Source organism: Pseudomonas sp. P110(2024) (genome assembly GCF_057480795.1).
Map to the genome: position 1 here is coordinate 284017 of NZ_JBLIYT010000002.1, position 57671 is coordinate 341687.

45 protein-coding genes (1 of these 45 running past the window's edge) are annotated in these 57671 nt (G+C 65.1%); 11 read left to right on the forward strand and 34 right to left on the reverse strand.

Features of this window, described 5'->3' with window-relative positions:
- The 4 genes from AC25ND_RS04235 to rplM form a co-directional block, all read right to left on the reverse strand.
- Positions 1-46, reverse strand: the 5' end (the start) of a protein-coding gene (locus tag AC25ND_RS04235; RefSeq protein WP_028689760.1) for a cytochrome b. The gene continues 1166 nt to the left of window position 1, outside the view; the window shows 46 of its 1212 coding nt (coding positions 1-46); it begins with the start codon at positions 44-46; the stop codon falls past the left edge of the window.
- On the reverse strand, positions 46-639 hold the full coding sequence (petA, locus tag AC25ND_RS04240) for a ubiquinol-cytochrome c reductase iron-sulfur subunit (protein ID WP_023628711.1): 594 nt from the start codon (positions 637-639) through the stop codon (positions 46-48). The genes AC25ND_RS04235 and petA overlap by 1 nt, the downstream gene beginning before the upstream one ends.
- A 265-nt stretch (positions 640-904) precedes the next feature.
- Positions 905-1297: a 30S ribosomal protein S9 gene (gene rpsI / locus AC25ND_RS04245; RefSeq protein WP_003260797.1), complete on the reverse strand. Its 393-nt coding sequence runs from the start codon at positions 1295-1297 to the stop codon at positions 905-907.
- A 14-nt stretch (positions 1298-1311) separates the two neighbouring features.
- Complete coding sequence (gene rplM, locus AC25ND_RS04250; protein ID WP_008097538.1) at positions 1312-1740, reverse strand: 50S ribosomal protein L13; 429 nt, start codon at positions 1738-1740, stop codon at positions 1312-1314.
- Positions 1741-1997: 257 nt separating this feature from the next.
- Between rplM and AC25ND_RS04255 the strand changes: the two genes are divergently transcribed.
- Positions 1998-3038 carry an NADP(H)-dependent aldo-keto reductase gene (locus AC25ND_RS04255; RefSeq protein WP_062364057.1) on the forward strand — a complete coding sequence of 347 codons (1041 nt, stop codon included), beginning with the start codon at positions 1998-2000 and terminating at the stop codon, positions 3036-3038.
- 257 nt (positions 3039-3295) lie between these two features.
- Positions 3296-4192, forward strand: coding sequence for a GlxA family transcriptional regulator (locus AC25ND_RS04260; protein ID WP_167388431.1), 897 nt, complete (start codon positions 3296-3298; stop codon positions 4190-4192).
- A 33-nt stretch (positions 4193-4225) separates the two neighbouring features.
- Here the strand turns inward: AC25ND_RS04260 and zapE are convergent, their stop codons facing one another.
- The 3 genes from zapE to AC25ND_RS04275 all read right to left on the reverse strand — a co-directional run bounded on the left by zapE (position 4226) and on the right by AC25ND_RS04275 (position 7555).
- On the reverse strand, positions 4226-5320 hold the full coding sequence (gene zapE / locus AC25ND_RS04265) for a cell division protein ZapE (protein ID WP_028689763.1): 1095 nt from the start codon (positions 5318-5320) through the stop codon (positions 4226-4228).
- Between the two features lie 224 nt (positions 5321-5544).
- Positions 5545-6894, reverse strand: a complete 1350-nt coding sequence (locus tag AC25ND_RS04270; protein ID WP_028689764.1) for a tryptophan--tRNA ligase — start codon at positions 6892-6894, stop codon at positions 5545-5547.
- Between the two features lie 25 nt (positions 6895-6919).
- On the reverse strand, positions 6920-7555 hold the full coding sequence (locus AC25ND_RS04275) for an alpha/beta hydrolase (RefSeq protein ID WP_028689765.1): 636 nt from the start codon (positions 7553-7555) through the stop codon (positions 6920-6922).
- A gap of 135 nt (positions 7556-7690) precedes the next feature.
- Here AC25ND_RS04275 and AC25ND_RS04280 point away from each other — a divergent pair, with 135 nt between their 5' ends.
- Entirely contained in the window at positions 7691-8128 is a 438-nt protein-coding gene (locus AC25ND_RS04280) for a Z-ring associated ZapG family protein (protein WP_028689766.1), read from the forward strand.
- Positions 8129-8240: 112 nt separating this feature from the next.
- On the opposite strand, the gene mdeB is transcribed toward AC25ND_RS04280, so the two are convergent.
- Complete coding sequence (mdeB, locus tag AC25ND_RS04285) at positions 8241-10931, reverse strand: alpha-ketoglutarate dehydrogenase (RefSeq protein WP_486976118.1); 2691 nt, start codon at positions 10929-10931, stop codon at positions 8241-8243.
- A gap of 24 nt (positions 10932-10955) precedes the next feature.
- Entirely contained in the window at positions 10956-12152 is a 1197-nt protein-coding gene (locus tag AC25ND_RS04290; protein ID WP_028689768.1) for a methionine gamma-lyase, read from the reverse strand.
- A 127-nt stretch (positions 12153-12279) separates the two neighbouring features.
- On the opposite strand from AC25ND_RS04290, the gene AC25ND_RS04295 reads away from it, so the two are divergent.
- Positions 12280-12759, forward strand: a complete 480-nt coding sequence (locus AC25ND_RS04295; RefSeq protein ID WP_028689769.1) for an Lrp/AsnC family transcriptional regulator — start codon at positions 12280-12282, stop codon at positions 12757-12759.
- A gap of 87 nt (positions 12760-12846) precedes the next feature.
- Here the strand turns inward: AC25ND_RS04295 and cysN are convergent, their stop codons facing one another.
- The 3 genes from cysN to AC25ND_RS04310 form a co-directional block, all read right to left on the reverse strand.
- Positions 12847-14748: a sulfate adenylyltransferase subunit CysN gene (gene cysN / locus AC25ND_RS04300; protein WP_028689770.1), complete on the reverse strand. Its 1902-nt coding sequence runs from the start codon at positions 14746-14748 to the stop codon at positions 12847-12849.
- 16 nt (positions 14749-14764) lie between these two features.
- Positions 14765-15682 (reverse strand): sulfate adenylyltransferase subunit CysD, encoded by a 918-nt coding sequence (gene cysD / locus AC25ND_RS04305; protein ID WP_011535568.1) that lies wholly within the window; start codon positions 15680-15682, stop codon positions 14765-14767.
- Between the two features lie 289 nt (positions 15683-15971).
- Positions 15972-16730: a Nif3-like dinuclear metal center hexameric protein gene (locus AC25ND_RS04310; protein WP_062364051.1), complete on the reverse strand. Its 759-nt coding sequence runs from the start codon at positions 16728-16730 to the stop codon at positions 15972-15974.
- A gap of 205 nt (positions 16731-16935) precedes the next feature.
- On the opposite strand from AC25ND_RS04310, the gene algW reads away from it, so the two are divergent.
- Positions 16936-18096: a Do family serine endopeptidase AlgW gene (gene algW, locus AC25ND_RS04315; RefSeq protein ID WP_028689772.1), complete on the forward strand. Its 1161-nt coding sequence runs from the start codon at positions 16936-16938 to the stop codon at positions 18094-18096.
- 176 nt (positions 18097-18272) lie between these two features.
- On the opposite strand, the gene AC25ND_RS04320 is transcribed toward algW, so the two are convergent.
- The 4 genes from AC25ND_RS04320 to AC25ND_RS04335 form a co-directional block, all read right to left on the reverse strand.
- The gene (locus AC25ND_RS04320; protein ID WP_028689773.1) at positions 18273-19037 is read right to left on the reverse strand and encodes an amino acid ABC transporter ATP-binding protein; all 765 of its coding nucleotides are present in this window, start codon (positions 19035-19037) and stop codon (positions 18273-18275) included.
- A 10-nt stretch (positions 19038-19047) separates the two neighbouring features.
- The gene (locus AC25ND_RS04325; protein WP_062364049.1) at positions 19048-20145 is read right to left on the reverse strand and encodes an amino acid ABC transporter permease; all 1098 of its coding nucleotides are present in this window, start codon (positions 20143-20145) and stop codon (positions 19048-19050) included.
- 10 nt (positions 20146-20155) lie between these two features.
- Positions 20156-21334 carry an amino acid ABC transporter permease gene (locus AC25ND_RS04330; RefSeq protein ID WP_062364047.1) on the reverse strand — a complete coding sequence of 393 codons (1179 nt, stop codon included), beginning with the start codon at positions 21332-21334 and terminating at the stop codon, positions 20156-20158.
- Between the two features lie 67 nt (positions 21335-21401).
- Positions 21402-22430, reverse strand: a complete 1029-nt coding sequence (locus tag AC25ND_RS04335) for an amino acid ABC transporter substrate-binding protein (protein WP_062364045.1) — start codon at positions 22428-22430, stop codon at positions 21402-21404.
- Positions 22431-22764: 334 nt separating this feature from the next.
- Here AC25ND_RS04335 and AC25ND_RS04340 point away from each other — a divergent pair, with 334 nt between their 5' ends.
- Both AC25ND_RS04340 and rhlB read left to right on the forward strand, forming a co-directional pair.
- Positions 22765-23421: an alpha/beta hydrolase gene (locus tag AC25ND_RS04340; RefSeq protein WP_028689777.1), complete on the forward strand. Its 657-nt coding sequence runs from the start codon at positions 22765-22767 to the stop codon at positions 23419-23421.
- 92 nt (positions 23422-23513) lie between these two features.
- Positions 23514-24980 (forward strand): ATP-dependent RNA helicase RhlB, encoded by a 1467-nt coding sequence (gene rhlB, locus AC25ND_RS04345; protein WP_186594266.1) that lies wholly within the window; start codon positions 23514-23516, stop codon positions 24978-24980.
- Between the two features lie 159 nt (positions 24981-25139).
- Here the strand turns inward: rhlB and moaE are convergent, their stop codons facing one another.
- The 8 genes from moaE to AC25ND_RS04385 all read right to left on the reverse strand — a co-directional run bounded on the left by moaE (position 25140) and on the right by AC25ND_RS04385 (position 31344).
- The gene (gene moaE, locus AC25ND_RS04350; RefSeq protein WP_028689779.1) at positions 25140-25586 is read right to left on the reverse strand and encodes a molybdopterin synthase catalytic subunit MoaE; all 447 of its coding nucleotides are present in this window, start codon (positions 25584-25586) and stop codon (positions 25140-25142) included.
- A 2-nt stretch (positions 25587-25588) separates the two neighbouring features.
- Positions 25589-25834, reverse strand: a complete 246-nt coding sequence (moaD, locus tag AC25ND_RS04355; RefSeq protein ID WP_186594263.1) for a molybdopterin converting factor subunit 1 — start codon at positions 25832-25834, stop codon at positions 25589-25591.
- Positions 25834-26304: a cyclic pyranopterin monophosphate synthase MoaC gene (gene moaC / locus AC25ND_RS04360; RefSeq protein ID WP_028689781.1), complete on the reverse strand. Its 471-nt coding sequence runs from the start codon at positions 26302-26304 to the stop codon at positions 25834-25836. Before moaC ends, moaD begins: the two co-directional genes overlap by 1 nt.
- Before the next feature lie 120 nt (positions 26305-26424).
- Positions 26425-27819, reverse strand: coding sequence for a PhoH family protein (locus AC25ND_RS04365; RefSeq protein WP_486976119.1), 1395 nt, complete (start codon positions 27817-27819; stop codon positions 26425-26427).
- 294 nt (positions 27820-28113) lie between these two features.
- Positions 28114-28881: a phosphonate ABC transporter, permease protein PhnE gene (phnE, locus tag AC25ND_RS04370; protein ID WP_062364037.1), complete on the reverse strand. Its 768-nt coding sequence runs from the start codon at positions 28879-28881 to the stop codon at positions 28114-28116.
- Entirely contained in the window at positions 28878-29705 is an 828-nt protein-coding gene (locus AC25ND_RS04375) for a PhnE/PtxC family ABC transporter permease (protein ID WP_069016117.1), read from the reverse strand. Before AC25ND_RS04375 ends, phnE begins: the two co-directional genes overlap by 4 nt.
- On the reverse strand, positions 29699-30493 hold the full coding sequence (locus AC25ND_RS04380) for a phosphonate ABC transporter ATP-binding protein (protein WP_028689785.1): 795 nt from the start codon (positions 30491-30493) through the stop codon (positions 29699-29701). Before AC25ND_RS04380 ends, AC25ND_RS04375 begins: the two co-directional genes overlap by 7 nt.
- Positions 30490-31344, reverse strand: a complete 855-nt coding sequence (locus AC25ND_RS04385; RefSeq protein ID WP_062364031.1) for a putative selenate ABC transporter substrate-binding protein — start codon at positions 31342-31344, stop codon at positions 30490-30492. Before AC25ND_RS04385 ends, AC25ND_RS04380 begins: the two co-directional genes overlap by 4 nt.
- Before the next feature lie 119 nt (positions 31345-31463).
- Between AC25ND_RS04385 and selD the strand changes: the two genes are divergently transcribed.
- On the forward strand, positions 31464-32498 hold the full coding sequence (gene selD, locus AC25ND_RS04390) for a selenide, water dikinase SelD (RefSeq protein ID WP_186594261.1): 1035 nt from the start codon (positions 31464-31466) through the stop codon (positions 32496-32498).
- Positions 32498-33610: a tRNA 2-selenouridine(34) synthase MnmH gene (gene mnmH / locus AC25ND_RS04395; protein WP_186594259.1), complete on the forward strand. Its 1113-nt coding sequence runs from the start codon at positions 32498-32500 to the stop codon at positions 33608-33610. Before selD ends, mnmH begins: the two co-directional genes overlap by 1 nt.
- Positions 33611-33625: 15 nt before the next feature.
- On the opposite strand, the gene AC25ND_RS04400 is transcribed toward mnmH, so the two are convergent.
- Both AC25ND_RS04400 and AC25ND_RS04405 read right to left on the reverse strand, forming a co-directional pair.
- The gene (locus AC25ND_RS04400) at positions 33626-34012 is read right to left on the reverse strand and encodes a lysozyme inhibitor LprI family protein (RefSeq protein WP_084941676.1); all 387 of its coding nucleotides are present in this window, start codon (positions 34010-34012) and stop codon (positions 33626-33628) included.
- A 34-nt stretch (positions 34013-34046) separates the two neighbouring features.
- Entirely contained in the window at positions 34047-34967 is a 921-nt protein-coding gene (locus AC25ND_RS04405) for a LysR family transcriptional regulator (protein WP_182322087.1), read from the reverse strand.
- A gap of 91 nt (positions 34968-35058) precedes the next feature.
- Here AC25ND_RS04405 and AC25ND_RS04410 point away from each other — a divergent pair, with 91 nt between their 5' ends.
- Positions 35059-35526 (forward strand): DMT family transporter, encoded by a 468-nt coding sequence (locus AC25ND_RS04410; protein ID WP_028689791.1) that lies wholly within the window; start codon positions 35059-35061, stop codon positions 35524-35526.
- 8 nt (positions 35527-35534) lie between these two features.
- Here the strand turns inward: AC25ND_RS04410 and AC25ND_RS04415 are convergent, their stop codons facing one another.
- From AC25ND_RS04415 to AC25ND_RS04425, 3 genes are all read right to left on the reverse strand, one after another.
- Positions 35535-36074 (reverse strand): hypothetical protein, encoded by a 540-nt coding sequence (locus AC25ND_RS04415; protein WP_182322085.1) that lies wholly within the window; start codon positions 36072-36074, stop codon positions 35535-35537.
- 81 nt (positions 36075-36155) lie between these two features.
- Positions 36156-36695, reverse strand: a complete 540-nt coding sequence (locus AC25ND_RS04420) for a hypothetical protein (protein WP_062364023.1) — start codon at positions 36693-36695, stop codon at positions 36156-36158.
- Between the two features lie 50 nt (positions 36696-36745).
- The gene (locus AC25ND_RS04425) at positions 36746-37309 is read right to left on the reverse strand and encodes a GNAT family N-acetyltransferase (protein WP_110604401.1); all 564 of its coding nucleotides are present in this window, start codon (positions 37307-37309) and stop codon (positions 36746-36748) included.
- 358 nt (positions 37310-37667) lie between these two features.
- Between AC25ND_RS04425 and AC25ND_RS04430 the strand changes: the two genes are divergently transcribed.
- Positions 37668-38972 carry a hypothetical protein gene (locus AC25ND_RS04430; protein ID WP_486976120.1) on the forward strand — a complete coding sequence of 435 codons (1305 nt, stop codon included), beginning with the start codon at positions 37668-37670 and terminating at the stop codon, positions 38970-38972.
- Between the two features lie 102 nt (positions 38973-39074).
- Here AC25ND_RS04430 and AC25ND_RS04435 read toward each other — a convergent pair whose 3' ends face one another.
- The 5 genes from AC25ND_RS04435 to alaC form a co-directional block, all read right to left on the reverse strand.
- Positions 39075-39326 carry a DUF3077 domain-containing protein gene (locus tag AC25ND_RS04435; RefSeq protein WP_062364017.1) on the reverse strand — a complete coding sequence of 84 codons (252 nt, stop codon included), beginning with the start codon at positions 39324-39326 and terminating at the stop codon, positions 39075-39077.
- Positions 39323-39568 (reverse strand): hypothetical protein, encoded by a 246-nt coding sequence (locus tag AC25ND_RS04440; RefSeq protein WP_023631578.1) that lies wholly within the window; start codon positions 39566-39568, stop codon positions 39323-39325. Before AC25ND_RS04440 ends, AC25ND_RS04435 begins: the two co-directional genes overlap by 4 nt.
- Positions 39569-40217: 649 nt before the next feature.
- Complete coding sequence (locus tag AC25ND_RS04445; RefSeq protein ID WP_338148720.1) at positions 40218-55502, reverse strand: autotransporter-associated beta strand repeat-containing protein; 15285 nt, start codon at positions 55500-55502, stop codon at positions 40218-40220.
- 370 nt (positions 55503-55872) lie between these two features.
- The gene (locus AC25ND_RS04450) at positions 55873-56256 is read right to left on the reverse strand and encodes a YkgJ family cysteine cluster protein (RefSeq protein WP_028689796.1); all 384 of its coding nucleotides are present in this window, start codon (positions 56254-56256) and stop codon (positions 55873-55875) included.
- A 193-nt stretch (positions 56257-56449) separates the two neighbouring features.
- Complete coding sequence (alaC, locus tag AC25ND_RS04455) at positions 56450-57658, reverse strand: alanine transaminase (protein WP_186594257.1); 1209 nt, start codon at positions 57656-57658, stop codon at positions 56450-56452.
- Positions 57659-57671: the final 13 nt, after the last annotated feature.

The following is a 57671-nucleotide window of genomic DNA, read 5'->3' on the forward strand; positions in this document are numbered from 1 at the left end:
TCGTCGCGGGGAAGCGCGCATCGATCCACTCCATGAACTTGCTCATCATGCGTTCTCCTGATCGACGCCGATGACGATGATTTCGTCCGACTCGTACGAGTGCGGTGGCACTGGCAGGTTGAGAGGGGCCGGCTGGGATTTGTAGACCCGGCCAGCCAGGTCATAGTGCGAGCCGTGGCATGGGCAAAAATAGCCACCGACCCATTTCGGGCCGAGGTCGGCGGGAGCGACTTCAGGACGGAACGTCGGCGAGCAACCCAGGTGAGTGCACAGGCCGACCAGGATGAGGATCTCGGGCTTGATCGAGCGAACTTGCGGATCGACGTAGGTCGGCTGCACCGACGCCTTGGACTCGGGGTCGGACAGCTCACCGGTGATCTTTTTCAGATTGCCGAGGATCTCTTCCGTTCGCCGCACGATGAATACAGGTTGACCGCGCCACTCGGCCACCATCTGCTGGCCGGGCTCGACCTTGGCGATATTGACCTTCACCGGTGCCCCTGCGGCTTTCGCCTTGGCACTGGGAAACCATGACCCCACGAACGGTACCGCAGCCCCCACTGCCCCCGCTGCCCCGACCACGGATGTCGCGGCTACGAGGAAGCGGCGCCGGCCTGCGTTGACGCCGTCATTGCTCATTCAGTCCTCTCCCATCAGCTTGCTTGGCCTGCTCTAACAGGCATCTACTTAGGTATGTCTGTGGCACTAAAAATTGGCCGCAATGGTAAGGAACAAATCCACACGCTGACAAGGTGATTACCCGCTCGTCGGGCTACAACCCTCGCTTTGCTTGATCTGTGTCTATGCGACAAACGGCCACGGACTGACAGAGAGGTTAGTTCAAGACATAAAAAAAGCCCGGTTCCAAAAAGGAACCGGGCTTTTTTCGACTGCCGAAGCGGTATTAACGCTTGGAGTACTGAGGACGCTTACGCGCTTTACGCAGACCCACTTTCTTACGCTCGACTTCACGAGCGTCGCGGGTGACGTAGCCAGCACGACGCAGGGCGCCACGCAGGGTTTCGTCGTATTCCATCAGGGCGCGGGTGATGCCGTGGCGGATTGCACCGGCTTGACCGCTGACACCACCACCGGAAACGGTGACGTAGATGTCGAACTTCTCAACGGTCTCGGTCAGTTCCAGCGGCTGGCGAACAACCATGCGAGCGGTTTCGCGGCCGAAGAACACGTCCAGAGAACGGTTGTTGATGGAAATGTTGCCAGTGCCCGGACGCAGGAATACACGTGCGGTTGCGGTCTTGCGACGGCCAGTGCCGTAGTTTTGAGTCGCCGACATAATGAACTATCCCGTTAGATCTTCAGTTCTTGAGGCTGCTGAGCAGTGTGTGGGTGAGCTGCACCCGCGTACACTTTCAGCTTGCGGTACATGTCGCGACCCAGCGGGTTCTTCGGCAGCATGCCTTTGACCGCGGTTTCGATAACACGCTCAGGGGCCTTGGCGATCAACTTCTCGAAGTTGATTTCCTTGATACCGCCCGGGAAGCCGGAGTGGGAGTAGTACATCTTGTCGGAAGACTTGGCACCAGTCACACGGATTTGCTCGGCGTTGATGACGACGATGTAGTCGCCGGTGTCAACGTGAGGGGTGTATTCTGGCTTGTGCTTGCCACGCAGGCGGCTAGCGATTTCGGTAGCCAGACGACCCAGGGTCTGACCAGCGGCGTCGACTACGAACCACTCGCGCTTTACTGTTTCCGGTTTAGCAGTAAAAGTTTTCATTCTCTAAAGCCTCAGAGGCCGCCCAGCGAAAAATAGACGGCGAATCTTACTGGATAGTGCACAACTTGCCAAGGGCAAGCGCGCAGCCGAACGCTGACGCTTTTGGGGGCTCGGGTCGGGCACGCCAATGTTCGACAAGGGTTCCCCTGCATGGTGGTGCATCACTTCCGCCACACGGAGAGGGGCCGAATTATCCAGATTGCAGGAAAAATTTCAACCTGCTTTTATGGGCCTCTTTGCCATGGAGCGTCTTCCCGATGGAATACCGCAAGCTCGGCCGTACCGACCTCAACGTCAGCGCCCTGTGCCTGGGCACCATGACCTGGGGCGAGCAGAACACCCAGGACCAGGCCTTCGCCCAGATCGCCCTGGCCAAGGCCCGGGGCATCAACTTCATCGACACCGCCGAGATGTACCCAGTGCCACCGCGCCCGGAAACCTACGCCGCCACCGAGCGCATCATCGGCAACTGGTTCGCCGCCAACGGCGACCGCGACGACTGGATCCTGGCCAGCAAGGTCGCCGGCCCCGGCAACGGTATCAGCCACATCCGCGACGGCCAGCTCAAACACAATCGCCAGCACATCGTCGCCGCCCTGGACGAGAGCCTCAAGCGCCTGCAGACCGACCGCATCGACCTGTACCAGCTGCACTGGCCCGAACGCAGCACCAACTTCTTCGGCAAACTTGGTTACCAGCACCTGCCCCAGGACATCTTCACCCCGCTGGAGGAAACCCTGGAGGTACTCGACGAGCAGGTCCGCGCCGGCAAGATCCGCCATGTCGGCCTGTCCAACGAAACCCCATGGGGCACCCTGAAGTTCCTGCACCTGGCCGAGACCCGCGGCTGGCCGCGGGCGGTGTCGATCCAGAATCCCTACAACCTGCTCAACCGCAGCTTCGAGGTGGGCCTGGCGGAGGTGGCGATCCGCGAGCAATGCGGTCTGCTGGCCTATTCGCCGCTGGCCTTCGGCATGCTCTCGGGCAAGTACGAAAATGGCGCCCGTCCGGCGAACGCCCGCCTGACCCTGTTCAGCCGCTTCGCCCGCTACTCCAACCCGCAGACCGTGGCTGCCTGCGGCCGCTACGTGCAACTGGCCCGCGAGCACGGCCTGGACCCGGCGCAGATGGCGCTGGCGTTCGTGACGCGCCAGCCTTTCGTGACCAGCAACATCATCGGCGCCACCAGCCTCGATCAGTTGCGCAGCAATATCGACAGCCAAGCGCTGAACCTGGGCGATGAGCTGGTGGCAGCGATCGAGGCGGTGCATCAGGAGCAGCCGAACCCGGCGCCTTGAGCGGCTACCGAGTCACCAGGCAAGCCCGGCGCGGATGCGTGGGAGCGGGCTTGCCCCACCGAGAGAGATCGTACTTTGGCGGGGTAGACACAATCGCCAAAAAATAAGACGATCCAGCCGGTGATTGACCACTCTACCCTATAAGAACAATGACAATGATGTTTACCCAACCCTCCGCGTCCTTGCGGCGCGTCAGTATCCTGGCCGTGGACAAAGTCTTCGCTTCGACACTGATGCAGGCCAAGGATTTCTTCCACCTGGCCAGCCTGCGCTACAGCAAGCAGCTGGGGCTGGGCCTGCAACCGATGTTCGAGATCGGCCTGGTGAGCCCGGACGGCTTGCCCGTGGACAGCTTCAGCAACGTGCAACTGCCGGTCGACAGCGGCCTGAACGACGCCGACGTGATCATCCTGCCGGCCTTCTGGGACGACTTCGACAACCTGCTGCAACGTTACCCCCAGGTCCTGCCCTGGCTGCGCGAGCAGCATGCCCGCGGCGCGGTGCTGTGCGCCGAGGCCAGCGGCGTGTTCTGGCTGGCCGAATCCGGGCTGCTGGATGGTAAGGAGGCGACCACCTACTGGCGCTTCTTCGCCAGCTTCGCCGAGCGCTTCCCGAAGATCCGCCTGAACCAGGACAAGCACCTGACCGACGCCGACAACCTGTACTGCGCCGGCGGCACCACCTCGGCCTGCGACCTGTACATCTACCTGATCGAGCGTTTCTGCGGCGCCAACGTGGCCCGCGCCGTGGCCCGCGACATCCTCTACGAGGTGCAGCGCAGCTACACCCCGGGGCGCATGGGCTTCGGCGGCCAGAAGCTGCACCAGGACCTGATCATCCTGCAGATCCAGCACTGGCTCGAGGAGCACTTCGCCGACAAGTTCCGCTTCGAGGACGTGGCCCGCAACCACGGCATGAGCATCCGCAACTTCATGCGCCGCTTCCAGAGCGCCACCGGCGACAAGCCCCTGCACTACCTGCAGCGGCTACGGATCGAGACGGCCAAGGGCCTGCTGTCGAGCACGCGCAAAAGCATCAAGACCATCAGCTATGAGGTGGGGTACGACGACGCGAGCTTCTTCGCCCGGTTGTTCCGCCAGCATACGGAGCTATCGCCGAATCAGTATCGGCAGCAGTTCATGCAGGAGGCCTGAAAATCGCCGGGGCTGCTTTGCAGCCCCGGATTCTTAGGGCTTGTGCGCCCGCGACAGGAACTCGTGGGACTGCATTTCCAGCAAGCGGCTGAGCGTGCGCTGGAACTCGAAGCTCAGGCGCCCGCCGGTGTACAGGTCCTTGAGCTCCACCTCGGCCGAGATGATCAGCTTCACGTTGCGGTCGTAGAACTCGTCGACCATGTTGATGAAGCGCCGGGCGATGTCGTCGGTGGTCACGCCCATCTGCTCGACGTTGCTCAGCAGCACGGCATGGAAGATCTTGCCCAGCTCGATGTAGTCGTTCTGGCTGCGCGGCCCGTCGCACAGGGCGCGGAAGTCGAACCAGGCAACGTCGTCGCAGGTGCGCAGGGCATGGATCGGGCGGTTCTCGATCATCAGCACGTCATTGTCGACAGCCTGGGTGCATTCCGGGGTCAGCGCCTTGAAGCTCGCCCGCAGGCTCTCGTGGGCCGCCTCGTTGAGCGGGAAGTGGTACAGCTCGGCCTGTTCCAGGTGACGCAGGCGGTAGTCGACGCCGCTGTCGACATTCACCACATCGGTGTACTGCTTGATCATGGCGATGGCCGGCAGGAAGCGCGCACGCTGCAGGCCGTCCTTGTACAGGCCGTCGGGGACGATGTTGGAGGTAGCCACCAGCGACACGCCGTTCTTGAACAGCTCTTCCATCAGGGTGCCGAGGATCATCGCATCGGTGATGTCGGAGACGAAGAACTCGTCGAAGCAGATCACCTTGGCCTCTTCGCTGAAGCGTTTGGCGATGATGGTCAGCGGGTTCTTCTCGCCCTTGAGGGTCTTCATCTCCTCGTGGACGCGCTTCATGAAGCGGTGGAAGTGCGTGCGCATCTTCTGCTTGAACGGCAGCGCTTCATAGAAGGTGTCGACCAGGTAGGTCTTGCCTCGCCCTACCCCACCCCAGAAGTACAGACCCTTGACCGGCGTCTGCTCCTTCTTGCCGAACAGCTTGCCGAACACGCCCGGCTTGTTGTTCTGCGCGCGCACCAGGTCGTCGTACAGGCGCTGCAGGTGACGCACCGCAGTTTCCTGCGCCGCATCATGGAAGAAGTCGGGACGTTTCAGATCTGCTTGATAGCGTTCTAGAGGAGTCATGATTTCGTTAGCGAGGCAACAAAAAACGGGCCGTCACTGTAGCGACCGGCCCGCCTGATGGCAATGATACATGCGACCACTTGCCTCATTACCTGCCTAGTGGGAGCGGCCTTGTGTCGCGAAAGGGCCGCAAAGCGGCCCCGGCAGTTCTGCATGAAACAGAGATTCTGGGGCCGCTACGCGCCCCTTTCGCGACACAAGGCCGCTCCTACAGCGTAGGCGTATCAGTCCTGCTGCGGCGCCAGGGCCTCGCGCAGGCTTGCGATGGCCGCGTCACGGGCCTCGGCGGCCTCGAACTGCGGCCCGTCGGCAACCTGCTCGCCCTCCAGCCACAGGCTGAAGCTCAGGCCCTCTACCCGTACATCGGCCTCGCCACCTTGCTGCAGTTGCTTGCTCACCGCACCGGCGCTCTTGCCATCGGCGAAGCTGCGCGACAGCAGCAGTTGCTCGCCATCGGCGGCCAGCAGTCGGAAGCGGAAGCTGCCGTCTTCATCGCGGAAGCTGACGAAGCGGGCGGTCTTGGCGGCCTTCTTCTTCACTTCAGTGGTGGCTTGCACGGTGGTGCGGAACGAACGCAGACCAACCGCTTCACGCAGCTGTTCGAGGAATGGCGTGGCAATCTTGCGAGCCTTGGCGGCGCCAGCAAGGAGAATGTCCTCCAGGTCCGACGGGCGCGAAATCAGCTGGTGGTAGTGCTCGCGCTTTTCCGCCAGCTGGCCGTCGAGCAGCTGGAACAGGCGCTGCTTGGCCTCGCCCCAGCCCAGGCCCTGCACCAGCTCTTCACGGAACGCGGCGCATTGCGCTGGCGTGGAGAAGGCCTGGAACAGGGTGAAAAGGTGCGAATTGTCCGGATCCTTGGCCTCGCCCGGCGCCTTGGAGTCGGTGACGATGCGCGAGATGGCGTCTTTCATGTCCTTGGCGCTGGTGAACAACGGGATGGTGTTGTCGTAGCTCTTGGACATCTTGCGCCCGTCCAGGCCTGGCAGGGTCGCCACGCTTTCCTCGATCACCGCTTCCGGCAAAGCGAAGAAGTCCTTGCCCTGGCCGAACAGGTGGTTGAAGCGCTGGCCGATGTCGCGGGCCATTTCCACATGCTGGATCTGGTCACGGCCGACCGGCACCTTGTTGGCGTTGAACATCAGGATGTCGGCGGCCATCAGCACCGGGTAGCTGAACAGGCCCATGGTCACGCCGGCGTCCGGGTCTTCGCCGGCCTCGACGTTCTTGTCCACCGAAGCCTTGTAGGCGTGGGCGCGGTTGAGCAGGCCCTTGGCGGCGACGCAGGTCAGCAGCCAGGTCAGCTCGGGGATTTCGGGGATGTCCGACTGGCGGTAGAAGGTCACCTTGTCCGGATCCAGGCCGCCGGCCAGCCAGGTGGCGGCGATCTCCAGGCGCGAGCGCTGGATGCGCTGCGGGTCGTCGCACTTGATCAGGGCGTGGTAGTCGGCCAGGAAGTAGAACGAGTCGACGCCGGGCTGCTGGCTGGCGAGGATGGCCGGGCGGATGGCGCCGGCGTAGTTGCCCAGGTGCGGGGTGCCGGTGGTGGTGATACCGGTGAGGATGCGCGTGGTCATGGGTGTTCGCTTATTCAGGCTTGGCTCAGTTCGAAAGGCGCGGCAGCAGCAGATCCTTCAGATCGGTCAGCTTGCCATGGAAGAAGTGTCCGCATTCTGCCACTTTCAGCAGCTCATGGGGGCGCGACAGGTCATTCGACCAGTCGTAGACCAGCTGCGGATCGACCACCTCGTCGGTGTCCGGCTGCACCACCGTGAGGTCGACGCGCTCGGGCAGCGGGAACTGCTCGCTCAAGCGCATCACCGCCGGGGCGATCATGAACAGGTGTTGCAGGGCCGCGCCCCCGGCCTCCAGGCGCCCGGCCAGGCTGGCGGCAACGAAGCCACCGAAGGAGAAGCCCATCAGCACCAGGGGCAGCTCGGGATGCTGCGCGCGTAGCCAGGCGGCAGCGGCCTCGGCGTCGGCCACTTCACCGGCACCCATGTCATGGCTGCCGGCACTCTGGCCGACACCGCGGTAGTTGAAGCGCAAGGTGACGTAGCCGGCGTCACGGGCGGTGCGTTGCAGGGTCGACACCACCTTGTTGAGCATGGTGCCGCCCTGGACCGGGTTGGGGTGGCAGATCAGCACCGCGCCACGGGCGTCGGCCACGTCCAGGTACAAGGCTTCCAGCTGGCCGCACGGGCCATCGATGAACAAGGGTGTTTCGCGGATAAGCAAGGCACTACTCCGTGACCTCGAGGAGGGTCGACTCGTCTAGCTGAGGAATTCTGTTCTGATTTGCGATCGCTCGCGGTATACAGCGCAGGTCTGAGCCGTTAACGTAAAGCAAAGCCGTTTATAGAGGAAGGACTCGTGGAACACTCGCTCCTTGTTTGGTTGCTGCCGACCCTGGCCCTGGTTGTCGGCGTCGTCGTCGGTTTCGCGCTGGCCCGCCTGCTGCCCAATGCGGCACCGAGCAACACCCAACGCCAGCTGGATGACATCCAGCAGCGCTTCGACAATTACCAGAATGAAGTGGTGACCCACTTCAACAGCACCGCTTCGCTGGTCAAGAAGCTGACCCAGAGCTACCAGGACGTCCAGGATCACCTGGCCGACGGCGCCAACCGCCTGGCCCTGGACGAGCTGACCCGCCAGCGCCTGCTGGCCGCGCTGCACTCGGAAGCCGCGCAAGGCCCGCGCGATCGCCTGACACCGCCGAAGGACACCGCCGAGGTGCCGCGCGACTACGCACCGAAGGCCCCGAATTCGCCGGGCATGCTCGACGAGAGCTACGGGCTCAAGCGTTGAGTCGATGACATGAAGAAGGCCTCGAAAGAGGCCTTTTTTGTGAGCGTGATCTACCAGACATATCCCTCCGTGGGAGCGGGCTTGCCCCGCGACAGGGCCAGCCCAGATCACCTCACCGATACCAGGCCGCCCCCTCCTCGCCAATCCCATACCGCGCCCTTGCCTGCCCCAGCACATCTGCCGGCAGCACGCCCTGGCACACCAGCCCGTACAATGCCGCCAGCACCACGGCATGCCGATCCACCTCGAAGAACCGCCGCAGTTGTTGACGCGTATCACTGCGTCCGAATCCATCGGTGCCCAGGGTGATGTAGGGCGCCTGTACATACTCGGCAATCAGTTGCGGCCAGGCACGCACATAGTCGCTGGCCGCGATCACCGGGGCATCACCTGGCAGGCTATGACGCACGTGACAATCCGCTTGCTCCCCGGCCATCGCCAGGCGTTGCGCATCCCTGGCCCCACGCGCCAGCTCGCTGAAGCTGGTGACGCTGAACACCTCGCTGTCGACCTGCCAGTCGCTGGCCAACAACTCGCCGGCGGCGATCACCTCGCGCAGGATGGTGCCCGAACCCAACAGCCGTACCTGGCCACGGGACGCTGCCGACGCATGCCGGGCAAGCCGGTACATGCCTCGCAACACATCCTCGTGCACGTCCTCGGGCAATGACGGCTGCGGGTAGTTTTCATTCATCACCGCCACATAGTGGAACTCGTCCCGCTGCTCTACCAGCATGCGCCGCGCGGCATGCTCGAGGATCACCGCCAGCTCGCCGGCAAAGCACGGGTCCCAGGCACGGCAATTGGGCACCATGGAAGCCATGACCAGGCTCGAGCCGTCCTGGTGCTGCAGCCCCTCGCCACCCAGCGTGGTACGCCCCGCGGTGGCGCCGAGCAACAGGCCGCGGGCGCGCTGGTCGGCGGCGGCCCAGATCAGGTCGCCGACCCGCTGGAAGCCGAACATCGAGTAATAGATGTACACCGGCAGCATCGCCTCGCCATGCACGGCATAGGCAGTCGCCGCCGCGATCCAGGAAGAGATCGCCCCGGCCTCGGTGATGCCCTCCTCCAGCAACTGGCCGTCGCGCGCTTCCTTGTAGACCAGCAGCGAACCGGCGTCCTCCGGCTCGTAGCGTTGCCCCTGGGGCGAGTAGATGCCGATCTGGCGGAACAGGCTGGCAATGCCGAAGGTGCGTGCCTCGTCGGCGACGATCGGCACCACCCGCGGCCCCAATCCCGGCACCTTGAGCCAGTTGCCAAGCAGGCGCACGGCAGCCATGGTGGTGGACATCTCCTTGCCCTCGGCGCGCAGGGCAAAGCCGGCGAAGCTGTCCAGGTCCGGCACGGGCAGGCCGGCGCAGTCGCTGCGCCGCACCGGCAGCGGCCCGCCCAGGGCCTCGCGGCGCTGGCGCAGGTAGATCATCTCCGGGCTGTCGGCGGCCGGACGGTAGAAACGCAACTGCTCCACTTCCTCGTCCGACAGCGGCAGGTGGAAGCGGTCGCGGAAGGCCAGCAGTGCCTGAACATCGAGCTTCTTGGCCTGGTGCGCGGTCATCCGCGACTCACCGGCACTGCTCATGCCGTAGCCTTTCTTGGTCTTGGCCAGGATCACCGTCGGCCGGCCCTTGCAGGCCTTGGCCGCGGCATAGGCGGCATGCAGCTTGCGAAAATCGTGGCCACCGCGCTTGAGGGCGTTGATCTCGTCGGCGCTCATGTGCGCCACCAAGCGCTGCAGGGCCGGGTTCTGCTTGAAGAAGTGCTCGAGGTTGTAGCTGCCGTCCTTGGCGCCGAGGGTCTGGAATTGCCCGTCGGGTGTCGCCGCCAGCTGGCGCAGCAGCGCATGCTCATGATCCCGGGCGAACAGCGCGTCCCACTCCGAGCCCCACAGCACCTTGATCACGTTCCAGCCGGCGCCGCTGAACAGCGCTTCGAGTTCCTGGATGATCTGGCCGTTGCCACGCACCGGGCCATCCAGGCGCTGCAGATTGCAGTTGACGATGAAGGTCAGGTTGTCCAGGCCTTCGCGGGCCGCCAGGGTCAGGCCGGCGATCGATTCCGGCTCGTCCATCTCGCCATCGCCGAACACGCCCCACACATGCCGCGCCGAAGTATCGAGCAGACCGCGGTGCTGCAGGTAGCGCATGAACCGCGCCTGGTAGATGGCATTGAGCGGGCCGATGCCCATGGAGCCGGTGGGGAACTGCCAGAAGTCAGGCATCAGCCAGGGATGCGGATAGGAGCACAGGCCGTTTCCCGCGACCTCCTGGCGGTAGTTGGCCAGTTGCGCCTCGCTCAGGCGCCCTTCAAGGAAGGCGCGGGCGTAGATACCCGGCGCCGAGTGCGGCTGGAAGAACACCAGGTCGCCACTGCGCTGCGCGCCGCCGCCCTCGCCCCGGAAAAAGTGCTGGAAACCGACCTCGAAGATTTCCGCCGCCGAGGCATAGCTGGCGATATGCCCGCCCAGCTCGCCGTAGGCATGGTTGGCCCGTACCACCATGGCCAGGGCGTTCCAGCGCAGGATGCCGGTGATTCGCTCGTCCAGTTCCAGGTCGCCCGGATAGTTGCCCTGCTGCTCCACCGGCAAAGTGTTGCGGTAGGCCGAGAAGGCCTGGGCCTCACGCTCCAGGCCCAGCTCCAGGGCATGGGCCTGCAGGCGCTGCAGCAGGTAGCGCGCCCGTGCCGGCCCGCAGTGGGCCAGGGTCGAGGACAGGGCCTCGCACCACTCGGCGGTTTCCCCGGGGTCACTGTCCAGCGCGGTTTCCAGGGCCGTCAACGGCTCGTTCGGGTTCATCATTGCTACCATCGCGCAGGCCTCGTCCGTGGCGGTTCAGGCGCAGGCCTTCAAGGCCTGGGCAATGTCGGCGAGCAGGTCGTCGATGTCCTCCAGCCCCACCGACAAGCGCACCAGCCCTTCCGAGATGCCATGCTCGGCACGCTCCTGCTGGGTATAGCTGGAGTGCGTCATGCTCGCCGGGTGCTGGGCCAGCGACTCGGCATCGCCCAGGCTCACCGCGCGGCTGAACAGCTGCAGGGCGTTCATGAAGCGACGACCGGCCTCGATCCCGCCCTTGAGCTCGAAGGCGATCATGCCGCCCGGCAGGCGCATTTGCCGCTGGGCCAGCGCGTACTGCGCAAAGGACGGCAGGCCCGGGTAGTGCAGCAGCTCGACCTGTGATTGTTCGGCGAGGAACTCGGCCACCTGCTGGGCATTGGCGCAGTGACGGTCCATGCGCAGAGCCAGGGTCTTGAGGCCGCGCATCAGCAGCGCCGCGTCATGGGGCGACAGCACCGCGCCGGTCATGTCCTTGAGCCCTTCCAGGCGGATACGGTCGACCAGTGCCTTGCGCCCGACCACCAGCCCGGCCGTGATATCGCCATGCCCGGACAGGTACTTGGTGGCCGAATGCACCACCAGGTCCACGCCCAGTTCCAGCGGGCGTTGCAGGTAAGGCGTGCAGTAGGTGTTGTCGACCACGATGCTCAGGTCGTGGCCCCGGGCGGCATCGACCACCGCGGCAATGTCCACCAGCTGCATGTTGGGGTTGGCCGGGGTCTCGAAATAGATCATCCGCGTCTTCGAGGTGATCGCGGCCCGCAGTGCCGGGATGTCGTTGAGGTCGACATGGCGGATCTTCACGCCGAACTCGCCGATACCGTGGTGCAGGTAGGCGAAGGTGCAGCCGTACAGGGTACTGCCAACGATCAGCTCGTCACCCGGACGTAGCAGCGTCCATAGCGTGGCGGTGATGGCGCCCATGCCGGAGGCCAGCGCCAGCCCGGCCTCGCCCCCTTCCAGGGACGCCATGCGCTGCTCCAGCAGGGCCAGGGTCGGATTGGAAATTCGGCTATAGAAATGCCCCGGTTCCTCGCCCGCGAAGCAGGCGGCGCCGTACTCGACGGTGGGGAAGGCATAGGTGGCGGTCTGGTACACCGGCGGCACCAGGGCGCCGCCGTGGGACAGCGGGTCATAACCATGGTGGATGGCCCGCGTGGAGAAACCGGTGTTTTTGTTGGAGTCGCGCATGGCAACAGCCTCTTGTGGTTTGTTATAAGCTTATGCCACCAAGCTGCCGCGCTTTTTCCAAACTTGCCCACGCAATTGCGCAAGTTTTGAAAGAAAAACAACAAAAATAGAATCAGGAGGGCAAGATATGCCTTCAGCTCTCGACCGTACCGACCGCGCCCTGCTCGCCGCCCTGCAGGACAACGCCCGCCTGACCGTTTCCGAACTCGCCGACCAGGTTGCCCTGACCACTTCGCCCTGTTGGCGGCGGGTCAAGCTGCTGGAGGACAACGGCTACATCACCGGCTACCAGGCCATTCTTTCGCCCAAGTCGCTGGGCTTCGGAGTGACCGCGTTCGTCAGCATCATGATGGACTCGCACACCAAGGAGATGGCCCTGGCGTTCGAGCAGCGGCTGATGGAAATTCCCGAGATCGTCGCCTGCCACAACATCTCCGGGCGCTATGACTTTTTGCTGGAGATCCTGGCGCGGGACCTGGAGTCGTTTGGCGAGTTCACCCGGGAGGTGCTGCAACGGTTGCCGGGGGTGAAGGAGATCTATTCGAGCTTTTCGTACAAGGCGGTGAAGGAACGGCGGGTGATTCCCGTTTCCGAGAAACATATCTAGCAATGCCGGGGGCTGCTGTGCAGCCCAGCTCTCCCGAAGCAAACAAAAAACCCCGCCGAAGCGGGGTTTCTCAGATCACACGGTTACTCAGATCGCACCACGCTGACGCAGCACATCCAGCACCAGCTTCACACCTTCATCGACACTGACCGACTGGGTGTCGATCACCAGGTCCGCATCCAGCGGCACGTCGAACGGGAAGCTCTCGCCCGGAATGTTGTCGCCACCGGCCGCGTACAGCCCTTGCGGATCACGCTCACGGCACACCAGCGGCGACGCCTGCACATAGACGGTGACCAGACGCTCCTTGCCGATCAGCGCCCTGGCCTGCTCGCGGCCTTCGGCATCCGGGGCAACGAACGCTGCCAGGGTCAGCAGGCCGGCTTCGTTGAACTGGCGCGCCACATGGGCGGCGCGGCGCCAGTTCTCGGTGCGGCCGGCGCGGTCCTGCGGCAGGCCCTTGTTCAGGTCGTGGCGCAGGTTCTGGCCATCGAGCACATAGACCGCGCGGCCCATGTCGAACAGCTTGCGCTCCACGGCATAGGCCAGGGTGCTCTTGCCGGCGCCGGACAGGCCGCTGAACAGCACGGTGGCCGGCTGCTGGCCGAAGCGCAGGGCGCGCTCCTCGGTGGACACATGGGCCAGCTTGCCGTGCTGGCCGGTGCTGCCGTGCGGCAGTACCGGCGGGGCGATGATCATGCCGGCACCGACCGTGCCGTTGGTCAGGCGATCGATGACGATGAACGCGCCGGTGGTGCGGTTGCTCTCGTAGCCGTCCAGGGCGATGGCGCTGTCCAGCGCGACCTTGACCCGGCCGATCTCGTTGAGCTGCAGCGCGCTGGCGGCGCCCTGCTCCAAAGTGTTCACATCGACCTTGTGGGTGATGCTGGCAATCGAGCCCGGCACGTAGCTGGTGGCGCGCTTGATGTCGTACTTCTTGCCCGGGAGCATTGGCTCCTCGGCCATCCACACCAGCATGGCATCGAACTGGTCGGTGACCGGCGGTACGTTGTCGGCATGCACCAGCAGGTCGCCACGGGAGATGTCGATCTCGTCTTCCATGGTCAGGGTCACGGCCTGGCCGGGGCCGGCGTTCTCCAACTCGCCTTCATAGGTGACGATGGACTTGACCCGGCTGCTCTTGCCCGACGGCAGCACGACGATCTCGTCACCCTTGTGCACCACGCCACCGGCGATGGTACCGGCGAAGCCACGGAAGTTCAGGTTCGGACGGTTGACGTACTGCACCGGGAAACGCAGGTCGGTGACGTTGCGGTCGGCGGCGATCTCGACGGTCTCGAGGATCTCCATCAGCGCCGGGCCCGTGTACCAGGGCGAGCGCTCGCTGCGGTTGACCACGTTGTCGCCCTTGAGCGCCGACATCGGCACGAAGTGCAGGCTGCTCGGCTTGAGGTTGATGCCCTCGGCGAACTTCAGGTAGTCGGCCTTGATCGACTCGAAGACCTGCTCGTCGAAGCCCTTGAGGTCCATCTTGTTGACCGCGACGACGATGTGCTTGATGCCCAGCAACGAGGCGATGTAGCTGTGTCGGCGGGTCTGGGTCTGCACGCCGTAGCGGGCATCGACCAGGATAATCGCCAGGTCGCAGGTGGACGCGCCAGTGGCCATGTTGCGGGTGTACTGCTCGTGGCCCGGGGTGTCGGCAATGATGAACTTGCGCTTGGCGGTGGAGAAGTAGCGGTAGGCGACATCGATGGTGATGCCCTGCTCGCGCTCGGCCTGCAGGCCGTCCACCAGCAGCGCCAGGTCGACTTCCTCACCGGTGGTGCCGGATTTTTTCGAGTCGCGGGTGATGGCCTCGAGGTGGTCCTCGTAGATCATCTTCGAGTCGTGCAGCAGGCGCCCGATCAGGGTGCTCTTGCCGTCGTCCACGTTGCCGCAGGTGAGGAAACGCAGCAGTTCTTTGCGCTCGTGCTGAGCCAGATAAGCGAGGATGTCTTCGCTGATCAAATCGGATTGGTGCGACATGGAGTAACCCTGAAAATTAGAAGTAGCCCTGACGTTTCTTGTCTTCCATGGAGCCTGCGCCATCGTGGTCGATGACCCGGCCCTGACGCTCGGAAGTACGCGTCAGAAGCATTTCCTGAATGATGTCGGTCAGCGTTTCGGCTTCGGACTCGACTGCCCCCGTCAACGGATAGCAGCCAAGGGTGCGGAAACGGACCTTCTTCTTGACGATGCGGGCTTTTTCCTCGTCGCTCAGGTGCTCGAGGATGCGCTCGTCGTCGATCATGATCAGGGTGCCGTTCTTCTCGATCACTTCACGCTCGGCGGCGAAGTACAGCGGCACGATCGGGATGCCTTCGAGGTAGATGTACTGCCAGATGTCCAACTCGGTCCAGTTCGACAGCGGGAACACGCGGATCGACTCACCCTTGTTGACCTTGCCGTTGTAGATGTTCCACAGCTCCGGGCGCTGGTTCTTCGGGTCCCAGCGGTGCTTGCTGTCACGGAACGAGTAGACGCGCTCCTTGGCCCGCGACTTCTCTTCGTCGCGGCGCGCGCCACCGAAGGCGGCGTCGAAACCATGCTTGTCCAGCGCCTGCTTCAGGCCCTGGGTCTTCATGATGTCGGTGTGCTTGGAGCTGCCATGGGTGAACGGGTTGATGCCCTGCGCCACACCCTCGGGGTTGACGTGGGTGATCAGCTCCAGGCCCATCTCTTCGACCATCTTGTCGCGGAAGCGGTACATCTCCTGGAACTTCCACTGGGTGTCGACGTGCATCACCGGGAACGGCAGCTTGCCCGGGAAGAACGCCTTGCGCGCCAGGTGCAGCATGACCGCGGAATCCTTGCCGATCGAGTACAGCATCACCGGGTTGTCGAACTCGGCGGCCACCTCGCGGATGATGTGGATGCTCTCCGCCTCCAGCTGTTTCAAGTGCGTCAGATTGTCGACCATGGCTACTCACGAAAAACGATCTTATGGACGGCCTGCGGGCCGTGTTCGAGCGAGCCACTTTATCACAGCACCTGATTCTATTTAGGAGGCTGCCTAGATCGAAACAATCTAACGATATGACTGGGGGTTTGGGCCATGCGAGGTCCCTGTAGGCGCGGCCTTGTGTCGCGAAAGGGCTGCGTAGCAGACCCAGAATTTCTGCGTTGGCGCATAAATCTTGGGGCCGCTTTGCGGCCCTTTCGCGACACAAGGCCGCTCCCACAGGAAACCGCTTTCTTGCTGCTGGCCGTCAGATCGGATTCGGGCAATCGATGAACAGGTGCTCGACCGCGAACCGTCGCGCCAGGTAATCCCCCAACGCCTGCACGCCATAGCGCTCGGTGGCGTGATGGCCGGCGGCGATGAAGCTCACGCCGTTCTCGCGGGCACTGTGGAACGTCTGCTCGGACGCCTCGCCACTGATGAACAAGTCGACCCCGGCGGCGATGGCGGTGTCGATGTAGCCTTGCCCGCCGCCGGTGCACCAGCCGACCCGGCGGATCATCTGCTCACCCTCGACGACCAACGGCTCACGCCCCAGCGCCTCGCGCACCCGTCGGGCGAAGTCCCGCGCCGACACCGGTTCCGCCAGCGACCCGACCAGGCCGATCACCTTGGGATTGTTCGGGTCCAGAGGGCCTTCGACGGTAATGTCGAGCTGGCGCGCCAGCTGCACGTTGTTGCCCACTTCCGGGTGCACGTCCAGCGGCAGGTGGAAGGCCAGCAGGCTGATATCGTGCTTGAGCAGGGTCTTCAGGCGCCGCTGCTTGATCCCGGTGATGCACGGGTTCTCGCCCTTCCAGAAGTAGCCATGGTGTACCAGCACCAGGTCTGCCTCGGCCTCGACCGCCGCGTCCAACAGCGCCTGGCTGGCGGTGACGCCGCTGACGATACGGCTGACCTGGGGGCGACCCTCGACCTGCAGGCCATTGGGGCAGTAGTCCTGGATCTTCGCGCTGCCCAGGTAGCGCTCGGCTTCCTCGACCAGTGTATTGAGGGCGACGGCCATGAAAAATCTCCTCGAATTCGGCGTTGCGACAGGGCGCGAGGCCCTATAATGGCCGCCATTATGGGCCGTCGCCGGTTTCGGGGGAACCGGCGACAATCGCCTGGGGATTCCGGCCATCGCTGATCGTTGTGTTCACGTGTATGATCGCGCGCGCTCGCCCCGGGCCGAACTGACATGGCCCCCGCCCTACTCCCAGGATTCATTCATGTTCAAGGCTCTGCGTTACTTCGGCTGGCCCCTGCTCACCGGTGTGCTGATCGCCATCCTGATCATCCAGCGCTTCCCGCAATGGGTCGGCCTGCCCAGCCAGGACGTCAACCTGCAGCAGGCCCCGCAAACCACGAAAATCATGCAGGGTCCGGTGTCCTACGCCGATGCCGTGACCCTGGCCGCGCCGGCGGTGGTCAACCTGTACACCACCAAGGTGGTGAACAAGAGCGCCCACCCGCTGTTCGAAGACCCGCAATTCCGCCGGTTCTTCGGCGACAACCTGCCCAAGCAGCGGCGCTGGGAGTCGAGCCTGGGCTCGGCGGTGATCATGAGCCCGGAAGGCTACCTGCTGACCAACAACCATGTCACCAGCGGTGCCGACCAGATCGTGGTGGCCCTCAAGGACGGCCGCGAGACCCTCGCACGGGTGATTGGCAGCGATCCGGAAACCGACCTGGCGGTGCTCAAGATCGACCTCAACAGCCTGCCGGCGATCACCATCGGCCGCTCCGACAATATCCACATCGGTGACGTGACCCTGGCCATCGGCAACCCGTTCGGCGTCGGCCAGACCGTGACCATGGGTATCATCAGCGCCACAGGCCGCAACCAGCTGGGCCTGAACAACTACGAAGACTTCATCCAGACTGACGCTGCGATCAACCCGGGCAACTCCGGCGGCGCGCTGGTGGATGCCAACGGTAACCTGGTGGGTATCAACACGGCGATCTTCTCCAAGTCCGGCGGATCCCAGGGCATAGGCTTCGCCATTCCGGTCAAGCTGGCACTGGAGGTGATGAAGTCGATCGTCGAGCACGGCCAGGTGATCCGTGGCTGGCTGGGCATCGAAGTGCAGCCGCTGAGCCAGGAGCTGGCTGAGTCGTTCGGCATGCAGGGCCGCCCGGGCATTGTCGTGGCAGGTATCTTCCGCGATGGCCCGGCGGCGCGCGCGGGGCTGCAACTGGGTGACGTGATCTTGAGCATCAACGGCGAACCGGCCGGTGACGGGCGCAAGTCGATGAACCAGGTGGCAAGGATCAAGCCCAACGAGAAGATCACCATCGAGGTGGTGCGCAATGGGCAGCAGCTCAAGCTGGTCGCCGAAGTGGGACTACGGCCGCCGCCGGCGCCGGTGGCCCCGAAGGAAGAGAAGTAAACCAACACATGCGCGATCCCTGTAGGAACGGCCTTGCGTCGGGATGGGGCGCGTAAGCGGCCCCAGGTTTTCAGCTTCGCAGCACATGTCCCCGGGGCCGCTACGCGGCCCATCGCGACGCAAGGCCGCTCCTACAGGGACCGCGTCAGCCGCCCCGTGGGGCGGCCCCGATTGCATCAATGCAGGATCTGGCTCAGGAACAGCTTGGTCCGATCACTGCGCGGCCGGTCGAAGAAGTCATCCGGCGCCGCCTGCTCGACGATCTCCCCCTTGTCCATGAAGATCACCCGGTTCGCCACGGTGCGGGCAAAGCCCATTTCGTGGGTCACGCAGAGCATGGTCATGCCGTCTTCAGCCAGGCTGACCATGGTGTCGAGCACCTCCTTGACCATCTCCGGGTCCAGCGCCGAGGTCGGCTCGTCGAACAGCATGATCTTCGGCTTCATGCACAGCGCCCGGGCAATCGCCACCCGCTGCTGCTGACCACCGGACAACTGCCCCGGGTACTTGTGCGCCTGCTCCGGAATGCGCACGCGCTCGAGGAAGTGCATGGCGATTTCCTCGGCCTTGCGCCGCGGCATCTTGCGCACCCACATCGGCGCCAGGGTGCAGTTCTCCAGGATGGTCAGGTGCGGGAACAGGTTGAAGTGCTGGAACACCATGCCCACCTCGCGGCGGATCGCCTCGATCTGCTTGAGGTCGTTGGTCAGCTCCACGCCGTCGACGACGATGCGCCCCTGCTGGTGCTCCTCCAGGCGGTTGAGGCAACGGATGGTGGTCGACTTGCCCGAGCCGGACGGCCCGCACAGCACGATGCGCTCGCCCTGGCGCACGTTCAGGTTGATGTCCTTGAGCACATGGAACTGGCCGTACCACTTGTTCACGCCTTGCATCTGGATGATGCCTTCGGGGCCGGCAGGCTGCTTGATCGCTTCACTCATTTCGAAACTCCTAACGCTTGTGGCCAGTGTCCAGCTTGCGCTCCAGGTGCATGGAGTAGCGGGACATACCGAAACAGAAAATCCAGAACACCAGGGCGGCGAACACGTAGCCCTCGGTGGCCATGCCCAGCCAGGCAGGATCAGCCGCCGCCTGCTTGACGCTGTTGAGCAGGTCGAACAGGCCGATGATGATCACCAGGCTGGTGTCCTTGAACAGGGCGATGAAGGTGTTGACGATGCCGGGGATCACCAGCTTGAGCGCCTGGGGCAGGATCACCAGTCCCATCGCCCGCCAGTAGCCCAGGCCCATGGCCGCGGCGGCCTCGTACTGGCCCTTGGGGATGGCCTGCAGCCCGCCACGCACCACCTCGGCGATGTACGCCGACTGGAACAGGATCACGCCGATCATCGCCCGCAGCAGCTTGTCGAAGCTCATGCCCTCGGGCAGGAACAGCGGCAGCATCACCGACGACATGAACAGCACGGTGATCAGCGGCACGCCACGCCAGAACTCGATGAAGGTCACGCAGACCACCTTCACCGCCGGCATGTTCGAGCGCCGCCCCAGCGCCAGCAGGATACCCAGCGGCAAGGCGCCGACGATACCGACCGTGGCGATCACCAGGGTCAGCATCAGGCCGCCCCATTGGCTGGTGGGCACCGTGTCCAGGCCCAGCGCGCCGCCGTGCAACAGGAGGTAGGCGAGGATCGGGTACAGCACCAGGAAGCCCAGGCCGTACACCGCCTTGCGCGGGAAGCGCTTGATGAACAAGGGCGCGGCACCGAGCACGGCGAGCCACACGGTCAGGTCGACGCGCCAGCGCAGTTCCGCCGGGTAGTAGCCGTACATGAACTGGCCGAAGCGCTGCTGGATGAACACCCAGCAGGCGCCTTCCTTGGTGCAGTCGGCGCGGGTGGTACCGACCCAGTTGGCGTCGATGAACGCCCACTGCACCAGCGGTGGCACGATCAGCCAGACCAGGTACAGGGCGAACAATGTCAGCAGGGTGTTGAGCCAGCTGGAGAACAGGTTGGACCGCATCCAGGCGAGCACGCCAACGCTCTTCACCGGTGGCGGCATGTCGGGTTTGAAAACATGGGCTGTCACGGATGTACCCTCACCGTTCGATCAGCGCAATGCGCTTGTTGTACCAGTTCATCAACAGCGAAATGCTGATGCTGATGGCGAGATAGACGCTCATGGTGATGGCGATCACCTCGATGGCCTGGCCGGTCTGGTTGAGCACGGTACCGGCGAACAGCGAGACCATCTCCGGGTAGCCGATACCGGCGGCCAGCGACGAGTTCTTCGCCAGGTTCAGGTACTGGCTGGTCAGCGGCGGAATGATCACCCGCAACGCCTGGGGAATGATCACCTTGCGCAGCGTCGGGCCTTCGCGCAGGCCCAGCGAGCGGGCCGCCTCGGTCTGGCCATGGCTGACCGAACGGATACCGGAACGCACAATTTCGGCGATGAACGCCGCAGTGTAGATAGTCAGCGCCAAGGTCAGCGCCAGCAGCTCGGGGATCAGCACCCAGCCACCGACGAAGTTGAAGCCCTTGAGCTGCGGCATTTCCCAGTGCACCGGGCTGCCGAACAGCAGCGCGCACACGCCGGGGATGCCGATGAACAGCAGCAGGCCGACCCAGAACTTGTGGAACGGCTCGCCAGTTTCATCGAAACGCTTGTTGGCAAAGCGCACCATCACCACGATGGCGACGATCGCCAGCGCCAGCGCGATGACGAACGGCCAGAAACCCTCGGCCATCGAGGCGCCGGGCATGTTCAGGCCGCGGTTGCTGATGAAGAAGGTGTCGTCGATGTTGATGCTGCCCCGCGGCCCCGGCAGGGTCAGGAACACGGCGAAGTACCAGAACAGGATCTGCAGCAGCGGCGGAATATTGCGGAAGGTCTCCACGTACACCGTCGCCAGCTTGTTGATCATCCAGTTCGGCGACAGCCGCGCCACGCCGATGATGAAGCCCAGCAGTGTCGCCAGGATGATGCCGATGAAGGTCACCAGCAGGGTGTTGAGCAGGCCGATGACGAACACCCGGGCGTAGCTGTCCGATTCCACGTAGGGGATCAGGTGCTGGGCGATGCCGAAGCCGGCGCTGCGCTCGAGGAAATCGAAGCCCGAGGTGATGCCCCGGTGCTGCAGGTTGGTCTGCGTATTGTGGAAAAGGTACCAGCCCAGGCCCACCACGAAGACCACCGTGAGGATCTGGAACAGCCACGCGCGCACACGTGGATCACTAAGGGAAAACCCTTTCCGTGCGCCGATTTGATTTTGCATGAAGTGCCCCGAAAAGAAGGGATTCGAACGACCCGCGGCGGCAGGATGCCGCCGCGGGGTGCAACCATCAGCGCACCGGTGGCGCGTACTGGATGCCGCCGTTGTTCCACAGGGCGTTCATGCCACGGTCGATCTTCAGGTCGGTGCTCTGGCCCAGGTTCTTCTCGAACACTTCGCCATAGTTGCCGACTTGCTTGACGATCTGCACTACCCAGTCCCTGGGCAGCTTGAGGTCCTTGCCGTACTCGCCATCGGCCCCCAGCAGGCGGGCGACGTCAGGGTTCTTGGTGGACTTGGCCTCGGCCTCGACGTTCTTCGAGGTAATGCCGGCCTCTTCGGCGTTAAGCATGGCGAACAGGGTCCACTTGACGATGCTGAACCATTCCTCGTCGCCCTTGCGTACCACCGGGCCGAGCGGCTCCTTGGAGATGGTTTCCGGCAGCACCACGTACTCGGTCGGCGCGGCCAGCTTGGAGCGCTGGGCGAACAGCTGCGACTTGTCCGAGGTCAGCACGTCGCAACGGCCGGATTCCAGCGACTTGGCGCTTTCGTCGGAGGTGTCGAAGGTGATTGGGGTGTACTTCAGGCCATTGGCGCGGAAGTAGTCGGAAACGTTCAGCTCGGTGGTGGTACCGGCCTGGATACAGATGGTCGCGCCGTCGAGCTCCTTGGCGCTGGAGACACCGAGTTTCTTGTTGGCGAGGAAGCCGACGCCGTCGTAGTAGGTTACGCCGGCGAACACCAGGCCCATGCCGGCATCGCGCGAGCTGGTCCAGGTGGTGTTGCGCGACAGCACGTCGACTTCGCCGGACTGCAGCGCGGTGAAGCGCTCCTTGGCGTTGAGCTGGCTGAACTTGACCTTGGTCGCGTCACCAAAGACCGCGGCGGCCACGGCGCGGCACACATCGGCGTCGATGCCGACGATCTTGCCTTGCGCGTCCGGTACGGAGAAGCCTGGAAGACCATCGCTCACGCCACACTGGACGAAGCCCTTCTTAGTCACCGCGTCGAGGGTGGCGCCGGCCTGGGCGAAGCTGGTGGCGCCCAGCGCGGCGGCGGCGGTCAGGACTGCCAGGGTGGTTTTCAACATCTTCATCAACAACCTCCAAATCGCTCTTGTTGTATGAGCCGGAATTGCACCGCACCCTTATGAGGCGCATCCGACCCTTGTTGGCTTGTTTTTGGGTCAATTGGCGCAATGGGCTGTTCTGTGACAGCCTTCGATCCACACGAGGGGTGTTACCGCGATCGGTCCACCTCTTCGCATGGCAAGGACATAGCAAAGGGCGTACCACAGTCGAAGGCTTAAGCGATTAAGCGGTAGTCAAGTAGTAAAAGTTGTAGAGTTGCGACATCTTTTTCTGGCATTAACCTCCAATGCCTTCTTTTTACGCACTACATAAGTTCGCAAGCACTCTTTTGGAGCAGTCATGACCAACCCGCTGATCCTCGAACCTCAGAAAACCGCCGACGCCTGTGTGATCTGGTTGCACGGCCTGGGGGCCGACCGTTACGACTTCCTACCTGTGGCGGAATTTCTCCAGGAACGCCTGCTGAGCACCCGCTTCATCATGCCCCAGGCCCCCACCCGCCCGGTGACCATCAACGGTGGCTACGAGATGCCCAGCTGGTACGACATCAAGGCCATGACCCCGGCGCGGGCCATCGACGAAACGCAGTTGGAAGAATCGGCCGATCAGGTCATTGCCCTGATCAAGGCGGAACAGGCCAAGGGCATCAACCTGTCGCGAATCTTCCTCGCCGGTTTCTCCCAGGGCGGCGCGGTGGTACTGCACACCGCCTATATAAAGTGGCAGGAAGCCCTGGGCGGGGTGATCGCCCTGTCCACCTACGCACCGACCTTCACCGACGCCCTGCAACTGAGCGCCTGCCAGCAGCGCACCCCGGCGCTGTGCCTGCACGGGGTGCACGACCCGGTGGTGATCCCCTCGATGGGCCGTACCGCCTTCGAGTACCTCGATACCTGGGGCGTCGCCGCCCGCTGGTACGAGTACCCGATGGAGCACGAAGTGGTGGTCGAGGAGCTCAACGACATTCACGAATGGCTGAGCCGTCAGTTGCAGTAGCCCTGTAGCCCGCCATGCATTGCACTACGCCGCGCCCGATTCTTGCATTACACTGCCCGGCGTACATTCCTTAACCAGTTGACGAGACGACCGTGCTCAAGGCACTCAAGAAAATATTCGCCAAGGGAGACGCCGCGCCGCAGGCCGCCGAGCCCGTCGCCGTGACCCCGGCCGCGCCGGCCGCGCAACCGCCTGTCGAAAAGGCGCCAGCACGCCAGCACGCCAAGCCCAGGGCCGCGGCAAAACCACAGGCCGCCCCCCAACCCGGCATCCAGGCGCGCGCCGAACAGCCCGCCCGGGACAAGCCGCGCCGCGAACGCAAGCCCAAGCCCCAGGCCAGCCTGTGGAAGCCCGAGGATTTCGTGGTCGAGCCGCAGGAAGGCAAGACCCGCTTCCACGACTTCAAGCTCTCCAACGAGCTGATGCACGCCATCCACGAACTTGGCTTCCCCTACTGCACACCGATCCAGGCCCAGGTCCTGGGCCACACCCTGCGTGGCCAGGATGCCATTGGCCGGGCCCAGACCGGCACCGGCAAGACTGCCGCGTTTCTGATCTCGATCATCTCGCAGCTGCAGCAGGTGCCACCGCCCAAGGAGCGCTACATGGGCGAGCCGCGGGCGCTGATCATCGCCCCGACCCGCGAGCTGGTGGTGCAGATCGCCAAGGACGCCCAGGCCCTGACCAAGTACAGTGGCCTGAACGTGATGAGCTTCGTCGGCGGCATGGACTTCGACAAGCAACTGAAATCGCTGGAAGCCCGCCACTGCGACATCCTGGTGGCCACCCCCGGCCGCCTGCTGGACTTCAACCAGCGCGGCGAGGTGCACCTGGACATGGTCGAGGTGCTGGTGCTGGATGAGGCCGACCGCATGCTCGACATGGGCTTCATCCCCCAGGTCCGCCAGATCATCCGCCAGACCCCACCGAAGAGCGAACGCCAGACCCTGCTGTTCTCCGCCACCTTCACCGACGACGTGATGAACCTGGCCAAGCAGTGGACCACCAACCCGGCCATCGTCGAGATCGAGCCGGAGAATGTGGCCAGCGAGACCGTCGAGCAGCACGTCTATGCCGTGGCTGGCAGCGACAAGTACAAGCTGCTGTACAACCTGGTCACGCAGAACAAGTGGGAACGAGTGATGGTGTTCGCCAACCGCAAGGACGAGGTGCGGCGCATCGAGGAAAAACTGGTGCGCGACGGCATCAACGCCGCCCAGCTGTCGGGCGACGTGCCGCAGCACAAGCGCATCCGCACCTTGGAGAACTTCCGCGAGGGGCGCATCAGCGTGCTGGTGGCCACCGACGTGGCCGGCCGCGGCATCCATATCGACGGCATCAGCCACGTGATCAACTTCACCCTGCCGGAAGATCCGGATGACTACGTGCACCGTATCGGTCGTACGGGTCGTGCGGGCAGCAGCGGGGTATCGATCAGCTTTGCCGGTGAGGACGATTCGTACCAGCTGCCGGCGATCGAGACGCTGCTGGGGCGCAAGATCAAGTGCGAGATGCCGCCGGACGAGCTGTTGAAGCCGGTGCCACGCAAGCATCACTGATCTTCAAGGCCACTCACCTCCCTGTAGGAGCGGCCTTGTGTCGCGAAAGGGCCGCAAAGCGGCCCCTGCAATATCTGCATCAATGCTCAGATCCGGGGGCCGCGAGGCGGCCCTTTCGCGACACAAGGCCGCTCCCACAAAAGCGATCTGAGCCTGGATTTACCAGCGCCCCGCCGCATCCTGATCGCTCTGCTTCCCTGCCACCCAGCGCGGCCCCTCCTGGGTGTTCTCCTTCTTCCAGAACGGCGCCCGGGTCTTGAGGTAATCCATGATGAAGTTGCAGGCATCGAACGCTGCCTGCCGGTGCGCGCTGGCCACACCGACGAAGACGATCGGCTCGCCCGGCTCCAGGGCGCCGATGCGGTGCAGCACCTCGACCTTGAGCAACGGCCAGCGCTGCTCGGCCTCGACCACGATCTTGGCCAGGGCTTTCTCGGTCATCCCCGGGTAGTGCTCGAGGAACATCCCGGCCACGTCCAGGCCATCGTTGAAGTCGCGCACGTAGCCGACGAAACCGACCACCGCGCCCACGCCGACATTGGCGGCGTGCATGGCGTTGACCTCGGTGCCCGGGTCGAAGGCCGCCTGCTGAACACGTACGGCCACGGTCAACCTCCGGTCACGGGTGGGAAGAACGCGATTTCGTCACCCTCGTCCAATGGCTCATCGAGCCGGCACAGCTCTTCGTTGCGGGCGCACATCAGGTTCTGCTCGGCCAGCACCGCGTAGTGCTCGCCCTTGCCCACCAGGGTCTGGCGCACATCGTCCAGCACCTTGAAGTCGCCTTCCAGGCGCTCGGCGTCGACGCCCAGCAACTCACGGTAGCGGGCGAAATACATGACCTTGACCTTCATCACCCCTCCACCTTGTAGTGGCCGCTCTTGCCGCCGGTCTTCTCCAACAGGCGCACCTGCTCGATGACCATGCCCTTGTCCACCGCCTTGCACATGTCGTAGATCGTCAGCGCGGCGACGCTGGCGGCGGTCAGGGCTTCCATCTCGACGCCGGTCTGCCCGGCCAGCTTGCAGCGGGCGACGATATGCACCACGTTCTCGCCTTCGGCGGCCAGCTCGACCTTGACGCCGGTGAGCATCAGCGGATGGCACAGCGGGATCAGGTCGCTGGTCTTCTTCGCCGCCTGGATGCCGGCGATGCGCGCCACGGCGAACACATCGCCCTTGGGGTGTTGGCCATCGACGATCATGCGCAGGGTGTCCGGCAACATGCGCACCCGTGCCTCGGCAATCGCCTCGCGGGCGGTCACGGCCTTTTCAGTGACGTCGACCATGTTGGCGCGCCCCTGGGAATCAAGATGAGTCAGCACTGCTCTGCTCCTGGGAAGGGAATGCAGAGTGTAAACCCGTAGGTCAGGTTTGCGCAGAGGGTGTATCGACGCACCGGCCTGTTCGCCGGCAATACCGACGAACAGGCTGTGCGCTGACGTTTACAGGTGCGACTCGGCGTACTCGGCCAGCACCGAGCGCGGCACGCCCTGCAGGGTGATGTGAACGCCGTGGGGGAAGTCCTTGAAGCGTTCGGTCAGGTAGGTCAGCCCGGAGCTGGTGGCCGACAGGTACGGCGTGTCGATCTGCGCCAGGTTGCCCAGGCAGACCACCTTGGACCCGTTCCCCGCGCGGGTGATGATGGTCTTGATCTGGTGCGGCGTAAGGTTCTGGCACTCGTCGATGAGGATCAGGCTCTGCTGGAAGCTGCGACCGCGGATGTAGTTCAGCGACTTGAACTGCAACGGCACCCGCTCGAGGATGTACTCGACGCTGCCGTGGGTGCTCTCGTCGTCCATGTGTAGCGCTTCGAGGTTGTCGGTGATGGCGCCCAGCCAGGGCTCCATCTTCTCCGCCTCGGTGCCCGGCAGGAAGCCGATCTCCTGGTCCAGCCCCTGCACGCTGCGGGTGGCGATGATGCGCCGGTAGCGCTTGCTGACCATGGTCTGCTCGATGGCCGCGGCCAGCGCCAGGATGGTCTTGCCGGAACCGGCGGCGCCGGTCAGGTTGACCAGGTGGATATCCGGGTCGAGCAGGGCGAACAGCGCCAGGCTCTGGTGGATGTCCCGTGGCTTGAGGCCCCAGGCTTCCTGGTGCAGCAGCGGCTCCTGATGCAGGTCGAGCATCAACAGTTCGCTGTCGCGGATGCCCTTGATCCAGCCGACAAAGCCCTGCTCATCGATGATGAACTCGTTGATGTGTACCGCCGGCAGGTTGTCGATCAGTTGCACCCGGTGCCAGGTACGGCCGCGTTCCTGGCGGGTGTCGACCTTGCTCACACGGTCCCAGAACGACCCCGTGACCGAGTGGTAGCCCTTGGACAGCAAGGACACGTCGTCGACCAGTTGGTCGGTGCTGTAGTCCTCGGCGGCGATCCCGCAGGCACGCGCCTTCAGGCGCATGTTGATGTCCTTGGTCACCAGCACCACGTCGAGGTCCTTACGCTTGGCGCGCAGGTCCAGCAGCTGGTTGATGATGATGTTGTCGGCGAGGTTTTCGGGGAGCAGGCGGTTCGGCTCGTTGCGCGTGCTCATGAGGATGGACAGGAAGCCCTTGGGCCCGCTCTTGCCGCGCTGGATCGGCACGCCTTGCTCGACATCGCTGGGCGAGGCGTCGCCCAAGGTCTGGTCGATCAGGCGGATGGCCTGGCGACATTCGGCGGCGATGGTATGTTTGCCGGTCTTGAGCTTGTCGAGTTCCTCCAGCACCGTCATCGGTATGGCGACGTGGTGCTCCTCGAAGTTGAGCAGGGCGTTGGGGTCGTGAATCAGGACGTTGGTATCGAGCACATACAGGATTGGCTGGTTGGAGGAAGGGTTGCGTCCTTGGTCATCCATACTCGTTCACCTTATGTGAAAGCCACACGGCGCGAACGGCTGCGCCGCAGAGTGACTGCCGTTCTTCCCGTATCCGCGTCGTTACGGGCGGGAAGCTCACCTGGCAAAAGGGGCGTGGATGACGCCACCTGTGCTGCAGGGTTCGGCTGTCTGGTTCCTTGATACCGCAAAAACCATGACCGAAAAAAGTCTTTTTACGCTCCGGTGAAGTTTATTTTTCGGATTGACGAACAGGGCTTGGCGCGAGGCCGGAGCGGGACTACAGTCAGAGATCAGGTACCGCATCTAGCCCGTTCAGGCGCGCACGAACCGCTGGCGCAGCACATCGCTCAGGGCGTCCACCAGCAGCACCAGCAACAGCATGGCGATGATCACCGTGCTGGCCTGGGCCTCCTGGAACAGGCTAAGGGTCGCGTAGAGCATCTGCCCCAGACCGCCTGCCCCCACGAACCCCAGCACGCTGGCCATGCGGATGTTGTTCTCCCAGCGATACAGGCTGTACGCCAGCAGTTGCGGCCACAAGTTGGGCAGCGTGCCGAAACAGAACGCCGCCAGCTGGCTGCCGCCCTGCAGTCGGATCGCCGCCGCCGGCTCCGGCGGCGCATTTTCAAGCGCCTCGGCGAACAGCCGCCCCAGCACCCCGGCGGTGTGCAGCGCCAGCGCCAGGGTGCCGGCATTCGGCCCCAGGCCCGCCGCCAGCACGGTCAGCGCCGCCCAGACCAGCTCCGGAATCGCCCGCAACGCATTGAGCAGCAGGCGCGCCGCGCCCTGCAACGGCCAACCGAAGCGGCCGGCGGCCGGCAGCGCCAGCAATAGACCCAGCAGCATCGCCGAGAGCGTCCCCATCCCGGACATGGCCAGCGTTTCCAGGGCGCCCTGACCCACCGCCCGCAGGTGCGTCAGGGAAAGGTCCGGGTGCAGGAAGCGCGCCGCGTATTCGCCCATCTGCGCCGGTCCGCCGCTGCCGACGAGCGCTGCCAGGTCCAGCTCCAGGTAGGCGAACGACGCCAGCACCGCCGCCAGGATCGCGACGATCACCAGCCCATTGATCACCCGCCTCATGCGAGCCTCCCGCGCAGGAAGCGGCTGAGCAGGTCGGCCAGCACCACCAGCAACAGGAAGGTCAGCAGCATGCTCGCCACCTCGGCCCCGGCGAACATGCGCATCGACAAGTCGATCTGCTGGCCCAGGCCACCAGCGCCGACGAAGCCCATCACCACCGAGGCGCGCACCGCGCATTCCCAGCGGTACACGGTATAGGACACCACCTCGCTCGCGGCCTCGGGCAGGGTGCCGTAGAAAAACGCCGACAGGCGGCTGCTGCCGGCCTGGAGCAAGGCATGGGCCGGACGCTGGTCCACCGACTCGAAGATCTCCGCGTAGACCTTGCCGAGCATGCCGCTGTAGGTAATGGCGATGGCCAGCACCCCGGCGGTCGGGCCCAGGCCCACGGCGCGGACGAACAGCAAGGCCCAGACGATCTCGGGCACACTGCGCAGGAAGATCAGCACGCCACGCACCGGCAGGCGCGCAGCGCGTGACCATGGTCCCAGACGTCCACCATTGGAAGCTGCCCGCAGCGACAGCGCCCGGCTGGCCAGCAGGCTGGCCGGCACCGCCAGCAGCAGCGCCAGGGTCATGCCCGCGGTGGCCACGGCCAGGGTCTGCACCGTGGCGCTGAGCAGCAGATGCAGAAAGCCGGCGTCGTGGGCCGGGGGCCAGAATGCGCTGACGAAGCTGGCCATCTGCTGACGGTTCTCGGCCTGCAACAGCACGCCGGGGTCGAGTTCGCTCAAGCGCAGGCCCGGCCACAGCAGCGCCAGGCACAACAGGGTCAACAGCAAACGAGGGATGGCAGCGGGGTCGCGCTGGTCAGTGCTCAGCATCGCGGGATCTGCACCTGCAGGCTCGCCGTCGCGGCAACAGGCGAGGCCAGTTGCTCGTTGGCGTACAAGGCATCGAGCATCGCTTCGCTGACCGCTTCTGCCGGGCAGTCGAACGCTACCTGCCCGGCACGAATGCCGACAATGCGCGGAAAATGCGCCAAGGCGAGCTCCACCGCGTGCAGGCTGGCGACCAGGGTCACGCCATGGGCCTGGGCATGGCGATTGAGCAGCGCCAGGCTATGGTCGGCCAGCACCGGGTCCATGGCCGAAACCGGTTCATCGGTCAGCAGCACTTCAGGTCGCTGGTACAAGGCACGGGCAATGCCGACCCGCTGCAACTGGCCACCGGACAACTGCCCGCACTGGGCGAACAGTTTGTCGGCCATGCCCAGCTCGGCCAGCGCCGCACGGGCACCGGGTACATCGCCGGGGTGGATCAGGTTGAGCAGCCCGCGCAACGTGCCCCACTGCCCCAGGCGCCCCGCCAACACGGCGGTGACCACCCGCTGGCGCAGCGGCAGGGGCGGCGCCTGGTGTACCAGGCCAACCCGTGCGCGCAAGCGCTGGCGGGCCCGGGCAGACAATGCCCAGGGCTGCTCGCCCAACAACTCCAGCCGCCCGCCACTGGGCGGCACGGCGGTGCCCATCAGGTGCAGCAGGCTGGATTTGCCGGCCCCGGACGGACCGATGATCGCCACCCGCTCGCCCTGGCCGATCAGCAGGTCCACCGCGCTCAAGGCCTGGACCTGACCATGGCGCACACTGGCGCCCTGAACACGGATACTCACTTGAGCAGACCGGCCTCACGCGCGGCTTGCTCGGTGCCCGCGTAGTTCTCGGGCTTGGTCTCGATGAAGCGGCTGGCGGCCTGCAGGTCGAGGATCGCCTTGTCCGCGGGCTTGGCCGGGTCCAGGGCGAGGAAGGCCTGCTTGATCTTTTCTTTCAGTGCCGGGTCCATGTTGCCGCGCACGGTCCAGTTGTAGTCGAAGTACTCCGGCGTGGTGGCGAACACCTTTACCTTGCTGGTGTCGACCTTGCCGGCTGCGACCAGCTTGTCCCAGACGCTGGCGTTGAGCACGCCGGCATCGGCCTTGCCGGCCTGGACCCAGGCGGCGGTGGCATCGTGGGCGCCGGAATAGGCAACGCGGCTGAAGTACTCCTCGGGCTTGATGTTGTCGTTCTTGAGCATGAAGTAACGCGGCATCAGGCTGCCCGAGGTGGACGAAATCGAACCGAAGGCGAAGGTCTTGCCCTTGAGGTCCTTGAGGCTTTTCACGTCCGGGTTGGCGGTGATGAACTTGCTGGTGAACTTGGCATCCTGCTCACGCTGCACCAGCGGCGTGGCCTTGGGGTCCTTCAGGTGCACCTGGACAAAGGTGAAGCCCCCCAGCCAGGCCAGGTCCAGGCGATCGCTGGCCAGCGACTCGACCACAGCCGGGTAGTCGGCCACCGGCACGAACTGCACCTTCATGCCCAGCTGCTGCTCGAGGTACTCGCCCAGTGGCTTGAACTTGCGCAGCAGTTCGGTTGGCGCCTCGTCGGGGATGGCGCTGACGCGCAGCACATCGGCGGCCTGGGCGAACACCGCGCAGCAGGACAGCGCGAGGCCGGCAAACAGTGCCAGGGGACGTTTGAGCATGGGGATTCTCCGGTTCGATCGCGGGGTATGAGTCGGTGTTGCATCGCGGGAAGTATAAGAGCCGCAGGCACAAAGGCCAGCTTTGCTACAATCGCGCATCACGAAAAGTCGAGGTGCACATGAGCGAGCCGATTCGTCTGACACAGTACAGCCACGGCGCTGGCTGTGGCTGCAAGATTTCTCCCAAGGTCCTGGATGTGATCCTCGCCGAGAGCGGCACGCAGGCCCTCGACCCGAAACTCTGGGTCGGCAACGCCTCGCGCGACGACGCCGCCGTCTACGCCCTGGATGACGAGCGCGGCGTGGTCTCGACCACCGACTTCTTCATGCCCATCGTCGACGACCCGTACGACTTCGGCCGCATCGCCGCCACCAACGCCATCAGCGACATCTACGCCATGGGCGGCGACCCGCTGATGGCCATCGCCATCCTCGGCTGGCCGGTCAACGTGCTGCCGCCGGAGGTCGCCCGCGAGGTGATCCGCGGCGGCCGCGCCGTGTGCGCCAAAGCCGGCATCCCGCTGGCCGGCGGCCATTCCATCGACGCCCCCGAGCCGATCTTCGGCCTGGCCGTGACCGGCGTGGTGAGCAAGCGCCACCTCAAGCGCAACGACACCGCCAGCGTCGGCTGCCGCCTGTACCTGACCAAGCCACTGGGCATCGGCATTCTCACCACCGCCGAGAAGAAGGCCAAGCTGCGCGAACAGGACCAGGGCCTGGCCCGTGACTGGATGTGCACCCTCAACACCCCGGGCAGCCGCTTCGGCAAGCTCGACGGCGTACAGGCGATGACCGACGTCACCGGTTTCGGCCTGCTCGGCCACCTGGTCGAAGTCGCCGAGGGCAGCGGCCTCACCGCCCGCCTGCAGTACGCTGCGGTGCCGCGCCTGCCCAGCGTCGAGCATTACCTGGCCGAGGGCTGCATCCCCGGCGGCACCCTGCGCAACTTCGACAGCTACGGCCACAAGATCGGCGCGCTGAGCGACGAGCAGAAGCACCTGCTGTGCGACCCGCAGACCAGCGGCGGCCTGCTGGTGGCGGTCACCCCGCAAGGCGAGGCGGAATTCCTCGCCGTGGCGCGGGAGCTCGGGCTCGAACTGGCGCCGATCGGCGAGCTGGTCGAGCGACAGAGCCACGCAGTCGAGGTGATCTGATGCGCCCCGACTGCACCGAGCTGAAACAGCTGTTCCTCGACGACGTGCCGATGATGGACATGCGCGCACCGATCGAATTCACCAAAGGCGCCTTCCCCGGCGCGGTCAACCTGCCGCTGATGAACGACCAGGAGCGGCAGAAGGTCGGCACCTGCTACAAGCAGCAGGGCCAGGCCGCCGCCATCACCCTGGGCCACCAGTTGGTCAACGGCGCGCTCAAGCAACAGCGCCTGGAGGCCTGGGCCGCGTTCACCCAGGCCCATCCCGACGGCTACCTCTACTGCTTCCGTGGCGGCCTGCGCTCGCAGATCGTCCAGGGCTGGCTCAAGGACGCCGGCATCCAGTATCCGAAGGTGGTGGGCGGCTACAAGGCCATGCGCACCCTGCTGATGGATACCACGTTGCAGGCGGTGCAGCAGTGCGAGTTCGTCCTGGTGGGCGGACTGACCGGAACCGGCAAGACCGATGTGCTGCACCAGCTGGACAACGTGCTCGACCTCGAAGGCCACGCCAATCACCGCGGTTCCAGCTTCGGCAAGCGCGCCACGGCGCAGCCGGCGCAGATCGATTTCGAGAACGCGCTGGCCATCGACATCCTCAAGAAACGCGAGCGTGGCATCGGCCAGTTCGTGCTCGAGGACGAAGGCCGCGTGGTCGGCAGCTGCGCGGTGCCGCTGGAAATGTACCAGGGCATGCAGCGCTATCCGCTGGTGTGGCTGGAAGACAGCTTCGCGCATCGCGTGGAACGTATCCTGCGCGACTATGTGATCAACCTGTGCGCCGAGTACATCGCCGTGCACGGTGCAGAGGCCGGTGGCCCACTGTTCGCCGAGCGCATGCGCCAGAGCATGGCCAACATCTACAAGCGCCTGGGCGGCGAGCGCTTCCAGCGGCTGTCGACGTTGCTCGACCAGGCGCTGGAGGAGCAGCTGCGCAGCGGCGACGTGAGCCTGCACCGAGGGTGGATCGAAGGGCTGCTCAAGGAGTACTACGACCCGATGTACGCCTACCAGCGAGCGGCCAAGGCACAGCGGATCGAGTTCGCCGGAGACGGCGTGGAGGTGCGCGAGTACCTGAAGGCCCGGGCACTGCGTGAGCAACGCGGCGCCTGATTCGCGGATACCGCATCACTGCCCCGGACTGAGCACCCGCTCCAGCTCCGCCGCGCGGTCCTTGCTCATGTCCATCTCACACATGGCGCCTTCGATGCGGTAGATGCTGCCGTTGCTCAACTTGCCGTGGAAGGCGCAGTTGCCGTCGCGGTACTTCATCCAGGTGCGCTGGACTTCGCGCAGGTCCTTCTGCTGCTGGCTGTCGAGCTTGGCCATCAGCTGCTTGTAGACCCGGTTCAGCCGGTCATCCTGCAGCTGTGTCTCGGCCTGGATGCAAGCGCCCATGGCCAGGGTGCTGGAGGCCTTGTCCATGCACTGGGTGTAGGTGGGCGAATAGTCCTCGGCCTGGGCGCCGGCGGCGATCAGCAGGGCGGCGGCGCCGACCAGGCAATGCTTGAACATGGGCTTTCCTTTTCGCAGATGAATGCGGCACAGCCTAGCACCCTGCCGCACCTTCGTTCACGCACAGCGCCTGGATCCGCGCCCGCAGCCAGCGGTGCCCGGCATCGCCGTCACGCCGCGAGTGCCAGGCCTGGGCAAAGGCGAACGGTGAGATCGCCAGGGGCGGCGCGAACCGGCGCAGCGCCGGGTCCAGCCGGGCACCGGCAAGGCTGCGCCGGGCAACGGTGAGCACCAGGTCGGTCCCGGCAATGACACTTTGGGCCACCCCCCAATGCGGCAAGGTCAGGGCGATGCGTCGGCGTGCGCCCAAACTGGCCAGGGCCTGGTCGATCTCGTTGTCGATGCCGGGGCGCACCGCCACCAGCACATGGGGCCGCGCCAGCCAGGGTTCGAGCGCCAGGCCACCTCGGGGCGGCAGGCTGGCACGGTCGGCCAGGCAAACGAAGGATTCCTCGAACAGCACCTGCTGGGCCATTTCCGTCGGCAGTTCCGGGAACACGCCCAGCGCCAGGTCTGCCTCGCCGTCGATCAACTGGCCGAGCATCGCCTCGCGGCTGCCTTGGGACACCACCAGGTCGATGCCCGGCGCTTCGCGCCGCATCAGGCGCATCAACGCAGGCAGCACCACGCGGGCACCGTAGTCGGACATGGCCAGGCGAAACGTGCGCCGGGCCCACGCCGGCTCGAAGCCCGGCGTGCCGAGCAGTCCGTCGAGTTGCTGCAACGCCTCCTGCAACGGCGCTTGCAAAGCCTCGGCACGGGCTGTCAGTTGCAGGCGGCCATCGCGTCGCACCAGCAACGGATCAGCGAAAAGCTCGCGCAACTGCGCCAGGGCATGGCTGACCGCCGGCTGGCTGCGATGCAGGCGCAGGGCCGCGCGCGAGACATGTTGCTCGCTGAGCAAGGCGTGCAATGTCAGCAGCAGGTTCAGGTCGATGCGGCGCAGATCATCCATGGTACGAATACAGCCTGTGCGAAGTTCGAATTTCCATCATTGAAATGCATGATCGAGACTGAGGCCAGTGTTCTTATCTGGAGTAGACACCATGCCCGCCAGCCTCTTCGCCGCCCTCCCCTTGTTCATCGCCCTGCTCGCCGGGGCCGCCGTGCCGTTCCAGGCCGGCAGCAACGCCGCGCTCGGGCGCCTGCTCGGCCATCCGCTGTGGGCCGCCGGGGTGTCGTTGCTGGTCAGCCTGCTGATGCTGGTGCCGGCCCTGCTGCTGATGCGCGCGCCACTGCCACAGGTGCAGCAACTGGCCCATGCGCCCTGGTGGGCCTGGTTCGGCGGGGTCGCCGGGGTGCTGTACATCACCGCCGCGCTGGTGCTGACGCCGCGCCTGGGGGCAGCCGGGTTCATCGTCTGCGTGGTGGCCGGGCAGGTGCTGTCGTCGCTGCTGATCGACCAGTTTGGCCTGATGGGCTTGCCGGAGCGGCCAGTGAACCTGTTGCGACTGGCGGGGGTGGGGATGATCGTGATCGGGATGATCGTGGTGCAGTGGGGCACGGCGCGTTGAGCGCACCCTCACAAGGTGTGCGGCTGCTCCGGCGGCACGATCACCTTGTGCGGCTCGAAGCGCAGCGAGGGCATCTGCGTACCGGCATACAGCGCCACGCTCAGGGCAGCGACCAGCGCCACATCCAACCAGCTCCAACCCGGCACCTGCGCCGCCGAGCTCGCCTTCCAGCACCACCACAGCTGCCCCAGGCAGAACACCAGGATCGCCAGCAGCCATAGGTAGAAGCCCGCGCCAAAACCGCTCACATCCTGGAAGGCGTAGCTCTGGTTGTCCGGCAAGCGGGTGATGGCGAAGCTGCTGGCCGCCAGGTACAACGCCACCAGGCCGCATACCAGCGCCAGGCGGCGGAACCGGCGGTGGGCGAGGACTGCCAGCGCCAGCAGCGGGTTGGCGAACCACTGGTACAGGCCGAAGGCGATGCCCCAGGGGCCGTAGAGCAGCATCTGCAGCACCGGCATATGCCGCCCGGCGCCCGTCAGGGCACCGTCGAAGGCCAGGCTCAGCAGGTACAGGGCCAGGCTTGTGGTCAGGTAGAAAGCGGGCAAGTCAGGTACCTGGAGAAAGCGGGACAAGCTGCGACCTTAACCCAGCCCTGGCGTCTTTCCAAACCCGACGGGCGCGCTGCATCAGCGTGTCGCAGCCTGATCCATCGACTGGGTGGAGCTGCTGATCTGAACGCGCAGGCTCGGCATCAGCGTCCCGGCGTAGATCGTCGCGGTCAGCACTGCGATCAGCCCCAGGTCGTACCAGCGCCACCCCGGCATACTCGCCGCCGAACGCACCTTGCGGCACCACCAGCCCTGCCCCAGGCAAAACAGCAGGATCGCCAGTGTCCACAGATAATACCCGGCGCCAAATCCGGTCAGGGGCTGGATGTCATAGCTGCGGTTGTCCGGTACCCGCTCGATGCCAAGGCAACTGAGGGCCAGGCCCAGCGCGATCATCCCGACTGCAAGCGCCAGCCGGCGAAAACGCCGGTGAGCAAGCAGCGCCAGCCCCAGCAGCGGATTGGCGAACCACTGGTAAAGCCCCATGGCAATGCCCCAAGGCCCCATGAGCACTATCTGCAAGGCGGGCATATGCCCGTCGACACCCATCAGGATGCCATCGAAACACAGGCTCAACAGAAACAGCAGCAAAGTGAACGTCACGTAGAAAGCAGGCAAAGCGCGGGCTCCATCCCATCAGTGAAAGTCGCGTCCATGACACGTGGGCATCAGGCCACTGGGGGTTCGAGCAGCAAACCGTACAACCCCGAATCGGACAGTTCACCCGCCACGCACCAACGGGCGCGCAAGGTGCCTTCCAGGACGAACCCCTGGCGTTCCAGGGTACGCGCCGAGCCCTGGTTGCGCGGGTCGATCTCCGCCTCCAGGCGACGCAGGTGCAGGGTGTGGGCGAGGTAGTCGATGAAGCAGGTCAGCGCCTCGTCCATGTAGCCGCGGCCCTGGGCCGACTTGGCCAGGCAGTAGCCGATCTCGCCACGGCGCGAGCCTTCCTCGAGGTTGAACAGCTGGACCATGCCGATCAGCTCGCCGTTGTCGCGGCGGTACATGCCCAGTTTGAGCAACTGGCCGGCGGCATAGGCTTCGCGGTCGGCGGCCAGGGCGCTTTCGGCCTCGGCCAGGGTCTGCCAGGGGGCGTGGTACCAGTAACGCATCACTTCCGGGTCGGCCATGATGGTGAGCCACTGCTGCGCGTCGCCGTGGCGCATGGGGCGCAGCTGCAGGCGTGGGCTTTCAAGGCACAGGTCGCTGGGGAAACTGCGGGGGTCGGGCACGCCGGGACTCCTGTCCGGTGGTGGGGAGGATGACAGTCTAGCGTCAGTGGATACCCGCACGCACGCGTGCCGGGCAGAGCAAACGAATAGCGAGATGCGGTGAGCGATCCAACGACAGCACCCAGAAATCCTGCCTCGGTGGGGCCTTTGATGCCTGCAGACTGGTACCGGGAACATTGAGCATACCCTCTCGGCACATCAGGTCTCATTGCCGGTGCCTAACCTGGTATTTTTGCCAGGTGTCAGATGTGTTGAACTTTGTTAAATGTATTGCCGTGCGGGCGTAACATAAACTTTCGCACACACTTGGCGACGCATGAAATCATTGAACCATACTATCCGCACTTAGGAAAATGTCATGAGCATTGAAAAAACCAGCACACTCACCCTGGAAGCACCAACGATCGAAGAAGCACCCAGCGGCGAGTTGGACTGGCATGCCCTAAACGGAAAAAATTTCAATGTCATCATTCAGCGACTACCACAAGACTCCGCAGCCAAAAAGCTGGAACTGAAATGGCAGGGCACCACCGCTGACGGGGAAGAATTAAGTCCCGAACGCCAAGAGCACCTAGTGGAGTGGACTGACATTTTCAACCGCCTCAAGATCGAACTGAAGAATGACCTCGCAAAAGCTGTAGTGGGCGGTAGCGCCGTCATTGACTATGAAATTGAACCTGACCTCAAGTCGCCCCCACTTAACATCACCGTGGTCGATGGCAAACTCGAACCAGAACTCAAAGCACCTGAAATCATTGAAGCCAGGGGTTCAGGATTGAGTCCTGATAGCGTGGGAAAGGATGGGGCAACGGTACGGGTCGAGACAGTAGCGCCTATCCTGGAAGGTGATCAGATCTCGCTTACAGTCGTCGCAACAAATGATAAAGGGACGGTGATTGAACTCGAACCAATGATTGATGAAGCGAAGCCACAACATACCGAGTTCATTATTGTAAAGGGCCTTATCGACGCAATCGCCGGTGGTTCGCTAACGCTCTGCTACACGGTAAAGGGTAAAACGTCACCAACCTTGGAATTACGCGTAGACTACGGGATTATTCCTCCCGAACTTGAGGGCGAGCTGGGTCTTCCGCCAGGCGACCTCATTAAGATAATCGTGCCAAAATACACGGGCATGGCGGGAGACGAAATAGCGATGTCTGTTGAGCTGCAACACCTGATCTATCGCTCACCGCAAAAGACGCCCAACAAAATTGAAGACCTGGCATTTGATATACCCTCTGGTATCTTCACATCCGCCCTGAGCACTAGTGCAACTGCCTGCTACCATGTCACGCATAAAGTAGACGTTGGCGAATATAAAACGTGGAACTCACTACCCTTAAATACAATTTTACTCGGCCACGGCACCGACATAAGACCGCCAAGGTATATGTCATTCGCAGACGAAGCCCCCAGGTATATCTTGTACTACCCTGAAATTAGTGCAGGCAGCAAGGTTGATGTCTATTGGCATGCAGAGGGCTCGCCGACAAGGAAAAAAGAGCTCGCGATAGAGTATGATGGCACCTATTACTATGTTTCCATCCCCAAGGACTGGATTACGGCGGACAAGCGCAAAACCGTCTGCGGCAATTACGCCATTATTCAGAACGATGGTGCGTCAGGAACGTTCTCTCCCGGCGCAATTTTCACGCCATAAATCAGGATGAGCCTGAGAGCGTCAAGTATACTCCACAAACTTCCAGTCATTTGTGAAGCGCCCCTGTCGATGGCTGTCACGGCACCTCGACAAGGGCATCTTTCACTTGCTGCGATTCAGACCCAGTTCCATGTCATCGATCAACCCCTTGGCCAACCCACTGAGAATCCGTGCGGCACTGCCGGCCATGAGGTCCCCTTCCATCTCGGCCTCGGTGGTGAAATGCGCCACACAGCCGAGCAGCACCGACAGGTCGCTGAACGCGTGGTCGAACGGGATGCCGGGCTGGATGCAGAAGATCTCGAGGCAGGTGGTCTTGCCCTGGGTCGGGCCGGGCTTGCTGTCGTCGCTCATACCGGCGCCCCCTTGGCCCGGGCGTGGCGGACCAGCGAGATGACCAGTTGGCCGAGGATTTCGACACTGTCCATCATCACGTCGAGGCGCGCGTCGCGCTGGCAGACGGTATAGGCGTGGACGGTATCGCTGAGGATGTGCATCAGCTTGTTGGCGTGGGCCATGGCTTCCTCGGGGTCGAGGTCGCTGATGATGGTGACGAAGGGGATTGGATAGGGTGGGTCAGGTACTAGTTTTTTCATAGTTGTTACTCTGGAAATGGTTTCTAGAGCAACCACCAGCATCCTTCTCACAGACAAGGGTGGCAGCCGTACGCGAGGTGAGAAGACCGTGTCCAGACACCACGGCCAGACCGAAGTCTGCGCGCGCACGGCTGCCATAACAGGCAACCTGAATCTGGACATGGACGGGCTTCTCACACCCGGTCGCCAAATGTGACGACCCAGTGACGGTACCCCTGGTGTATTTCCCGGCCAATTCAGAGCCTTCCGGCAGGCGCGTAGGATAGGTCCGAAGCGCTGGCTGGCTGAAGGATTTGGTTTCAAATTCGGAAATGTCTTACGGGGTTTGGGGTGAGGTTTTGATCGCGTCATGGCCACCAGGTGCTTGGCGATGGCCTTGCAGCGCCTGCAAGATCGAGCGCCGCCCGCGCGGCGCATCGCGACGCAAGGCCGCTCCCACATCTGTTTCGGGCCAGTCAGTCCTGAGCCATTACCTGGTCCGCCTTGTTGGTCCGACGCAACTTCAGCATGGGCACCACTGCCGCCCCGCACGACTTGAGGCGTGCACCAAGGCGGGCGCCGCCTCATTCACAGGAAAAATTGGCCCGAAATAGATGTGGGAGCGGCCTTGTATCGCGAAAGGGCTGCAAAGCAGCCCCGGCGATCTACTTCAGAACCCCATGCTGAAGCTCACCACCACACCATGGTCGCGGTTCTCGCTCGACAGCTGCCCGGAATACCCGACCCCCAGCTTGCCGCTCGCGCCCACCGACAAATCCACCCCGGCCTCGACCACCGCCGCGTCCTTGGCGATCGGCACGCCCTCGGTGCTGAACCCGGCGCCGCCACCGACGAAGCGCAGATCGGCATCAGGCTTGTCGTCACCGAAGGCATGGCGCCAGCCCACCGACAGCCGTGGCGTGACAGTGCTGCCGTTGTCGAGCAGGATGCGCTTGCCGGCCCGCACGCCCAGAGTGGAGAAGGTCACGTCCTGGTCGACCTTGCCTTCCAGCCGCCCTGCCCCGCCCTTCTCGTGGGCGGTGTCGCTGTCGTAGTTGACGTAGGCCAGGCCGGCGAACGGCTCCAGAGCGATACCGCCGGCATCGATGGCATAGCCCACCTCGCCGAACACCTGGGCGCTGCGCGCCTTGTACTTGGCCTTGAGGCGGTCGTCGTAGCTGCCCACGGTGACATCACGCTTGGTGTCGATGTCGTGCCAGCTGTAGGCCACGCCCATACGGGCGGCGAAGGCGTCCAGCTGGTAGCCGAGGTAAGTGGTCAGGTGATAGCTGTCCACCGTGGCGTCGGAGCGGCGACGGTGCGCATCGATGCTCGAGCGGGTGTAGCCGGCGGCGGCGCCGACTTTCCACTGGTCATCCAGGGCACGGTCGACACCAAGCATGAAGCCCGACAGGTCACGGTCGACGCTGGCATGGCTGCTGCTGCCGTCGTAGGTGCCCCAGCCGCCGATGGCGCGGATCCAGCCCACGGCCTGGCCCTGGCAGCCTTCGCTGGTCAGTTGCTGGTTGGCGGTCGGCGCCAAGGTGCGACGCGGATCGTCCTGGTTGCTGCAGTCAGCCTGGCGCAGGCGGTCGTTGACCGCGTCGCGGACGTAGCGCGAGTCCTCGATCAGCACGGTCGCGGTGCTGGCGTGGATCTCGCCGGACAGGCTGTCGAATGCCGCCTGGGCAGCCTGGCGGTCAAGCGGCAGCACGTTGTTGACCAGATCGGCCGGGGCCCCGGCACTGCTGAGGGCCGTGGCCACGCCACGCTGGTTGCCGGTGGCGGCGACATCGGCGAAGGAGGTGCCGTTGCGGCTGACCGACAGGGTCACCTGGTTGGCGCCATAGTTCAGCGAGCTGTTGAGGAACGCCGAGTTTGCCAGGTTGGTGGTGGCGAAGGTGCCGGTGACACCGCCCGCCGCGCTGACCACGGTGTACTGGCCGTTGCCGCTGGCGAGGTTGGCCACCATCAGGCTGCCGCCGAGGTTGGCCGTGCCGCCCACGTTCAAGTAGTTCACCGGCGAGGTGGCAAGGTCGATTACCAGGGTGCCGGTGGCGCCATTGGTGAAGTTGCCCGATACGTTCAGGTTGCCGGCCGGCCCCGGCAGCACGGTGCCGTTGTTGGTCAGCCCGGCGACGGTGCCGTTGCCGGTCAGCGCGGCGCCGTTGGCTACCATGACCTGGGCGCCGAGGGTGCTGCCCGGGTGGGCGGCATCGCCCACCTGGAGCACGCCCTGGTTGACGTTGAAGGCGCCGCTGAACGGCTGGTTACCGGTCAGCAGCAGGGTGCCACCGCCCTGCTTGGTGGTGGTGCCGGTTCCGCTTAGGGTGCCGTTGAAGGTGCCATTGCTACCTTGGGCAAACACCAGGTTGGCATTGTTGAGGATGTTGCCCTGCAGGCTGGTGGTGTTGCCGACCAGGGTACCTCCGCTGACGGTAGTGCCGCCGCTGTAGGTGTTGGCGCCTGCGAGGATCAAGGTGCCGGCGTCGAGTTTCTCAATACCGCCGGTGCCGACCAGCGGCGCGCTGATGGTGGCCGTGGCGCCGGCGTTGACACGCACCGACGCAAGGCTGCCGTCGGTATCGTTGACTGGGGTCAGGCTGCCACCGGCCCCCGGGACCACCTGGTAACCACTGCTGAGGAACTGCAGCCCGTCGAACGACTGGTTGCCGACCACGGTGACGGTGCCCGGCGTACCGCCGAAGACCGCGTAGCCGCCGCTCCAGCCTTCGCTGGTGGTGCCACCGGCGTTGGTCCAGCCAGTGTTCGAGCCCCAGGTGCCGCTGCCGCCGCCGATGCTGCCGTCGGGATTGGTCTTGCCGCCATTCCAGAATTGCAGCGCCTCGCCGTAGTTCTGCACCACCAGGTTGATCTGGTTGGCGATGGCGGTCTGCAGGCTGAGGTCGCCCAGGACCACGCTGCCCGGAATGGCGCCGAACACCAGGCCGTTGTCGGTGAGCGTGCCGCCGTAGCTGAACAGTTGGTAGACACCAGTGCCGAAACCGCCGGCATCGGTGATGTTCAGCGTGCCGTCGAGCACCAGGTTGCCGTTGACCCTGACCACGGTGGTGGAGGCGGCCGGAGCGCCGAGGCTGAAGTCCAGGGCGCTGCCCGACGCCAGGTCGAGGCTGCCGACGGTGAGTGGCGTGGCGCTCTGGCCAGCAGCCAGGGTGGCGCCGTTGGCGATCTGTACAGCACCGCCATAGGTGCCGCTGCCGCCCAGGCGGGCGCCGGTGGCGACCTGCACGCTGGTGCTGTCGAGACGGCCGTTGACCAACAAGGTGCCGGCGTTGACGCTGGTGGCGCCGGTGAAGGTGTTGACCCCGGTCAGCAGCAGCTCGCCAGTGCCGTTCTTGGCCAGGGTGCCGTTGCCGCTGAGGTTGCCGGTGTAACTGCCGTTGGCGTTCTGCGCGAAGGTCAGGGCTCCGTTGTTGAGGATCGCGCCTTGCAGGCTGGTGGTATTGCCCACCACGCCGCCGGCATTGATCTGGGTGCCGCCGCTGTAGGTGTTGGCCCCGTTCAGGGTCAGCAGGCCGGCACCGTTCTTGATCAGCCCGCCGGTACCACTGACCACACCGTTGAGGGTCAGGTCATTGCTGCCGGCGATGGCCAGGGCACCGTTGAGCACGGTGGTATTGGCCAGGGTGACGGCGGTGTTGCTGTCCAGCGTGGTGCCGCCAGCGGCCGTCAGGGTGCCACTGCCCAGCGCGCTGTTGTTGCCCAGCACCAAGGTGCCGCCGTTGAGGGCGGTGCCGCCGCTGTAGCCGTTGGCGGCGTTGAGCACCAGGGTGCCGCCGTCTTGCTTGGCGACGCTGCCGGTGCCGTTGAGGGCGACGTTGAGGGTGGCGGTGACGCCGTTGTCGACACGCAGGTTGGTGGTGCCATTGCCCAGCAACTCACCGGCGATACCGGCGTTGAGCACATAGCCATCGGTGACGAACTGCAGGCCGGTGATGCTGTGGTTGCCGTTCACGGTGACGGTGCCGGGGGCGCCCTGGAACACCGCGAAGGTGTCGTTCCAGGTGCTGTTCAACACGCCGTTGACGTCGGTCCAGTTGGTGTTGATGGCGTCCCAGGTGCCGCTGCCACCGTCGATCTGGCCGTTGGCGACGCTCTGGCTGCCGTCCCAGAACAGTACGTTGCTGGCACCGCCGACCACCAGATTGACCTGGTTGGCCACGGCGGTCTGCACGGTCAGGTCGGTGATCGGTACCGGCGTGGTGCCGAAGCTCATGCCGTTGTTGGTGAGGCTGCCGCCGTAGGCAAACAACCGGTAGACCCCGGCGCCGAAGCCGCCGATGTCGGTGACGTTGAGGGTACCGCCCAGGGTCAGGTTGTTGGCGACGTTGACCAGCGGGCTGCCGCCGCCCGAGGGCGTGCCCAGTGAAGCGTTGAAGTTGGCGCCGCTGTCGAGCACCAGGTTGCCGGCGTTCAGCGTGCTGCCACTGGTGGCCGCGAGATTGCCGCCGTTGGCCACCGTCACCGCCCCGCCGAGGCTGCCGGCACCGCTGAGGCTGGCGCCGCTGGCCACGTTGACCGCGCCGCTGGCCAGGGAGCCGTCCACTTTCAGACCGCCCGCCTGGACGTTGGTGGTGCCGGTATGGCTGTTGGCGCTGTTCAGCGCCAGGGTGGCGCTGCCGAGCTTGTTCAAGGTACCGGTGCCGCTGATATTGCCGCCGAACACGCCGCCTTCGACCGTCAGGCTGTTGCCGGCGGCGATCTGGATCGCGCCGGTGCCGCCGATGTCGCCAAGGCTGGTGTTGCCGTCGAGGTTGAGGCTGGCGCCGGTGCTGACGTTCAACTGGCTCTGGGTACCCAGGGCAGTGGTGCCGAGGGTGCTCAGGCTGCCGGAGAGAATGTTGAGGATGCCGCTGAAGGTGTTGTTGCCCGACAGGGTCAGGTCGGCCAGGCCGTTCTTGTTCAGCTCGCCCGCGCCGCTGAGCACGCCGGCCAGGTGCAGGTCGTTGGTGCCAAGCACGTTGAGCACACCGCTGACATTGACCGGGTTGGCCAGGGTGACGGCGCTGGCGCTGTCGAGGTTGGCGTTACCGGTGACCTCCAGGCCACCAGTGCCCAGCGCCGCGTTGTTGCCGACCACCAGCGTGCCGGCCTGCAACTCGGTGCCGCCGCTGTAGGTGTTGGCCCCCATCAGCGCGAAGCGCGCCAGGCCGGCCTTGAGCAGGCGGCCGGTGCCGCCGACGGTACCCCCCAGGGTCAGGTCGTTGCTGCCCAGCACGGTGAGGTCGCCCATGGTGGTGACATTGTTGGCCAGGGTGACCGCCTGGCTGCTGTCCAGGCTGGTGCCAGGTGCGGTGGTCAGGGTGCCGGTGCCGAGCGCGGTGTTGGAGCCCAGCACCAGGGTGCCGCCATTGAGCGCGGTATTGCCGGCATAGGTGTTGTTGCCGGCCAGCGCCAGCCGCGCGCTGCCGGCCTTGACCAGGCCACCCGCGCCGCCGATGTTGCCGTTGAGGGCCAGGTCATTGCTACCGGCGATGTTCAGCGGGCCGGCCAGGGTGATGGCATTGCCCAGCGCTACCGAGGCGTTGCTGTCGAGGGTGGTGCCCGCCGTGGTGTCGAGCGCGCCGCCGCCCAGGGCCGTGTTGCTGCCGACAATCAAGGTACCGCCGCTGAGCAGGGTGCCGCCGCTGTAGCTGTTGCTGCCATTGAGCACCAGGGTGCCGCTGTCGAGCTTGTTGAGCTTGCCGACGCCGGTCAGGCCGACATCGAGGGTTGCCGTGGCACCTGGATCGACCCGCACGCTGGTGTCGCCACTCGTGCCATTGATCAGGTCGAGCGCACCGCCGGTGCCGGCCAGCAAGCGGTAGCCATCGGTGACGAATTGCAGGCCATTGACGGTCTGGCTGCCATCGACGGTGACGTCGCCCGCCGTGCCCTGGAACACCGCAAAGGTGCTGCCCCAGGTGGTGTTGAGCACGCCGTTGAGGTCGGTCCAGTTGGTGTTGCCGGCGTTCCACACGCCAGTGCCGCCATCGACTTGGCCGTTGGCCACGCTCTGGCTGCCGTCCCAGAACTGGATGTTCAGGCCCGCGGCGCTGACCAGCAGGTTGACCTGGTTGGCCAGTGCGGTCTGCAGGGTCACGTCGCCCAGGCCCACGCCCAGCGGCAGAGTGCCGAAGTCCAGGCCGTTGTCGGTCAAGGCGCCGGTGTAGTCGAAGATGCGGTACACACCGTTGCCGAAGCCGCCGATGCTGCTGACATTGAGCGTGCCGTCGAGGGTCAGGTTGCCGCCGACGTTGAACAGCGCGGTACCGCCGGTAGACGGTGACGCCAAGCCGACATCGACGATCGAGCCGCTGTTGAGCACCAGGCTGCCGAGGCTCAGGGTGGCACCGCTCTGCCCGGCCAGGTGACCGCCGTTGTTGATCACCACCGTGGCGTTGGCGGTGCCGCTACCCGCCAGGGTGGCGCCACTGGCGACGGTCAGCAGGTTGCTGCCCAATGTGCCGTCGACTTTCAAGGTGCCGGCGTTGACCAGGGTGTTGTCAGCCAGGTTGCTGGTGCCGGTAAGGGTCAGGGTGCCACTGCCGACCTTGGTCAGGCCGCCCAGGCCGTTGAGGCCGCCGGCAAAGGTGCTGCTGAGGTTGTTGCCGCCCAGGCTCAGGACACTGCCGATGCCGACATCGACCTGGCCGCTGCCGGTCAGGCTGCCGAGGCTGGCATTGCCGTTGAGGTTGAGCTGGCCGCTGGCACCAACGTTGAGGGTGTCGACGTTGGCCAGCACACCGCTGCCGAGGGTGGTGAGGGAGCCGGCCTGGATGTCGACATTGCCGGTGAAGGTCTTGACGCCGACCAGGGTCAGGTCGTCGACGCCGGTCTTGACCAGGTTACCGCTGCCGCCCAGCTCACCACTGAGGATCAGCGCGTTGACAGCATCGACGGTCAGGTTGGCACCATTGCTCAGGGCGATGGTGTTGCCCAGGGCCATGGGCGCGCTGTTGGCCAGGGTGGCGTCGGCGGTGACCGACAGGGTGCCGGTACCCAGCGCCCCACTGTTGCCCACGGTCAGGCGCCCGGCGTTGAGCTGGGTGCCGCCCTGGAAGCCGTTGTTGCCATTGAGGGTCAGGTTGCCGCTGCCGTTCTTGGTCAGGCCGGCGGTGCCGTTGATCACGCCATTGAGGGTCAGGTCGTTGCCGCCATCGACGGTCAGGCCGGCGTTGAGGGTGACGTTGTTGGCCAGGGCGGTACTGGCGCCGCTGCTCAGGGTCGAGGCCCCGGCGACGGTCAGGGCGCCCTGCCCCAACGCGTTGTCGTTGCCGACCACCAACCGGCCAGCATTCAGGGTGGTGCCGCCCAGGTAGTTGTTGGCGCCGTTGAGGGTAAGGGTCGCGGCGCCCGACTTGTTCAGGCCGCCGACGCCATCCACCACGCCGTTGAGGGTCAGGTCGGCGCTGGCCGGCAGGTTGAGGGTACCGCCCAGATGCACATTGTTGGCCAGGGTGACGCCCGCGCCGCCGGCATCGAGGCTGGTGTTGGCGCCGGTGCTGAGGTCACCGCTGCCCAACGCGGTGTTGCTGCCGACCACCAGAGTGCCGGCGTTGAGGGTGGTGCCGCCGCTGTAGGTGTTGTTGCCGTTCAGGGCCAGGGTAGCGGCGCCGTTCTTGACCAGGCCGTTGCTGCCGGAGATCACGCCGTTGAGGGTCAGCGCCTGGCTGCCGCCAAGGGTCAGGTTGCCACCGGCGAGGTTGATGGCGTTCACCAGCGCCAGCGCCTGGCTGGCATCGAGGCTGGCGGCGCCGTTGACGGTCAGTGCTCCGCTGCCCAGGGCGCCGGCATTGCCCAGCAGCAGGCTGCCGGCCTGCAACGAGGTGCCGCCGGCGTAAGTGTTGCTGCCATTGAGCACCAGTTGCCCGGCACCCAGTTTGTTCAACGCCCCGGCACCGCTGATGACGCCATCGAGGGTCAGGGTCTGGGTGTTGTTGATGCCGAGGGTGGTGCCGGCACCAAGGCCAATGGCGTTGACCACCTGCAGTACACCGATGGTGGCCAGGGTGCTGTTGCCGGTCACCGCCAGGTTGCCCGTGCCCAGGGCGACGTTGTTGCCCAGGGTCAGGGTGCCGCCGCCAAGGGTGGTGGTGCCCTGGTAGGTGTTGGCGGCGCCGAGGGTCAGGTTGCCGCTGCCGGTCTTGGTCAGGCCGCCGGTGCCGCTGATCACGCCATTGAGGGCCAGGTTGTTGTTGCCGGTCAGGTTCAGGGTGCTGTTGAGCGTCACCTGATTGGCCAGGGTCAGGGCGCCGGTGGTGGCCAGGTTGCTGGCGCCACCGACAGTCAGGGTGCCAGTGCCCAGCGCCTGGTTGTTGCCCAGGGTAAGCGTGCCGGCATTGAGGGTCACGCCGCCGATCAGGGTGTTGGCGCCACTGAGGGTAAGGTTGCTGGCACCGTTCTTGATCAGGCTACCGGCACCGGTGACCAGCCCGCCCAGCCCCAGGTCGTTGCTGCCGGTGATGGTGAGGTCGCCGCCCAGGTTGACGGTGTTGCCGATGTTGATCGCCGCAGCGCTGTCCAGCGTGGTGCCGGCCGCCGCGTTGAGCTGGCCAAGGCCGAGGGCGCTGGCGCTACCGAGCACCAGGGTACCGGCATTGAGGTTGGTGTTGCCCAGGTTGCCATTGGTGCCGGTCAGGGTCAGGGTGCCGCTGCCGGTCTTGGTCAGGCCGCCGACGCCGTTGACGTTACCGCCCAGGGTCAGGTTCTGCGCCCCGGCGATGGTCAGGTTGCCGGCCAGGTTGAGCTGGTTGGCCAGGGTGACGTTGGCATTGCTGCTCAGGGTGGTGCCACCGACTGCGTTCAGCGCACCGGTGCCCAGCGCGGTGTTGCTGCCTACCACGAGGGTGCCGCCGTTCAGGCTGGTGCTGCCCTGCTGGCTGTTGCTGCCGTTGAGGGTGAGCGTGCCGGAACCTGTCTTGACCAGACCCCCTGTGCCACTGAGCGCTCCGTTGAAGCTGAGGTCGTTTGTTCCCGGCAGGGTGAGGTTGGCATTCAGGGCGACGGTATTGCCCAGTGCCAGGTTACCGGAGATGTCCAGACTGGCGGCGCCGGTGACGGTCAGGCCGCCAGTACCCAACGCCTGGGCGTTGCCGAGGGTCAAGGTACCGGCACCTAGGCTGGTGCCGCCACTGTAGGTGTTGGCGTTACCCAGGGTCAGGTTGGCGCCGCCGGCCTTGACCAGGCTGCCAAGGCCGGAGACCACGCCGGACAGCCCCAGGTCGGCGGAGCCCGCGACGGTCAGGGCACCGCTGAGATTGAAGGCGTTGCCAAGGGTCACGGCGGTGTTGCTGTCCAAGGTGGTGCCGTTGGCGGTACTGACAGAACCGCTACCCAAAGCGGTGTTGTTGCCGACCACGATCGTGCCACCGTTGAGCAGGGTGCCGCCGGTGTAGCTGTTGGCGCCATTGAGCACCAAGGTGCCGCTGTCGAGCTTGGCCAGTTGGCCGTTGCCCGAGAGGCCAACGTTGAGGGTCGCGGTGACGCCGGGGTCGACACGCACGGCGAAGGCGCCGTTGCTGCCGTTGACCAGGTCCAGCCCACCGGCGCCGATCAGTCGGTAGCCGTTGGTGACGAACTGCAGGCCAGTGGCGGCCTGGGTGCCGACCACGGTGACATCCCCTGCAGTGCCCTGGAATACCGCGAAGTCGCTGGCCCAGCTGCCGTTGAGCACACCGTTGACATCAGTCCAGTTGGTGTTGCTGCCATTCCAGGTGCCGGTGCCGCCGTCGATCACGCCATTGGGCACGCTTTGGCCGCCATCCCAGAACTGCACGGTGCCGGAGGCGCCGCCGACAAGCAGGTTGACCTGGCTACCGATCGAGGTCTGCACCTGCAGGTCGCCAGGCAGCATGGCGCCTGGCACGTTGCCGACCAGCAGGCCGTTGTCGACCAGCGCGCCGGTGTAGTCGAACAGCCGGTAGATACCGGTGCCGAAGCCGCCGACGTCGGTGACGTTGAGGGTGCCGTCCAGGGTCAGGTTGCCGTTGACGTTGACCAGCGCGGTACCGCCAGTGGCTGGCGAGCCCAGGCCGAAGTCGAGGATCGAGCCACTGTGCAGGGTCAGCGCGCTGGTACTGAGGGTCGCACCGCTGTTGGCCAGCAGGTGCGCGCCGTTGGCGATGTCGACCGCCCCCAGCAAGCTGCCGGTGCCGCCGAGGCTGGCACCGCTGTTGACCTGCACGCCGGGGCTGGCCAGCGAGCCGGTGACATTGAGCAGGCCGGCATTGACCGTGGTGTTGCCACCTAGCACGTTGACCCCGGACAGCTCGAAGCTGCCAGTGCCGGTCTTGACCAACCCACCGCTGCCGGCCAATGCACCGCTGAACACGCTGTTGAGGTTGTTGCCGCCCAGGGTCAGGGCGCCACCGGCGGCGATGTTCACCGTACCGGCACCGCTCAGGCCACCGATGGTGCCGCTGGCGCCGAGGTTGAGGCTGGTGCCGGCACCGACACTGACCGCCGAGGTATTGCCCAGGGCCGTGGTACCGACCGTGGTGATGCTGCCGCCGAGCAGGTCGATGGCACCGCTGAAGGTGTTGTTGCCGGTCAGCGTCAGGTCGGACACACCGTTCTTGACCAAGCCGCCGGTGCCTGCGAGCACGCCGCCAAGGGTCAGGTTGTTGCTGCCGCCGAGGGTCAGGTTGGCGCCGAGGTTGACATCGTTGCCCAGGGTCATCGCCACGCTGTTGACCAGGGTTGCGGCCCCCCCGACGTTCAGCGCGCCAGTCCCCAGCGCCGCGGCATTGGCCAGGGTCAGGGTGCCGGCGTTGAGGTTGAGCCCCCCGCTGAAGGTGTTGGCGCCTGACAAGGTCAGGTTGGTGCTGCCGTTCTTGGTCAGCGCGCCAGCGCCGCTGATCACGCCAGCAAGGGTGGTGGTATTGCTGCCCGGCAAGGTCAGGGTGGCGCCGGTGCCGAGGTTGATGGCGTTGCCCAGGTTGAGCGCGGCGCTGCCGTCGAGGCTGGCATTGCCGCCCACGCTCAGGGCGCCGCTGCCGATGGCGTTGTTGTTGCCCAGAGTCAGCAGCCCGGCATTGAGGGTGGTGCCGCCGCTGTAGCTGTTGTTGCCGTTGAGGGTCAGCCCGGCGCTGCCATTCTTGACCAGCGCGCCACTGCCGCTGATCAGGCCACCGAGGGTGGTGGCATTGCTGCCCAGCACGGTCAGGGTGTTGCTGCCCAGGCTGATGCCGTTGGTCACCGCCACGGCGGTGCTGGCGTCGAGGCTGGCATTGCCGCCCACGCTCAGGGCGCCGATCCCCAGCGCGGTGTTGCTGCCAAGGGTGAGCGTGCCGGCATTGAGCTGGGTGCCGTTGGTGTAGAGGTTGTTGCCACTCAGGGTCAGGTTGGCGTTGCCGTTCTTGACCAGCGAACCGATGCCGCTGACCACGCCGCTCAGGCCCAGGTCGGCGCTGCCGTCGATGGTCAGGGGGCCGGCGAGGGTGACGTCGTTGGCCAGGCTGACCGCGGTGCTGGCATCCAGGTGGGTGCCGGCCAGGGTGTTGAGGGTGCCGGTGCCCAGCGCGGTATTGCTGCCGACCACCAGGGTACCGGCGTTCAGACGGGTGATGCCGCTGTTGCTGTTGTTGCCGGTCAGGGTCAGGCGGGTGGCGCCGTTCTTGGTGATGCCGCCGGCGCCAGCGATGGTGCCGCTCAGGGTCAGGTCGTTGCTGCCGGGCAGGATGAAGTTGCCGGCCAGGTTCAGCGCGTTGCCGATATTCAGGCCGGCGACGCTGGTGTCCAGGGTGGTGTTGTTGGCGGCATTCAGCCCGCCAGTGCCCAGGGCGGTGTTGCTGCCGAGTACCAGGGTGCCGGCGTTGAGCGCGGTGGCGCCGCTGTGGGTATTGTTGCCGCTCAGGGTCAGGGTGGCGCTGCCGCTCTTGACCAGGCCGCCGGTGCCATTGAGGTTGCCGGCCAGGGTGAGGTTGCTGGTGGCGGGCAGCGACAGGTCGGCTGCGAGGTTGATGGCGTTGTTCAGGGTCATGGCCGTGGCGTTGGCCAGGGTGGCCGCGCCGCCGACGTTCAGCGCGCCGGTTCCCAGCGCGGCGGCGCTGGCCAGGGTCAAGGTCCCGGCATTGAGGTTGAGACCACCGCTGAAGGTGTTGGCGCCGGACAGGGTCAGGTTGGTGCTGCCGTTCTTGGTCAGTGCGCCAGTGCCACTGATCACGCCGCCGAGGGTGGTGGCATTTCTGCCTGCCAGGGTCAGGGTATTGCCGGCGAGGTTGATGGCGTTGCCCAGGTTGAGGGTGCCGCTGCTGTCGAGGCTGGCGTTGCCACCCAGGGTCAAGCCGCCGGTGCCCAGGGCGTTGTTGTTGCCCAGGGTCAGCAACCCACCGTTGAGGGTGGTGCCGCCGCTGTAGGTGTTGTTGCCGTTGAGGGTCAGGGCGGCGCTGCCGCTCTTGACCAGCGCGCCGGTACCGCTGATCTGCCCGGCCAGGGTGGTGGCGTTGCTGCCCAGCACGGTCAGGGTGTTGGCGCCGAGGCTGATGGTGTTGGTGGCCGCGACAGCGCTGCTGGTGTCGAGGTTGGCGTTGCCACCCAAGGTCAGGCTACCGATGCCCAATGCCGTGTTGCTGCCCAGGATCAGCGTACCGGCGTTGAGCTGGGTGCCGTTGGTGAAGACGTTGTTGCCGCTCAGGGTCAGGCTGGCGTTGCCGTTCTTGACCAGCGAGCCGATGCCGCTGAGCACGCCGCTCAAGCCCAGGTTGGCGGTGCCGTCGATGGTCAGGGGGCCGGCGATGATGGCGTCGTTGGCCAGGCTCACGGCCGTGCTGGCGTCCAGGTGGGTGCCGGCTGCGGTGTTGAGGGTTCCGGTGCCCAGCGCGGTGTTGTTGCCGACCACCAGGGTGCCGGCGTTGAGGAAGGTGGAGCCGCTGTTGGTGTTGGCACCAGTCAGGGTCAAGGTGGTGTTGCCGCCCTTGGTGATGCCGCCGGCGCCGGCAATGACGCCGCTCAGGGTCAGGTCGTTGCTGCCGGGAAGGTTCAGGTTGCCGGCCAGGTTGAGGGCGTTACCGATGTTCAGCCCGGCGACACTGGTATCCAGGGTGGTGTTGGCCGCGGCATTGAGCGCGCCGGTGCCCAGCGCGGTGTTGCTGCCGAGCACCAGGGTGCCGGCGTTCAGCGCCGTGGCGCCGTTCTGGGTGTTGTTGCCACTCAGGGTCAGGCTGGCGCTGCCGTTCTTGATCAGGCCGCCGCTGCCGCCGAGGTTGCCGGCCAGCGTGAGGTTGTTGGCGCCGGCGAGGGTCAGGTCGGCGCCGAGATTGACGCCATTGTTCAGGGTCATCGCTGCCGTGTTGGCCAGGGTCGAGGCCCCACCGACGGTCAAGCCGCCCGTGCCCAGGGCCGCCGCGGTGGCCAGGGTCAGGGTACCGGCATTGAGGGTCAGCCCGCCGCTGAAGGTGTTGGCGCCACCCAGGGTCAGGTTGCTGCCGCCATTCTTGACCAGCGCCCCGGTGCCGCTGATCACGCCACCCAGGGTGGTGGCACTCGTGCCCGGCAGAGTGAGTGTGTTGCCACCCAGGTTGATGGCGTTGCCCAGGTTGACCGCCACGCCCGCATCGAGGCTGGCATTGCCGCCCAGGGACAGCGCGCCGGTGCCCAGGGCATTGTTGTTGCCCACGGTCAGCACGCCGCCATTGAGGGTGGTGCCGCCGCTGAAGGTGTTGCTGCCGTTGAGGGTCAGGCCGGCGCTGCCGTTCTTGACCAGCGCGCCGGTACCGCTGATGACACCACCCAGGGTCGTGGCACTGCTGCCCAGCAGGTTGAGGGTGTTGGCGCCGAGGTTGACCGCGTTGCCCAGGTTGACCGCGGTACCGGCGTCGAGGCTGACGTTGCCGCCCAGGGTCAGCGCACCGCTGCCCAGCGCATTGCTGTGCCCGACGGTGAGCTTGCCGGTGTTGAGCGTCAGACCGCCGCTGAAGGTGTTGTTGCCATTGAGGGTCAGGTCGCCGGCGCCATTCTTGACCAGCGCGCCAGTCCCGCTGATGACACCGCCCAGGGTGGTGGCGCTGGTGCCCAGCAGGTCAAGGGTGTTGGCCCCCAGGTTGATCGCATTGCCCAGGCTGACCGCGCTGCTGGCGTCCAGGCTGGCATTGCCGCCCAGGGTCAGGCCGCTGGTGCCCAGCGCCGCGCTGTTGCCGACGGTGAGCTTGCCACCGCCCAGGGTGGTGGTGCCGCTGTAGGTGTTGACGCCGTTGAGAGTGAGGTCGGCGGTGCCATTCTTGGTCAGGCTGCCGCTGCCGCCAATCACGCCGTTGAGCGTCAAGGCGTTATTGCCCGGCAAGGTCAGGGTACTGCTGCCCAGATTGATGGCATTGCCAAGGGCCATGGTCGCCGTGGTGTCCAGGGTGCCGTTGCCGCTCAGTGCCAACGCGCCGCTGCCCAGGGCGCTGGCGTTGCCGAGGGTGAGGGTACCGCTGCCCAGGGTCGTGCCGCCGCTGTAGGTGTTGACGCCGTTCAGCGTCAAGCCACCGCTGCCGCTCTTGACCAGTGAACCAGTGCCGCTGAGCACGCCACCCAGGGTCAGGGCGTTGCTACCAGGCAAGGTCAGCGCCGCGTTCAGCGCCACGGCGGTGTTCAACACCAGCGGCACGCTGCCCTGCAGGCTGCTGGCGCCGCTGACGGTGAGGCCGCCACTGCCCAGCGCCGCGGCACTGGTCAGGTTGAGACCGCCGGCGGCGAGGGTGGTGCCGCCACTGTAGGTGTTGGTGGCGCCGAGGGTGAGCAGCCCGGCGCCGGTTTTGGTCAGCCCGCCGACACCCGAAACCACGCCATTGAGGGCCATGTCGGTGGCGCCGCCGACGCTCAGACCGGCGTTGAGGGTGAAGTTGTTGGCCAGGCTCAGACCACCGACAGTCCCCGCCAGCCCACCCCCATTGACGGTAATGGCACCGCTACCGAAGGCGCTGGCGTTGTCGAAGTTGAGCTGGCCACCGTTGAGGGTGGTCTGGGTGGTGCCGTTGAGCACCTGGCCGATCAGGCTCCAGGTGCCGGCGTCGACAATCAGGCGGCTGAAGTTGATGTAGTTGGTGGCGTTGATCGTACCGCTGCCACTGGTCCCACTGCCGCCGCCAATGGCGTTTTGCAATGCCAAGGTATTAGTGCCGCCTGCGCCGCCGTCGATCTTGCCAGCTGCCGCGTAGGCAAGGTTCGGGTTGCTGGTGACCAGCAAGGCCACGCCGACGCCAAGCCCTGCCCCAACGCTGGAGCCGGTGATGGCGTTGAAGCGGTTGGTGCTGTTGGCCCCCATCGACAGGCTGCCGGTCAGGGTCCCGGCGTTGGTGAAGGTGTTGCCCGCCGCGGAAGCCTCGAACGCGGCACGGCCAAGGATGGTGCCGGTGTTGGTGAAGTTCACCGTGCTGCCGCCGGTCACGGCGATGACCGGCGTGTCCTCGCTCACCAGCGTGAGGCTGGCCAGCGCCGAGGAGCCGATACTGCCGGCGTTGCTGATGGTGGTGGTGCCGCCGGCGCCGTTGCGCGCGTCCAGCGCCATGCCGGTGAGGTTCAGCAGGTTGGCGCCGAGCAAGGCGCCGGTGCCCTTGATCACGCCCGTGGCGTTGTTGTTGATGTTGAGGATGCTGCCGGTGCCGGTGTTGCCGATCAGCACGGCGGAGGACTGGATGCTCAGCAGCCCGAGCAACGTCGGGTCGATGGTGCCGGAGTTGTTCAGGGTGTTGTTGTTCCCGGCCAGTGACAACGAAGTGCCGCCCACGCCCAGCAAGGTACCCAGGCTCGCGCCCGGGTTGACGTTGACGGTAAGGCCACTGCCGCCATTGGTATAGCTCGGCGCCAGCGGGTTGGCCGCGCCGTTGCAGGTGATCGTGGAACCAGCCGCGCTACAGACGGCTAGCGCCTGTTCGCTGGACAGACCAAATGCCATCGCACCGACAGCCAGGCTGACAGCCAGCGACAGTTGCGAGAAACGGGCGGGTGAACGGGGGGCGGCACGTCTGTCCACGTAGAGCTCCTTCGTGGATCAGGCACTTCAGTCCTTGAATGCGTGCACAGCAGGGCAGAAAAGAGCAGTGGAACACGCGACGGCCGAAACGCCTGATCTATGGCTACGAATATCCTTTGAAGGAATGTGTAGCCGCTCAGGCGCGGGCAGTACGGCGCAGGGGACGGTCAAATGGTGTTAATACTTTGTCGAGGCGGCACGTGTTTCGCGGGTTTCAGCCACCCGAGCATTGGATCCAACCGACGAGCGGTAATGGCGGAGCCCAAAATGTACGGCGGTGTGTGAAAGCAAGCCTACCCGCGATAAGGCCATACGGCCATCACGGGGCAATTCCCATCGGCGTACCGTCGCTCGGAAGGCAGGTCGACTTTCAGGCGACCTCCGCTCCCTCTTCCGGCCAATGCGGCTCATTGGCGCCCGGTGGTGTCAGCGGTGGCAGACCATAGGCCGCCCGTGCGTCGTCACAGCTGGGGTTGTGCACACCGTTTTCCCACGAGGCCTCGAACTCGCGGCAGGGGCTGGAGCGGTTCTCATAAATGGAGCACGCCACTTGCGTGCCGATCTCGCCGCCCAGGCTGACGCAGCGGCAAGGCTTGGCGTCGGTGCCGATCATGGCGACCCGGGTCGGATTGATCTGCACCACCAGATCGTCGGGCACCACGCCACCGGCGGACTGGCATTCACCCCAGAAGAAAGACACACGAAAGTAGCCGCAGCAGGCGCCGCAGGTCAGGCAAGGGTTCTGATCGGACATGATGGCCAGGGAAGGAGGTTGTTGTTATCGGGGCGAGCGCCCGCGGCGCTATTTGTAATCCAGGCGCGAACGGCTGAGAAGAGGGGGGACGCAAAAAAAGATCGCCGCTGATCGGCGCAAACGCATCGCGGGGCACGCCCGCTCCCACTGAATGGCGTGGGAGTGGGCTTGCCCCGCGATCAGGGTGAACGGCTTACTTGCGGGTCACACCATCGGCCCGGAACATCTGGCGAATGCCGCGAATGGCCTGGCGAATCCGGTCCTGGTTCTCGATCAGGGCAAAGCGCACATGATCGTCGCCGTAGTCACCGAAGCCGATCCCCGGCGACACGCAGACCTTGGCCTCGGCCAGCAGTTTCTTGGCGAACTCCAGCGACCCCAGGTGCGCATAGGCCTCGGGGATCTTGGCCCAGACATACATCGAGGCCTTGGGGTTCTCGACCATCCAGCCCATCTCGTGCAGGCCCTTGACCAGCAGGTTGCGGCGCTGACGGTACTGCTCGGCGATATCGCGCACGCACTGCTGGTCGCCTTCCAGGGCGGCGATGGCGGCCACCTGCAGCGGGGTGAAGGTGCCGTAGTCGTGGTAGCTCTTGATCCGCGCCAGGGCGCTGACCAGCTCGGGGTTGCCGACCATGAAGCCGATCCGCCAGCCCGCCATGTTGTAGCTCTTGGACAGGGTGAAGAACTCCACGGCGATGTCCTTGGCGCCCGGCACCTGCATGATCGACGGCGCCTTCCATCCGTCGTAGACGATGTCGGCGTAGGCCAGGTCGTGCACCACCAACACATCGTACTGCTTGGCCAGGGCCACCACGCGCTCGAAGAAGTCCAGCTCGACGCACTGGGCGGTGGGGTTGGACGGAAAGCCCAGGATCATCATCTTCGGCTTGGGGATCGACTCGCGGATCGCCCGCTCCAGCTCGTTGAAAAAATCCACACCCGGCACCAGCGGCACGGAGCGCACCTGGGCGCCGGCGATCACCGCGCCGTAGATGTGGATCGGGTAGCTGGGGTTGGGCACCAGTACCGTATCGCCATGGTCGAGGGTGCCGAGCATCAGGTGCGCCAGGCCCTCTTTCGAGCCGATGGTGACGATGGCCTCGGTTTCAGGGTCAATGGCGACGTCGTAGCGTTCCTTGTACCAGTTGGAAATGGCCCGGCGCAGGCGCGGGATGCCACGGGAGGTGGAATAGCCGTGGGTGTCCTCGCGCTGGGCGACCTGCACCAGCTTCTCGACGATGTGCGGCGGCGTGGCGCCATCGGGGTTGCCCATGCTCAGGTCGATGATGTCCTCGCCACGTCGGCGGGCGGCCATCTTGAGCTCGGCGGTGATGTTGAAAACGTACGGGGGGAGACGATCGATGCGCGCGAAGCGGCGCGGCGAACCTGGGTTGGCCATGTGTTCCTCTGCA

Excerpts from the sequence above, each read along its gene's own strand:
- AC25ND_RS04365 (WP_486976119.1), bottom strand. The coding sequence starts at position 27,819 with ATGGATGACCAAGGACGCAACCCTTCCTCCAACCAGCCAATCCTGTAT.
- AC25ND_RS04440 (WP_023631578.1), bottom strand. The coding sequence starts at position 39,568 with ATGAAAAAACTAGTACCTGACCCACCCTATCCAATCCCCTTCGTCACC.
- AC25ND_RS04410 (WP_028689791.1), top strand. The coding sequence starts at position 35,059 with ATGCCCGCCAGCCTCTTCGCCGCCCTCCCCTTGTTCATCGCCCTGCTC.
- moaD (WP_186594263.1), bottom strand. The coding sequence starts at position 25,834 with ATGAAGGTCAAGGTCATGTATTTCGCCCGCTACCGTGAGTTGCTGGGC.
- AC25ND_RS04405 (WP_182322087.1), bottom strand. The coding sequence starts at position 34,967 with ATGGATGATCTGCGCCGCATCGACCTGAACCTGCTGCTGACATTGCAC.
- phnE (WP_062364037.1), bottom strand. The coding sequence starts at position 28,881 with ATGAGGCGGGTGATCAATGGGCTGGTGATCGTCGCGATCCTGGCGGCG.
- cysD (WP_011535568.1), bottom strand. The coding sequence starts at position 15,682 with ATGGTCGACAATCTGACGCACTTGAAACAGCTGGAGGCGGAGAGCATC.
- AC25ND_RS04375 (WP_069016117.1), bottom strand. The coding sequence starts at position 29,705 with ATGCTGAGCACTGACCAGCGCGACCCCGCTGCCATCCCTCGTTTGCTG.
- AC25ND_RS04255 (WP_062364057.1), top strand. The coding sequence starts at position 1,998 with ATGGAATACCGCAAGCTCGGCCGTACCGACCTCAACGTCAGCGCCCTG.
- AC25ND_RS04295 (WP_028689769.1), top strand. The coding sequence starts at position 12,280 with ATGCCTTCAGCTCTCGACCGTACCGACCGCGCCCTGCTCGCCGCCCTG.
- rpsI (WP_003260797.1), bottom strand. The coding sequence starts at position 1,297 with ATGTCGGCGACTCAAAACTACGGCACTGGCCGTCGCAAGACCGCAACC.
- AC25ND_RS04430 (WP_486976120.1), top strand. The coding sequence starts at position 37,668 with ATGAGCATTGAAAAAACCAGCACACTCACCCTGGAAGCACCAACGATC.
- AC25ND_RS04385 (WP_062364031.1), bottom strand. The coding sequence starts at position 31,344 with ATGCTCAAACGTCCCCTGGCACTGTTTGCCGGCCTCGCGCTGTCCTGC.
- mdeB (WP_486976118.1), bottom strand. The coding sequence starts at position 10,931 with ATGGTAGCAATGATGAACCCGAACGAGCCGTTGACGGCCCTGGAAACC.
- selD (WP_186594261.1), top strand. The coding sequence starts at position 31,464 with ATGAGCGAGCCGATTCGTCTGACACAGTACAGCCACGGCGCTGGCTGT.
- AC25ND_RS04310 (WP_062364051.1), bottom strand. The coding sequence starts at position 16,730 with ATGGCCGTCGCCCTCAATACACTGGTCGAGGAAGCCGAGCGCTACCTG.
- AC25ND_RS04335 (WP_062364045.1), bottom strand. The coding sequence starts at position 22,430 with ATGAAGATGTTGAAAACCACCCTGGCAGTCCTGACCGCCGCCGCCGCG.
- algW (WP_028689772.1), top strand. The coding sequence starts at position 16,936 with ATGTTCAAGGCTCTGCGTTACTTCGGCTGGCCCCTGCTCACCGGTGTG.
- AC25ND_RS04340 (WP_028689777.1), top strand. The coding sequence starts at position 22,765 with ATGACCAACCCGCTGATCCTCGAACCTCAGAAAACCGCCGACGCCTGT.
- zapE (WP_028689763.1), bottom strand. The coding sequence starts at position 5,320 with ATGACTCCTCTAGAACGCTATCAAGCAGATCTGAAACGTCCCGACTTC.
- AC25ND_RS04400 (WP_084941676.1), bottom strand. The coding sequence starts at position 34,012 with ATGTTCAAGCATTGCCTGGTCGGCGCCGCCGCCCTGCTGATCGCCGCC.
- AC25ND_RS04450 (WP_028689796.1), bottom strand. The coding sequence starts at position 56,256 with ATGTCCGATCAGAACCCTTGCCTGACCTGCGGCGCCTGCTGCGGCTAC.
- AC25ND_RS04435 (WP_062364017.1), bottom strand. The coding sequence starts at position 39,326 with ATGAGCGACGACAGCAAGCCCGGCCCGACCCAGGGCAAGACCACCTGC.
- cysN (WP_028689770.1), bottom strand. The coding sequence starts at position 14,748 with ATGTCGCACCAATCCGATTTGATCAGCGAAGACATCCTCGCTTATCTG.
- rplM (WP_008097538.1), bottom strand. The coding sequence starts at position 1,740 with ATGAAAACTTTTACTGCTAAACCGGAAACAGTAAAGCGCGAGTGGTTC.
- AC25ND_RS04270 (WP_028689764.1), bottom strand. The coding sequence starts at position 6,894 with ATGACCACGCGCATCCTCACCGGTATCACCACCACCGGCACCCCGCAC.
- alaC (WP_186594257.1), bottom strand. The coding sequence starts at position 57,658 with ATGGCCAACCCAGGTTCGCCGCGCCGCTTCGCGCGCATCGATCGTCTC.
- AC25ND_RS04320 (WP_028689773.1), bottom strand. The coding sequence starts at position 19,037 with ATGAGTGAAGCGATCAAGCAGCCTGCCGGCCCCGAAGGCATCATCCAG.
- AC25ND_RS04290 (WP_028689768.1), bottom strand. The coding sequence starts at position 12,152 with ATGCGCGACTCCAACAAAAACACCGGTTTCTCCACGCGGGCCATCCAC.
- AC25ND_RS04330 (WP_062364047.1), bottom strand. The coding sequence starts at position 21,334 with ATGCAAAATCAAATCGGCGCACGGAAAGGGTTTTCCCTTAGTGATCCA.
- mnmH (WP_186594259.1), top strand. The coding sequence starts at position 32,498 with ATGCGCCCCGACTGCACCGAGCTGAAACAGCTGTTCCTCGACGACGTG.
- petA (WP_023628711.1), bottom strand. The coding sequence starts at position 639 with ATGAGCAATGACGGCGTCAACGCAGGCCGGCGCCGCTTCCTCGTAGCC.